The following is a 57671-nucleotide window of genomic DNA, read 5'->3' as shown; positions in this document are numbered from 1 at the left end:
CGATGGGGGTAGCCTGATCCTGAGCGCCGACCGACAGGGGCAAAACGACTTGTTCCTGTATAGCATAAGCCGAGGCTCGTACCAGCAGATAACCAACGACCTGTACGATGACCTGTACCCTCAATTTGTGGGCCGCACGGCGCGGACAGTTGTGTTCAGTTCAAACCGCCAGGCCGACACATTGGGTGTCGATAAAGGATCGTACCGAACCATTCGTGATCAGTTAAGTCTGTTTTCGCACGAAGGCACCGCCCGTGATTTATCGGTGACGCGGCTGACCGACTCGCTTTCTTACGCTACACAGCCTGTTACAGCTGGCGAATCAACCATATACTTCCTGAATAATACAGGTGGTATCTCGAATCTTTACCGGCTTGAAACCGAAACAAAAGCCATTAATCAACTAACGGCTTTCCCGCAAAGTATACGACTCTACGACCTCAATCCAGCTAATGGCGGGTTTGTGTACAGTAGTTTGAAGAACGGAGATGAGTACATCGGGTTCCGTTCATCGCTGAACCTGACCCAGTCGGTACCAGCACCACCTACCCCACGAAGCCGTAGCTTGAAGCGGCCAACCAGCCCGACAACGAGTGCTGGTGTTAATCGAACCGGACAGGCATCGACAGATACTATTGTTCGCTCCGACAGTGCCTCGGTCGATTCTACCGGGAGGGCTGTCGCGCCAGGTTCAAACCCGGCCTCCCGATTAGCTATGGAGCCTGGTGAAGTAGATACGGATAACTACCAGTTTGATCCGGAGGTTGTAAAAGCCGCTGAGTATCGCCAGCGCCGTTCTGCGTCGAATACACCTGCTTTGTCTGCTACACTACCCAGAACCCGTCGCCGTGAGAACATCACCATTCGTGGTCCATTCGACTATAAAGGTATGTTTACAGTGAACGACGCTACGTCGGGCTGGCGCGTAGATCCTATTTCGGCCAAGGGGTTTGGGTATTATCAGGATGTTACGCTAACCGATCTGCTGGAAAATCATACGTTGCGGGCGGGCGGTTTTATCACAACATCACTTCGCAATACGGATTTGTTTGCGGAGTACACGAATCAAACGCATCGTATTGATTACGGTGTTCGTGTGGATCGCCAATCCTTATTCGTGGATGCCTCTGACATTGGGTTATTGCAGAAGTATCGGTATAACCGCTTTGCTCTTTCGGCCTCGTACCCTATCTCGGTCAACAGTCGCTTCACTCTTTCACCTTTCTATGCGCTGACCCGGCTTATCGATCTGGCCTCCTACGGTGAGCCAGACCGGGTGTCTGATTATGCCGGGCTACGGGCCGAGTTTGTGTTTGATAATACCAAAGTTAACGGTATGAACATGACGATGGGCACTAAGATGAAACTCCGTTTTGAAGAGTATTCGGGCCTTCAGGCAGCTGCACAGGGTTTTCGGCGGCTGTCGCTCGACTTACGGCATTACCAGAAAATACACCGTGATCTGGTGCTGGCTACCCGGTTTTCGTTCAGCCAGTCAGGCGGCCGGTCACCTAAGCAAAGTACGCTGGGAGGAATGGAAAACTGGGTAGGGTCGAATCAAAAGGAACGTGTTGCGTCCAATCCGCTCTTGGTACCCAACACGGTGCCAAATGAGGTTCGGACTGATTACCGGGATGTTTTCTTCCTGGATTTTGCAGGGCCGCTGCGTGGATTCCGGCAGGGTAAGCTGACCGGAAACAGTTATATGCTTTTCAATGCTGAACTTCGTCTGCCCTTGATTCGCTACCTGTATCGAGGTAACATTACGTCGAATTTCCTGCGTAATCTTCAACTGGTCGCGTTTACGGATATTGGAACAGCCTGGACGGGTAGTGGACCATTCAGCCAGCAGAACAGTCTTAATACAGAGGTCGTTGGCGGAGGTAACATTCCGTTCCGGGCTACGGTCACCAATTTCAAAAATCCTTTCCTGATTGGCTACGGAGCTGGGGTGCGAACGATGTTGTTTGGTTACTTTGTGAAGTTTGATTACGGCTGGGGAATCGAAGATAAATTTGTGAGTAAGCCAATCGCTTATCTGACATTGGGATACGATTTCTGACATATCAGGTTTGCTCCAGTGATGAAGCCGCTCCCCGGGGAGCGGCTTTTTTTTGTAGCCTACTATTGGGAAAATGCAATGCATAACAACTTAACTGGCTAACCGATGTATTGCTATACGGTTTGTTCAGCGCTAATGGCGTAGTCGAAAAAGAGCTTATTACCTGTGTTACTTATTGAATGTTGCCACTTATTTGATAGATTTTATTACGTTAATTATAAGTGAATCTTTAAGATTAGTAGACTAATAACTAAATGATTTTATATAAAAAGTGTACCCTACTTGGCACACTTTTCGCTAAACCCAAACTACAACAATGTAGGTTACTGTTGCTCAAACTTTGTTGAAGAATTAATTTATGTAACCTCGTTAATATATAAAGCCACTCTGGATAAGTGGCTGTATATCATTATATTATATCTTGTCGAATAGGCTCAAAGGCTATTTAGGTGCCCTTTGGCATAGTTTTAGTTTATTTCTGGGGAGCAAAAGTGCTCCTATATTGTGGTTGGCGGAATCGTTACTAGTTATCGGTTCAGTAGTCTGATTGCTATGATTTACATGGAGCATTTTGCGTTCAAGTGTATCGCTCCAAATCAAGTTGCAGATGAGAGTAACATTTACGCCAAGCATAGAATATCCATATGCCCCGCAAGCCCGTAAGGCAACACCCCATCCCTGCGTAAACGTTGCTACACAACAACGAATCATCCGACTAACCAGTCGGATGATTCGTTGTTTTCTTCACTTTGTACGGAGTACCACGACTGTTCTTACTCCCGGTGCCGTGCCGTATACCAGCCTTATAGCTGCCGCTGACAGAATACTCACCCCGGATATAACAGAGGGGCGACCGACTCAGGTAGAACCTGGCTCTCCGGGTGAGCCTCCCGATTTACCTGACTCCGGCCCGTCCGGTCCATCAATCCGAACTATCCCACCGGTATTCACTCCTTTTCTGCAGCATCCAATGAATGATCAACTTCTACAAATTAAAACCCTCAATTATACTACTGATCATCTCCCGCTGGATGCTGGTGAAGGGTGCATTGTAACTGAGGGAAAGAGCCCCCCCCGGCGTATTTTTCGAAGACGATCAGCCATAAATAACGATGCTTATTCGTTGTTTATGGCATTTGTCTGCCTGGGATTAGTGGCGCTGTTGGGGCTGGTAGGTTCAACAGCGAAGGCTCAGTCACCTCCTGCCATAGCGGTGATTGATCTAAGCGTTCACACTAAAGTCAGTGTACCGAATCCTGCTATCGGTGATATTATAACCTATACCGTCGTTGTGGCTAACGCCCCGAACATGGCTACTGCTACTGGTGTAGTGGTGAAAGATGGGCTCCCTGCTGATGGCGTGGCCTATGTTCCCGGTTCAGCGCTGGTGGTACGGGGTAGTGGTACTTATGTATCTACAACCGGCACCTGGAATGTTGGTCAGATAGCGGCCAATGATTCGAGCGTTATTACGTTCAGAGCCAAAGTGCTTGAACGTGGGGTATGGTTCAACTCAGCAGAAGTTGTATTCGCTAATCTGCCCGACGTCGACTCAAGTCCTAATAACCAGAACCTGGTCGAAGACGATTATGACGTGGTTTGTTTTTCGGTACCGATACTTTGGTATCCGGGTGATGAGTTCACTATATCAATTCCAACAGGGTTTGACAGGACGGAGTGGTACCGTAATGATGTCCTCATTAGCCCCGCCAGTGTCTCTCCTACATTGGCGGCAGTAAATGCTGACTTTTCTCTAACCTTCAAGAGCACGGGTACCTACCGGTTCGTAACCTACCGAAACGGCTGTCCGGCATCGAACTGCTGCAACATAGAGGTAATCCAGGGTCCTTATGGTAGCCTTGGTAATTACGTATTTGTGGATACCAATAAGAACGGTAAGCAGGATGATGGCGCTACCGGTATCGATGGTGTAACGGTTTACCTCTACGATGAAACTGGAACACGACAACTAGGGTCGACTGTCACCGCTGGCGGGGGGCTGTATACGTTTGACCGTCTGACTGACGGCCAATATATAGTTCGGTTTATGAATCCACCGGGCTATCAACTAACGGTTTCCAATGCGTCAGGTGTTACGGATGACCTTGACAGCGATGCCGGGCTAAATGGATTCACGGGCGTCTATACAATTGATACCAGTCAGCCCGGATCGAGTATAGCACGTAATAATCCAACGGTAGATGCCGGCTACTTTCTACAGTCGCCCTGCCCACCCAACTTTAACCTGATAACCTCGAACGACGGTAGCCTGTGTAATGGTGAGTCGCTTCAGTTAACGGCCTCGACGTCTGTGCCTACGGCCAAACTTTACTGGTACCTGACGCCCTACGATGGTGTTGCATTTGATACGCTTGAATCGGGAGAGCCCCTGGTGGTGAGGCCGACAACAACAACGGTCTATTATGTTGAAGCGGTTACGGCCACCGGCTGTCGCAGTATCCGTAAGCCAATTGTAGTAACCGTCACAACCGTTCCGACTCCTATTGCCTTAGGAAACATAAGAAATACATGCCCGACGCAAACAGTCGACCTGACCAGAATTCAGATCGAGAACCAGACGAGTGGTCTGACCTATGAATGGTACACCAGTATCAATCGTTCTGAAGCTACCCGAGTAACTAACCTGACAGCACGGGGAGCTGGCAGGCTATACCTGTTTGCTAAATCGGCAACGGGCTGCTACAGTAATCCGACTGTTCTGACGGTTGAGATTAGCACGTGTAGGTGTCAGAATGAAGCCATTGTGAGTGCAGGGCCGGGTCAGGTTATCTGTGCTGGTGATGTCGTGGCGCTAAGAGCCATACTGGGGGGTTCGGCAACGAGTGTCACCTGGTCGTCTGATGGTACAGGTACATTTTCAAATCCAAATAGCCTGACAGCCAATTATACCCCATCGACGGCTGATATCACGCGTGGCTCTGTGCTTCTCACCGTAACGACAAATGATCCGGGCGGTCCGGACGATGAGTGTGCGGCTGCCAGAAGTTCATTGATCCTCAGGATCAATAGTCGCCCAACTACACCCGTTGGTGTCGCCTGCGACGACACACTGGTATGTCAGGGTAGTAGTACAAAGCTGATCGGTTTTGCGCCGGGCTCTAGAATCAACTGGTACGATCAGAACAATCAGTTAATTGGTACAACATCAAGCGGTGGAAAATTAACGGTGACCCCATCGAGGGCCGGACGGATTGTTTATACCGCTGAGGCTATTAGCCCGGAAAACTGCGTAAGCACCCGCACCTCCCTAACGGTTACCGTGGGGTCTTGCCTGGCTGATCTGGCGGTGGTGAAACAAGTTGTAACAGCAGGACCCTATTCGGTAGGTCAGAAGATTACCTACTCGATCAGGGCAGCGAACAATGGTCCTATCACCGGTACTACTGTCTACGTAAACGATCTGCTGCCATCGACACTGACCTACGTTAGTTCGACACCAGCAGGCGAGTACAACGTTGGAACCGGTATCTGGACAGTTGGTACGCTTACAAAGGACTCGAATCGTAATCTGCTGATCGAAGCCACCATTAACGCAGTTGGCTCAATTAAAAATACGGCTATCGTAGGTGGCTCAAATAATGATCCGCGATACCCGCAGAACGATACCTCTTCGGTAACGATAGAAACGAATCGTTGCATTGGTGTTGCACCATCCATTGCCGCTTCTTCAACTATAATTTGCAAAGATGGATCGACTACGCTGAGCGCAACTGGCTGTGAAGGTGGTGTGGTCAACTGGTCGAATGGACGCACGGGTCTGACTGTTACAGTAAGTCCAACGATAACGACCAGTTACTCGGCAAACTGCGTTCTGAACGGTTGTACGAGCGGTCCATCGAACATAATTGCCGTAACGGTAACGAATGTAGCCATACCCACCATCACCGCTTCGATTACGGGTGACGTGTGTGCGGGTACTTCGGTTACGCTAACGGCGAGTGGTTGTGAAGGAGGAACTGTTCAGTGGTCGGAAGCAGGTAAGACTGGTGCGTCGATCGTTGTTATTCCATATATCAGAACAACGTACACGGCACAGTGTCTGAAGGGTAGCTGCCTGAGCGACCCGGCGACGAGAATAATCGATATAGCTACCAACCTACCAACACCAACGATCACTGCCAGTACTACCGTTGTTTGTCCTGGCGAAACGGTTACGCTGACCGTCAACGGTTGTGTGGGAACACCGGTCTGGAGCAATACAAGTCAGACCACAGCTAGTATAGTTGTTACACCAGCGCTGGGTACGAACACGTACAGCGTCTCCTGTAGAAATGGTACCTGTACCAGCAGGCCATCGGCTGCTTATACCATTACTGTAGTTGCTCCGGTTGTTCCAACGATTGTAGCCAGCGCCGATTCAATTTGCGCGAATGGTGTTCTTTCGCTGACAGCAACGGGCTGCACGGGTACGGTAACCTGGAATGCTACCGACAGAAACGGCGTGAGCCTGACCGGTTCCGTGATCAGCGTATATCCAAGGGCAAACATCAGCTATTACGCGCAGTGTAGAGTCGGGACCTGTATCAGTAATCCATCGATAGCCATACCGATCACTGTAGTAACACCATCGGCTCCGATTATCAGGAGCGATAAATCGTTGATTTGTAGTGGTGAGAAAGTGGTACTGACGGCCGAGGGCTGTCAGGGTATCGTTAAATGGTATGGCCCTGATAACAAGTTCGGGGCTAGTATCGAGGTGATGCCAACGGAAAGCAACGAATACTATGCAACCTGCAAGCAGGCCACCTGCGAAAGTGACGCGTCCAACAGAGTGCGTATCACGGTAAATACCAGTGGCACGGCACCCCGTATCGTGGCTTCAGCTACCGCTACCTGTGAGGGTGGCCTTGTTTCGCTGACGGCAACGGGCTGTACGGCTACCGTACTCTGGTCGGATGGTCAAAGGGGTACTGTAGTCTCCGTTACGCCTACTTCCACCAGCAATGAGTTCTACGCGATCTGCAAGGCCGATGGCCAATGCGGTAGTGGTAGGTCGAACGTTGTTAGAATTAACGTGACACCGGCACCAAGGCCAGTCATCGCTTCCGGCACCAATACGATCTGCCCTGGCGAACGGGTAACGCTAATGGTCAGCAACTGTCAGGGTACGCCCCACTGGAGCACCAGCGAAACCACCCGGGAGATTGTGGTGTCCCCTGCTGTAACAACATCCTATACAGTATACTGCCAGGATGGGGTATGCAGGAGCAATTCATCGACCCAATACACCCTCACAGTAGTGCCGGTACCAATGCCAACCATCGTAGCTTCAGCTACGGCGGTTGAGCCAGGTGGTACGGTAACGCTCACGGCGACGGGTTGTACGGGGGGCGAACTGATCTGGTCGGCAAATGATATCAATGGAAATAATAAAGGCGCTGTACTTGTTGTCCGGCCGGTAGGTACCCAGTCCTATTACGTACAATGTAAGGTCCGTACCTGCCTGAGCGATCCATCGATTACGGTGGTAATAAACGGAGGCAGCTGCCTGGCTAGGGCAGGTACGCTTATCCCGGTTAATCCTGCGGTCTGTGCCGGTCCGGTCATAACAGAAATCGCTGCCCGTCCGGGTGGAGGTCTGCTACAGCCAGCGGGCTATTCGATACTTTACGTGTTGACGAAAGGAACCAGTTTAGTAGTCCAGCAAACGAGTGCTGCACCTTCGTTCACGGTAACGTCAGCGGCTGCCGGCTACACTATTCATACGCTGGTGTATAACGCCAACCCGGCCGACAGGAACTACCTCGATCTGTCGCTGGTGAGACCAGGCATAACAACAGGAGCGGATGTCCTCAAAATCATAGCTGATAAGAGAATCTGTGCTGATCTGGATGCTGTGGGCGCACTGGTAAGGGTTACGCAAATAGATCCGCCCGTGCTGTCAGCTTCGGCTCAGACGGTATGCTCCGGCGCGACGGTGACGCTTGAGGCTAGAGGCTGTGTTGGCGGGACAATACGCTGGTCGGACGGCTCCATAGGTCAGGCGGTTGACAAGACGATTTTCAGCAATACGGTACTAACGGCTACCTGCTCAATCGACGGTTGTATCAGTAAGCCATCGGCCAGCCTGAGGATCGATTTAGGGACGCCGGGTATCCCAACCATTACGAGCAATCGTACGGCAGTTTGTATCAACGAAACGGTGGTCTTAACGGCTACCGGTTGCGAAGGCAGTGCTTACGTCTGGTCTGACGGTAGGACAATTGGTAACACCTTAACCGTGATAGCAACCGCCGACGTCAGCTACCGTGTTAAGTGTAAGGTTGGTAGCTGCGAGGGTGACTGGTCGGCTTCCACAACCATCAGGGTCGGCGCACCTAATGCACCAACGATCTCAGTGGCTGGTTCGGGAACGTCGATCGTTAGCAGTACGACAGTCTGCTTCGGAGCACCCATTACGCTCACGGCTCAGGGTTGCCCGGCTAACAGCTATGTGACGTGGTCCAATGATCTGGTGGGTACATCCATAACCGTATCACTCGCCACTAGCGGAACGTATACGGCCCGTTGCTGTAACTCGACCAACTGCAAGAGCGTTGCCTCGAACCCAATTGCGATAACGGTACTGCCAAAGGTGACCGCGCCACTAGTCGTCGACCGTACCAATACGTGTCCGTCCAGCACGGTTAATCTGGCAACGGGCCTGACTACCACGGCATCGACGCCAGGGGGCGTGTTCGAATATTACACGAGCGCAACCCTAGGCCGTGAATCGAAAGTGGCTAATCCGGCTACTGCTGGTACAGGAATCTATTATGTCGTGGAGAAGACAGTGGCGGGCTGCTACAGTCTACCTGCCCTTATGCATGTCATGATCAGTAACTGTAATGATCCCATTCCCTGCAATCCGGCCAATCCCGTAACGGCCAGTGCCGGTCCGGATGCCGTCATCTGCGCTATAAAGACCTATCAGTTGAGTGGTGTAATTGGAGGAGCTGGTCAGATAGCCCAATGGACCAGTACTGGAAACGGCACGTTCGATAATCCGTTCTCGACAAGGGCGATTTACACCGCAAGCGCAGAAGATATACTGGTAGGCAAAGTAACCCTGACCCTATCGGTGAGTACGAACAATGCCGCCTGTGCTGTCGCTAAAGATGAGATGGTATTGACAATCGAGAGCGTTAAGACGGTTCCAACGATAACCGTTAGCGGAGCCACTAATTTCTGCTATGGCGATTCGGTAACGCTCCGGGCTACTGCGGGCGATGGTTACCTATGGAGCAACAATGCCCGAACGCAGCAGATCGTTGTCAAAACAAGCGGCAGGTATAGTGTACAACTGATCAACGCGAAAGGGTGTAGTTCGGCGAAATCAGCGGATGTGGTTATAACGGTTGCAGAACCAGCGGCAGGTCCCCAGGTTGATAATATCCGTAATATATGCCCATCTAAAGTGGCCAACCTGGCGAGTGCCTTCACCCCTATGTCGGTTACTGCCGTTGGTGTGAGCTTTGAATATCGAATCGGCTCATCGGCTTCTTCACCCCGGGTAATGCGGCCGGATTCTGTTGGATCCGGTACCTACTACATCTTTGCCAGAAGCAGAGAGGGTTGTGTGAGCGCACCCTCGCAGGTGAAGGTGAATATCTTCAATTGCGAAACCGATACGCTGCATACGGATGTACGCATTGTTAAAACAGTTAACAAGGCCAGAGCCAAAACCGGTGAAATCGTTACTTATACCATTAGGGTAAGTAACCTCGGCCCTAACCTGGCAACGAACATCGAAGTTAAGGATGTGCTGCCGAAGGAAGTGGAATTGATTCCATCGGCTTCTGCAAACTACACGGTAACTGGTGGAGTTATCTACAAACATATCCCCAGTCTTGCCGTAAGAGACTCTGTGCTTATTGTTTTCGATGCCCGTGTGATTGGTAAAGGTGAAATTTTCAACTATGCCGATATCACGTATCTCGATCAGCATGACACAGATAAGCCTAACAACTGGGCGTATGCGACAGTAAGCAACACGTCGGCTCATAAGCCGAGCCTTATTGGTCTTGCCAAGGCTGTATTGGGAACGCCTACAGTCATCGATGCATCGAACTTTAAGGTTAGTTACAGCTTTGTTCTGACCAATTTCGGTGACGACACCCTGCGTAAGGTGCAGGTGACAGACGATCTGGCCCGGGTTTTTGCCCCCAACACGGTGGTTAGTGCGGTTGTTAAGCCAGGAGCGGTCGGTTCTACACTGGTTGTCAATCCTGCCTTCAGTGGCACGGGCTCCAATACGGCTCTGTTGGGTCAGGCTAGTTATCTGGCACCCGGTCGTTCGCAGCTCTTCACGCTCGATGTGATGGTGAGACGGGCCGCGGGCAATGCCACGAGTATGTTCCTGAATAGTGCCAGCGTAACGGCTCAGAATAGCCTGACATCGGTCTATGATCAGTCGGTCGACGGTGGTGATCCGGACCCCGATGGCGATGGTAACCCAACGAATAACACCAGTCAGACGAGTTTCACACTTCGTGCAGTTCAGCTGGTAGGCCCGTCGATCGGGGTAGCTCTGGCTGTTATGAAGGTGGACCCACAGGCCGATGGTAGCTTTAACGTTACCTACAGGGCAACGCTTAAAAACCTGGGCGATATGGCACTGTCAGCTATAAGCCTGACCGATAGCCTGATCCGGGCATTCAAGGCACCTGCTTCTTACTCTGTCGTTGGTGTCCCGGTGACTGCGGCAGGCAGTAGTCTGGTCGTCAACCCTAACTTCAATGGTAGCACGCGGCCTGACTTGTTAACCAGTGCCAGTAAACTGGCTGTTGGGGAGCAGCAAACGGTGGATGTAACCGTAAACATAAAGCCAAATGGTACGAACGGACCGTTCTATTCAACGGCAATAGCAACGGCTAATACGGCTAATCCTGGTCAGGTTGTCAGGGACATCTCCAACAACGGACTCGATCCTGCCAAGCAGGGTGCCATGTCGACTGCGGTTCGTTTCGACCTGCCAAAAGGCCTGATCGGAGTTGCCAAATCGGTTGGTACACCTATACTGGTGGAGGCCGGTGTTTATGATATCCCGTACACCATTAAGGTAAGTAACCTGGGTTCGGTAGCGCTTCGTAAAGTTCAGGTAATGGATAACCTATCCGAAACGTTCAGGAACGGCGCGCTGATCGTGAGCAATCGAATTGTCGTAAAATCTGACGCGGGTCTGACCGTAGATTCGCTCTACACCGGTCAGGGGCTCATTACGAAGATGCTCGTCGAATCGCTCAGTAATCTGCCGGTCGGGGCGTTTAGTACTCTCTCGTTTGCTGTTCGGGTAAATGTGAAAAACGCCGATTCGCTGACGTTCTACAACACGGCCAGAGCAATGGCGCAAACAGAAACGGGCGATCTGGTGGAAGATATGTCGACAGCAGGTATCAATGATGACCCAGACAATGACCTTGATCCACGTAATAACAGCATACCAACGCCTATTTCACTGAATAGCCTGTCATCCGAATCCTATGTGGGTGTAGCTATGGCCGTTCAGGACACAATCCGGCAGGCCGATGGCAGCTTCAATGTGACGTACAAAATCGTAGTTAAAAACTATGGACGTGAGGTGTTGAGAAATGTCAGCGTGACTGATTCATTGTCGAAGGTGTTCAACACAACGACCGGAGCAACCTTCACCATCGTAAAGGCACCGGTGATGGTCTCGACGGGCAGCGCGCTAAAACTGAATCCGAACTTCGATGGCGCTGCTGACCCTCGACTTGTGCTGGGTGATAGCCTTAGTACGCTGGCTGCTGGCAAGACAGATTCAATCCTGGTGACGCTGAACATATCGACCGATGGCAGCACCAATACGTTCCTGAACTCGGTAATAGCTACAGCTAAGTCTGGAACCACCACGGTGACCGATATCTCGACAAGCGGGCTGGATCCTGATCTGAATGGCAACAATAACCCAACCGACCTAAATGAGCGTGAAGCAACTCCGCTGAATCTGCCGTCAACAGGTACGACGCTCTTCATTCCGCAGGGCTTCTCGCCAAACGGTGATGGTATCAACGACCTGTTCGTGATCCGGGGTGCTGCTGGTCAGACAATCAGTCTGGAAGTGTACAATCGCTGGGGATATCTAGTCTACAGGAATGATGACTACAGGAACGATTGGGACGGGAAACCAAACACCGGTATCGTCATCAGCGACGGAGCCAACGGCCTTCCCGACGGGACTTACTATTACGTGATTAAGACGGGCGATGGACGCAAGTTTGTACGATACATGACGATTAACCGCTAATACCGATGTCAAATCAGTTTTCAATCAAACGTTGGGCAGTCGCGCTGCTGATCCTTGGGGTCGGCAGCAGCCAACTCCGGGCACAGCAGGACAAGATGTTCTCGCAGTACATGTTTAACATGACGGCTATCAACCCGGCCTATGCGGGCAGCCGCGATGTACTGAGCATGGCGGCCCTTTACCGGAATCAATGGACAGGCGTGCCGGGTGCTCCCCAAACAGCAACCTTCACCATGGACATGCCCCTCAACCGGGAGCGGGTAGGGGTAGGCCTGCAGCTGTATGGAGATAAGTTCGGCGAGATGCAGGAGGCTGGTGCGTTTGTCTCCTATGCATTTCGGATGAAGGTAGGTAACCGATCGACGCTGGCCCTGGGCCTTCAGGGAGGGGCTTCCAGTTTCCGGTGGGACCTGACCCGCGTGCAGACCAGCCCGGACGGAACGGGACAACTTGATCCGGCTTTTGCAACCAATATCAGCAAAGTGCTGCCAAACTTTGGAACCGGTATCTACCTGAGCAATGATAAATCGTACATCGGAGTATCCGTACCCCGGCTTATCAAGAACCGGCTTTCTGAATATGCTTCCGGCGATTACCGCTCGGTACAACGTCGCCATGCCTATGCTACGGCGGGTTTCGTGATCGGTGTGAGTCCGGTTGTTAAACTAAAACCATCGGTATTAGTGAAGTACGCCGAGGGTGCTCCTCTGGGTTTCGATGCAAACGTCAACGTTTGGTTTGCCGACCGCATCGCCATTGGAACATCGATACGCCGAAATCAATTTACGTCGTGGACACCGTACAGTACCGATGCAATCGTAGGGCTCCTGGAAGTACAACTGACCGATCAGTTTCGGTTCGGTTATGCTTATGATCGCACGATGAACAATTTTCAGCGGATCGCTCCAAACTCCCATGAGATCATGCTCCGCTATGAGTTCGGCATTGGCAAGAGTCGTATCCTGACGCCCCGTTATTTTTAATAAGCAACAGAACCAATAATACACACCCGGAAACTGGTTGATGTAAGCTACCAAAAGCTTTATGTCAACCAGTTTCCCTATGTGGTACCTGATACGAACGGGTTCCGGCGCAGTATTTGCTTATCAGTACGGGTGGCCTTGCCCGGAATATGGGTGGCTACAGTACCAGGTTTGCCTATCTACCGTCTTTCAACTTGTCCATCGCATGAAACGTATTGTTTTCCTTTTCGGATTCATCAGTTTGTCGATTAGTGCCGTATGGGCGCAGTCATTGACAAAGCAGGCTGACCATCAGTTCGATCAGTTAGCCTATACGAAAGCGGCCGATCTGTATGAGCAGGTATTGACGAATCCGGTATCGCTCTCCTATCCGGAACGATTGACCATTAAAGCCCGGCTGGGGTATAGCTACCAGCAGGCACGCGATACGAAGAATGCCGAGCGGGTGTACCGTGAACTGTTGGCCGAAAGCGATTCACTGGCCAAATACCCTCGTTATCACTTATATTATGCACAGGCTCTGGCCAGCAACGGGAAATACAAGGAAGCCCAGGTTGCCTATGCCAGGTATGATGAAATGCTATCGGCAGATAACTACAGGACCGTTTCAGCAAAGCTTAGTCAGGATGTGGGTTCGTTGACCCGAACGACTGGTACGTACAGCGTTGAATTCCTGAACATGAACACAGAAAAGCCAGAATTCAGCCCCGTGCTTTACGAGGACGGGCTGGTGTTCGTGACAGAAAACAAAAGGCGAAATTTATTCAAGCGTACTAAAACTGCTTTTCTTGATCTTTATTATTTCCCCAAAGCGAATGCACTGACGGGCGCGACATCAACAACTGGTAAGAGGACCCAACCCAAACCAATTCAGTTGCTGGGGTTCGATGCCTACACGGCCCCAACGGCCAATGATTCGAGGCTGGTTGGTTCATTTGAGGGAGTTCCAGGCAGAGCAGGATATGGTGGTAAGTTTGCTACCGCTACCGCGTTGAAACCATTTAGTCATGCGCTCAATTCAAGGTATCATGAAGGACCGGCCACCTTTTCGGTAGATGGCTCACGCGTGATTTTTACCCGGAACAATTATAACGAAGGGCAATACCGGGAAAGTAAAGACGGCGTCAATAAACTCAAACTTTTTACCGCTACCCGTACGTACGGGTCGTGGAGCAGCGCTACCGAATTGCCGGTCAACAGCGAAGAGTTTTCGACGGGACACCCATGTTTAGCCAAAGGCCGCAGCGGTGAACCTGACCAACTGCTCTATTTCTCATCCGATAGGCCGGGCGGTTTTGGCGGATCTGATATATATGTGTCAAGCTGGAAAAATGGCCAGTGGGATACGCCTGTAAACCTGGGTGAACGCGTCAATTCGAAGGGGAATGAGCTATTCCCCTTTGTCGACGAAAAGGGAAATCTGTACGTAGCCTCAGACGGTCATGGTGGACTGGGCGGGCTGGATTTATTTTATATTCAACTCAATGGTCCCAGCCAGCCAGTTGGCAAGTTGCTCGGTCTGGGTGAACCACTCAATTCGTCCAAAGACGATTTTGGTATAGTAACGGATGGCGAACGCAATAAGGGCTATCTCAGCAGTAACCGGAAAAACGGCGGGGCCGACAATGATGTGTACCGTTTTACCCGCGAGGGCGTATTGCACACCTGTCGGGAGTTGACAATTAGTATAATCGATGCCGCTACGAGGGAGCCGCTGGCCAATACAATACTGCGCCTTGACAACAAGACTGATAACACGGCGGAAGAACTCAGAACCAATAGTGAAGGCTTGGTTCGTATCTGTCTGACAGCGGGTAGTGATAATCGGTTTATCATTAGTCAGGATGGATACCTGACGAACAAAGTTGGCTTTTCAACCAAAAACAAAGAAGATATGCAGCCATCGCGTATCGAAATTTTAATGACAAAACCAGCCGCAGAGGCTGAACACAAGATTGCCACTGCCGGGAGTTATCCCCCACCAGGAGTCACTAATCAGCCAGGCGTTGAAAATACACTTACATCGGGTATGGCCGGTAAACTGGTAGAAGGCGAGGTGCTGACGCAAACCTACCGGAAACCGATTGGGGCAGCCAGGGTTATCATCGTGAACGAGTGCGACGGTACCGTGCAGGAAACTACGACCGATGTCAACGGGCGCTACCACTTTGTTATTCAGCCCAATTGTGACTACCATCTTGAAGCCGTGAAAGAGCACATGGGTACATGGGGTAGCCGCCTAACGAAAGATAGCACGGGGTATACCAACCTGTTGATGTTTAAAGAAGGAGACATTATTACCATCGATAATATTCACTACGATCGTAATCAGTCGGCTATCCGACCCGACGCAGCGGCAGAACTCGATAAGGTGGTTAAGATGATGAATAAATACCCCGCCATGACAATTGAAATACGGGCCCACACCGACAGTCGGTCAACGGCTCCGTATAACCAGAAACTGTCGGGCGACCGAGCCAGGTCGGCGGCTTCTTATCTAAAGTCAAAAGGCATTGTACCGGGCCGGGTAGTAGCCAGAGGGCTTGGAGAAAGCGTGCTCCTGAACAAGTGTGCAGATGGCGTTCCTTGTTCGGAAAGCGACCACCAACGAAACCGCCGGACAGAAATCAAGATTTTGGGGATGGAGTAAGCCTCTTTTCCGAACACTACCTAAGTAAACGATACGTTTTCAGTTTGAAAGACCGACATTTGACGGTTTATCATCAACGCCTATGCCCGCTCTTCTCCAAAATTATCAGGCTCTTCTGGTGGGCCTGCTACTGTCTTTTTTCTCCATTCAGGCCGCTCAGGCGCAGAAAGAAGTACTTTACTCACAGTATCTGGTCAATCCATTGAGCATCAATCCGGCTACGGCGGGTAGCCGGGAGTCGTTTCACCTGACAGCCTCCTTCCGGCGTAAATGGGTAAGCCTGCGCAATGCACCGGTAACGCAGAGCGTTTCGGCCGACGGGGCTATTGCCAACGGGCGGGTTGGGCTGGGTTTTCAGGCACTGAACGACCGGATGGGTTTGTTTGCCGCAACGGGCGTGTATGGCAGCGTAGCTTATCGCTTTAACTTACCCGCCTTGGCAAAACTGTCTATTGGCGTTCAGGGAGGGGTGAGTGTCGTCCCACTCTACGATTTTGCCAGTGCATCGAGCCTGAACCGGGCTATTGCCAGCTTTGGATTGGGCGTATATTACCAGTCAGACCGGCTGTTCGCTGGTATTTCGGCACCCGAAACAACGGGACAAACACTGGATCTGACGGGCCAGTTTGTATATAGGAGCGTTCGGCCGGTGATGGTACAGGTGGGAACAACAGTCGAAGTAAGCGATAACGCCGTGCTGATTCCATCGATACTGATATCAAAGATCGCCAACCGGCCGGTGGGTGTCGATTTAAATGCCCGCGTGTGGTTCAACGAGCAGTTTGGACTGGGTGTCTCCTACCGGCAGAACAGTCCTGGTCTGGTTCAAACGAATTATGTACAGGCACTGGCCGAGTACCAACTGACAAAGGCAATCCGGCTGGGCTACACCTTCAACTCCAAAACACCCGAAAACCCGGCTGCTGGCCTTTACTTTCAGCAGAGCGTACATGAAGTTATGTTCCGGTTCTCGCCCAACATTCTGAAGTTTACTTACTAAGTAGAGTATAGGGTTTATTACTCCTTATGTGTTTAGTCATTTAACGGTTTTCTGGGTAACTTGGTCCCGCAGAAACGTAATCCAACGCCCCATTGAAACCCTACGACGAGATTTCGAAGGACGACATGTTTCGCTATCTGACGGCCGACAGTCGCATGCCTAATCAACAAACTATTCAAAATCTATACATCCCCAGCGACCTTGATCGCGAGTTTCCGCTGGCTCCGCACTTTGTTCAGGCTTTCGGCAGTTATCCCAACTACCTGCATTTTAGTGACGATTTTAAACTATCGGCGCGCGAACTGCTCGATAGCCGTGGTTTTCAGGTGGTCAACCAGTCGACCCGGGTCATGGAAGAGGGATGGCATACGGTTGAGCGCATTTACCAGCATGAAGAGGGCGTTCTACTCAAAGCGGAGTTCGTTGGTGAACGGTTTTTTCGGCTTTACGGCTACTACCGCGATGAGTCATCAGTAAAACAGCTCCTCGACAGTTTACAGGCCCACAAGTATGTTCATGAGGATAATCAGACCCATATTTACCTGATCCAGAGTGGGTTGGGTGGTCTTCATACGGAGCGTGTCGAAATTCTTCCGCCCGATATTAACCTCAGCCTGCATTATAATGAAGACTTTTTGCCCGTTCATGAACGACTGACGGCGTTATTGGCTCAGCCCAAGAGCAAAGGCCTCATTCTGTTGCATGGCGAACCGGGAACCGGTAAGACAACCTATATTAAGTACCTCAGCTCGCTGGTCAAGAAGGATATGCTTATTCTGCCGCCTTACATGACCAACTACCTGACGTCACCCGAAATTATTCCGTTTCTGCTCGATAACAAAGATTCGGTACTCATCATCGAAGACGCCGAACGTATCCTCCAGTCGCGGGATGCCGGGGGTGATACCAACAGCGTTTCAAACATTCTGAACCTGACAGACGGACTCCTTGCCGACTGTATGCACATTCAGGTCATTGCTACCTTCAATGCCAGCAAGCATCTTCTGGATAAAGCACTGCTGCGAAAAGGCCGCCTGATGGTTGATTACGCGTTCGGTAAACTGGCCGCTCCCAAGGCCAATGATCTGCTGATGCACCTCGGCAGAGAACATCGTACGGATGAGCCAATGACCCTTGCCGACATTTTCAATCTGGAAGAACAAACGGTTTCGGGCGAGCGTCATGAAGTGAAGATGGGCTTTTAACCGATGAGGGTATTCGATGTTCCTGCTTCCCCGGCGGGTTTTTCCACTTGTTCAAAGTATACCTACCCTATAATTAATTTAGGCTTGTCATTCGAGTCGACATACCTTACTTTGACTTGCTCAAGCTTCCATACCTCCTTAGCCTGAATTGCCATTCATCTGTGACAAGAAGTAATTCTGTGGGTTTCTAAAACCCGTGTTGTAATTGGATGGGCACGCTCCGGCCGTTTCCAGGCAACTATCTCCGCCAGATAACAGGACTGGATTGCAACCCCGTAGGGCTGTATTGGAAAGGCCTTTGGGCAATGTTGATTCATGTGCTTCCCCCCGTAGGCCCTACTTCCCTCTGTAGTTAGGCTAGCCCATAGTCAAGATAAATTTACCTACGATCAATTGGTTACAATCTGTTGCGTGACTAAAAAGTACAACAACAGTCATAAGGTATAATGGTACACATGGTTAAGCAAGCAGTAGTGAAGTTTGCTTTAAGTTAAATAATTAGATTTATTAGAAACATAGTATTTTTATATTTCCAGTTTGATAAATATGTAAATTGTCGGCTACTGTCTTTAAGCGTCTGTAGCATACATCCTTCAGTAACACAAGTTCGCATATGAAACTTCACGTTTACCGGCCTTTACCTGGTGCTTCATTTTATCATATTATTCTACTTGTCCTGTTTGGATTGTTCTCGAACATAGATTGTTCTGCGCAGGCTGTAGGGGCGCGACGGCTCGTTTCGTTTGGGGCTTCGTCCGGCCTGGCCGACGACACACTTTATCTGGATATTGACCAGGACATAGCCGTTCAGCTGATGCCCTTCGACGAGGTGATGAAAGTGGCTATTTTGCACTCTCCGCTGATCAAATACCAGAATGAAATCACTAATTCGCTGAATTCGGCCTATGCGGTTTCCAAGGTTCAGATTCTTCAGAACATATCTGGTTTTGCCAACTACTCGGGTGGTAATCAAACCCTTTTAGCAACGAGTGCAACAATACCATCGGGCCGGGAATCCATCGGGCAGCTCGCTAATGGCTACCGCGTGGGCGTCGATTTACGCATATCACTCTTTGACCTCTTCGGACGGAAACATCTGGTACGGCAGGCTTATTCGAACTACCAGGCTTCGATTGTTCAGAAAGAAACGATCGAGTTACAGTTGAAGCGCGAGCTAATTACCATTTACCAGGATATGATTACGGCACAGCAGGTTCTGAAACTCCGGTTGATCGATGAACAGGCTTCGCTGGCAGCGTACCGGATTGCTGAAGTAGAACTTCAAAAAGGGCGTATCAGCGCCGATATCCTGGCTAATGCGACTAACCGCTATGTGGAAACCAAGACCACTTCTGAGCAGGTGAAAGGAGATTTTCTCAAGAATGTTCACTACTTCGAAACGATGGTTGGCGTTCCTATCCAACGGTTGAAACGAAATTAATTGAATCGCTATGACACTCGACGCATTTCTACGCCTGCTGAAACAGAATCTGATCTGGTTCATTCTTTTTCCCTGTGTAACAGCAGGAGTGGCTCTGTATATGACCCGGAACGAGCCGAGCGTATATAAGTCAGAGGCTACCTTATACACAGGCCTGGCGTCTGGTTACTCGTTGATGTCTGATCGACAGGGAAACCTTCCCGACCGGTCGTCCAGCGCGTTTGATAACCTGCTGACTACACTGAATTCAAAGGAAACGCTGCTTCAGGTGGGTATAAGCCTGCTGACCGACCACCTGCGTCTACAGCAGCCGGATAGCCTGGTGCTTGGAACAGCGGGTTTTGAACAACTTGAAAAGGAAGTGCCGCTCGATCTCCGGTTGCAGTTGATCGAACATGGCGATGATCCTGTTAGCCTGCGTCGGACACTGGACAGCCTGTCGAAAACACAGAGCGACAACCCCATCAAAAAACTGCTCCTCACGTCGAATACGTATTATTCGATTCAGCGGATCGGGGCCAACCTACAGGCAACCGCCCGGAAGAACACCAACGACGTCCTGCTCATGGAGTACGAATCCGACGATCCGGCGGTGACACAGCAAACGCTCACGTACGCGATCGACATCCTTAACAAGCGGTATTCTTTGTTTAAAACGTCGGAAACGAATTCTGTTGTCGGCTATTACGAAATCAAGCTTAAAAAGGCCAAGGAAGCGCTCGATCGTGCCGAAGGAAACCTCAGAGCTTTCAGTATCCGGAACAAGGTGCTCGATTATGATGAAGAAGCCCGAACCGTAGCCAGTTCGCGGGAAGCGCTGAATGGTGAGTATAACCAGGAACTTGGCCGGCGGAATGCGGCCAAAGCGGCTGTGGATGCGCTCACGCAACGTATGGGGCAGCAAGGTGGGGTACGGGCGGCAAACAACGATATCGGCGAAAAACAGAAACGGTTGACGGATGCCGAAAATAAACTAGCTAATGCCCGGGCTTACGGACAGCCAAAAAATGTGCTTGTCCGGCTACAGGCCACGGTAGCGCAACTGTCCGAGGATCTTAAAGTTAGCGCTCAGAAATACGATGCGGCTACTAACTCCGCCGAATCCGTTCCGCAACAAACCATCAGTACCGATCTGCTGGCTAAAAACCTGGAATACGAAGAGTCATCGGCCCGGCTGAAACTATACCAGAAGCGGATGTCCGATTATCAGGCAAAGACAAATGCGTATGGCCCCCTGGGGTCGCAGTTGCGGCAACTTAACCGGGAGCTGGGCGTGGCCGAGAAAGAATATCTGGCGCTGCTTCAGAGCGTAGATCAATCACGCACCCGTCGTCAGGATGTGGCTGTTGGCGGTACGCTGGAAGTGCTGGACGCTCCTGATTTTCCATTGGTACCCAAGGGTTCCAAACGGACCCAACTGATTATTGTGGCCCTGGGCGTTGGTCTATTTCTGGCGCTGCTGCTGACGGCATTGCGCTTCTGGTTGGATAAAGGTATTCATTCGCCGGAGCAGGGGGAGTCAATGATCGGTATGCCGATTGCGGCCGTATTTCCAACCGTGACGAAACCCGGTGTTTTTTCGAAAGCAACGCTGGGGGCCCAAAGCATGTTCGAGCAACTCGTCAATGCCATCAATATTGAAATTGCGCAGATAACAACCAAAGTGTACCCGCCTGTCATCACTGTGTTCAGCATCAGAAGTAAGCAGGGAAAAAGCTGGGTTGTCGATGGACTGAATAAACTTTACAGTGACGCCAACCTACAGGTAGCCTGCTGCTACCCGCGCCAAACGGGTAAAGAACAGCGCGAGTTAAAGAACGGCGTTACCTATTTTCCGTATACGGTACGGCCCGATTTCATGAACGTGACGAGTGTCGAGTACCTTATCGATGCTGAACAGGGTTTCGAAGCTACCCAGTATGACCGTATCATGCTGGAACTGCCGGCGCTTGTCAACAACCAGATACCAGTCTATCTGCTCAAAAACAGTGCTATGTCGCTGCTGGTCGTATCGGCCAACAGCCCCTGGAGTCGGATCGAAAAGCAGTTGCTCTCTCTGTATGTACGCGTAACGAAGCAGCCCATTTTAACCGTGCTGAACCGGGTCGAAGAAAACTACATCGACATGCCAGGTCGGGCCGATGCCAAACAAGCCTCCAGTAATCCGGATCGGTCGTTTCAAGTTCAGCGTAACGCTCTGTAAATGAGTAAGTAGAATTGAAATAACGTACGTCTATGCTCATTCTCCCTGATGCTGATTCAGAATCGGCAAGTGTTACTCCATGGCTGGTCCATCACCTGGTTGAGCAGGCTGTTCTGACTCACCAGGACCGTACGGCTGTCGTTTTCGGCGACCGGCAGATCACATATCGGGAGTTGGATGAACGCGCCGATGTGCTTTGCCAGACACTGCTCCACTACGCGTCCGATCAGGAGCTGATCGGCCTGAGTGCTACCCGTAGTATCGAGATGGTCATTGGTATGCTGGCTATCCTGAAGGCGGGGAAAGCCTACTTGCCACTCGACCCAACTTACCCCACCCAGCGACTGCAGCAACTGGTGACCGATTCGGGTGTTACAACCTGCCTCACAACGGAAGTCGACCTGCTTACCTTCGAATCGCTGGGTCTGTGGGTAACCCTGTCGGAGAACGGCTATTCGTTTCCATACCAATCCGTCACCCATCAGAGCGAAACGGCCTGTGTGCTCTATACGTCCGGCTCCACCGGCAAGCCTAAAGGGGTCTGCCTGGGCCATAAAGGGCTAACTAACCTGCTACGGTGGCAACTGGCGCATTCAGAAGCGGCCCCCGCTCTGAATACGCTTCAGTTTTGCCATCTGAGCTTCGATGCCTCATTTCAGGAGATCTTTGTTCCCCTGCTGAGTGGAGGAACGCTCTACCTGATCGACGATTCGTACCGGCTGGATGCAGGACGGTTACTGAATTTTATCGATCAAAAGCACATAAGCCGCGTGTTCCTGCCTTATGTCGTCTTACAGTATCTGGCCGAGACAGCCGATAGTGAACAGCAGTATCCCGCCGGGTTGATCGACGTGATAACAGGGGGGGAGCTACTTAAGATCACTCCACAGATCGCCCGTTTTTTCGAGGCTCTGACCAACTGTACGCTCATGAACGTATACGGCCCAACGGAAGCCAGTATCTGGGTTACAGAAAATAAACTGAAAGGGAACGCGTTGAACTGGCCTTCGATACCCACCATTGGCAAACCCATTGCGGATATCGACGTGTTTATGCTGGACGAAAACGGACAGCTCGTGGCCGATGGTCTGGTGGGCGAGCTGTGTATCAGTGGCGTGTGTCTGGCCAGCGGTTACCTGAACCAGCCCGAACTGACAGCAGAAAAGTTTAGCCGGTATGCACACCAGCAACTGGGGCCGGTCGACATGTACCGTACCGGCGATCTGGCCCGCTATCTACCCGATGGATCGATCGAGTTTCAGGGCCGTAAAGACGATCAGGTCAAGATACGGGGTAACCGGGTTGAGTTGGGTGAGATCGAGGTGGCGCTCGCTCAGCAGCCGGGCGTTCAGCAAGCCGTAGTCATTGCCCGCGAGGATGTAGTGGGGTCTAAAACCCTGATCGCTTACGTCATTACTACGCCGGATACGGAGATAAGTACGCTCCGCACCGCTATCGAGCAGTTGCTGCCCGATTTTATGATTCCTGCCCACTTCATCCGGATGGATGAGTTTCCTAAAACCAGCAGCGGTAAAGTGGACCGCAAGGCATTGCCGGCTCCGGAACGCAGGCGACCGGATGCCGCTGTGCCATACCGCAAGCCAAGAACGGCACTGGAAAAAACAATTACGGGTGTATGGGCCAGCCTGTTGCAGCTCGACCGAGTTGGCGTAGACGATAATTTCTTTGAGCTGGGCGGCAATTCATTGCTGGCTCAGAAAACGGTGGCTGCTCTGAAACAGCACCACTATACCTTACCTATTACCCGACTCTATCAGCACCCAACGGCGGCTGGTATCGCCCGGTACATGGAGCCGCAGGGGGCTGCTCCGTCGACCCGTTCGTCAGCCGGCCCGAACCGGGTCGAGGCTGCTGGTGCCGATGTGGCGGTTATTGGTATGGCAGGCCGCTTTCCGGGTGCCAATACCATCGATGAGCTTTGGGATGTGTTGAAGGCAGGTAAAGAAACAACCCGCTTTTTTGCCACCCATGAACTGGACACCAGCATTCCCGACCGGGTTAAAAACGACCCGCTGTATGTGGCTGCCAGGGGGGTTATCGATCATGCCGATCAGTTCGACGCTCTCTTCTTCGGCATAACGCCCAAACTGGCCGAACTGATGGACCCTCAACAACGGGTCTTTCTGGAAATTGCCTGGGAAGCGCTGGAACAAACGGGCTACCTGCCTCAGCATTACAGCGGGCGTGTGGGCGTTTTTGCCGGTTGTGGCAATAATACCTATTACCTGAACAACGTGCTGGGCAATCAGCATCTGGTCGATCAGGTCGGTGAATTTCAGGTGATGACCGTCAACGAAAAAGACTACATCGCATCCCGAACAGCCTACCAGCTTAACCTCAAAGGGCCTGCGGTCAGCGTTTATTCGGCCTGTTCTACATCCCTGCTGGCTATTACTCAGGCCGTTCAGAGCATCCGCAGTGGTCAGTGTGAGGTAGCGCTGGCGGGTGGAGCCTCTATTACCGTGCCGGTCAACAGCGGCCACCTGTATCAGGAAGGGGCCATGCTCAGTAAAGACGGTCACTGCCGGTCGTTCGATGCCGATGCACAGGGAACCGTTTTCAGTGATGGAGCCGGGGTGGTACTGCTTAAAAATGCCGAGGCTGCCCGGCGCGACGGCGACACGGTGTATGCTGTCATCAAAGGCATTGGCGTTAATAACGATGGGGGAGGCAAAGGAAGTTTCACCGCCCCCAACGCCGACGGACAGGCGGGAGCGATCAGCATGGCTATTGCCGATGCGGGCGTCGACCCGGCCACGATCACGTATGTGGAAGCCCACGGGACGGCTACACCCGTTGGCGATCCCATCGAAGTAGATGGACTCATCAGCGCATTTGGCGAGCAGACGGAGCGGCAGTTCTGTGCGCTGGGCTCTGTTAAGAGCAACATGGGCCACCTGACGCAGGCAGCAGGCGTAGTTGGCTTTATCAAAACCACATTGGCGCTGCATCACCGGCAAATTCCGCCGTCGCTGGGTTTCAACACGCCCAACCCGGCTATCGATTTTGCCAACAGCCCGTTTTTTGTCAATACAACACTCATCGACTGGGCATCGAAACCAGAAAGTCTACGCCGGGCGGGCGTCAGTTCGTTCGGCGTGGGCGGGACAAACGTTCACGTCGTTCTGGAAGAGTGCCGTGCTGATCAGCTTAAGCCGGACAGTGCCTCTGTGGACAGGGCGGCATTGCAGCCACGACCTGTACAGTTACTGACCTGGTCGGCGAAAACGGCAAAGAGCCGGGATGCTTACGGCAGTCAGCTGGCCGATGTCCTGACGCAACCCCGCGACCTGAACCTGGCCGATGTTGCCTTTACGCTCCAGACGACGCGCGTCGATTTCAGCCATCGGCGCTTTGCCGTTGCCGCTACAGCCACCGAACTGGTAGAACAGCTGCGGCTGACAACGGCCGTGCCAGCCAGCCGATCGCTACCCGATGAGGTGGTATTTATGTTTCCGGGGCAGGGGGCGCAGTACCTCAATATGGGCCGCACGTTCTACGAAAACGAAGCCGTTTTCCGTCAGGCTGTCGACGACTGTTCCGAGCAGTTACTCCCGCACCTGAATGTCGATATCCGGCAGGTCATATACCCCGAAACGGCCACATCTGAAGCGGAGCAGTGGCTCAGAAACACACGATATACGCAGCCAGCCCTGTTCGTGACCAGCTATGCCATGGCCCGGTTGTGGATGAGCTGGGGTATTGAACCGACAATCTTTTGCGGGCATAGCATTGGCGAGTTTGTAGCGGCTCACCTGGCGGGGGTGTTCAGCCTGAGCGATGCGCTGGCCCTGATTGCCGCCCGCGGTCGTATGGTAAGTGAACAGGCTCGCGGTAGTATGCTGTCGGTACGGATGGATGTCGGCGTCATAGAAACGATGCTGCCGCCAACGCTATCTGTGGCGGCCATCAACAGTTATAGCCTGTGTGTGGTGGCTGGCCCCGATGAACACATTGCCGATTTCGTCCGGTTGCTGGATGAGCAGGAGATACCCAATCGGCTGCTTCTTACCAGTCATGCCTTCCACTCGGCCATGATGGACCCCATCGTTGGTCTCTTTGAGACGCTCGTAGCCGGGGTGACGCTGAACCGCCCCCAAAAACCGATCGTGTCGACCGTAACAGGCGCTTACCTGACCGATGCGCAGGCGACTGATCCCCACTACTGGGCCAAACACCTGCGGTCGACGGTGCGCTTTGCCGACGCGCTCAATACCCTCTTTGAACTGGAAAATCCGCTGCTGCTCGACGTTGGCCCCGGCGGTGTTACGGCTACGCTCGCCCGTCAGCAGGCCAGTGGCCGTCCCCTGACCATTCTGGCCAGTCTGGTAAAACATGAGGGTCAGTCGGCTGATTATACGGCACTAATGAAAACGGCGGGTCAGCTCTGGATGGCCGGTCTGGCACCTGACTGGAACGCCTTTTACGCAGGCCAGAACCGCAGCATTGTCTCTTTACCTTCCTATGCCTTTGACCGTAAGCGGTGTTGGGTCGATCCCGTTCACCCTGTAGCCCCGGTTTATTCTGATCCTCAAACTTTAATGGCGGCTCCGTTGCCAGTACCTACGATTATTGAAACCCAATCCACACCGGTTCCTATGAGAAACGATCTACTCGTCGATAAAATCAAGGATATACTGGAAGATGCATCCGGTATCGAAATGGATGGCGTAACGCCAGACATGAGTTTTCTGGAAATTGGCCTCGATTCGCTGCTGTTAACCCAGGTGGCCCTCACCGTCAAGCGTGAGTTTGGATTGCCGATTACGTTTCGCCAGCTGACCGGTGACTTCGCTACACCCGGTCAGCTGGCCGTGTACCTGGATCAGCATTTGCCCGCCGATGTGTATCAGCCGGTTGCCGTTCCGGCACCAGTAGCTACACCTGCTCCGGCTGTTCATACACCTGTTGCGCCGACGCCGGTTGTTGCATCGACCCCGGCTCCACAGATGATGGCTTCTCCTGATGGTGATTCCGCATTGGGTCTGATTGCTCAGCAGCTACAGTTGCTGGGTCGGCAGCTGGCTATTTTACAGGGCGTTGCCCCCGCTGCCCCGTCCCCGGTAGCTCCGGCTGCCATACCGCAGCCAGTAGCGGCTAAACCAGCGGCTGCGCCCGCCCCGAAAGCAGCTCCCGCGTTATCGGTCCGGCCCGACCTGAGTCCTGAAGAAGAGGCTGAACTTAAAAAGCCGTTTGGTGCCACTGCCCGAATTGACCGGCAGGCCATGGGACTGAGCGCTGAACAACACGATTTTCTGAAGCAGCTTACGCAGGCCTACAACCAAAAAACAAAGGGCAGCAAGACCTACGCCCAGGAAAATAGACCCCACATGGCCGATCCGCGTGTGGTGTCGGGCTTCCGGCCACTTACCAAAGAAATTGTGTATCCCCTGGTTATGAACCGCTCCAAAGGAAGTCGGTTATGGGATATCGACGGGAACGAATACATCGATGTCCTGAACGGGTTTGGCTCCAACATGTTTGGCTACCAGCCCGACCTGATCAAACAGGCGCTGCACGAACAGGTCGAGAATGGATTTGAAGTTGGCCCGCAACATGAACTGGCGGGTGAGGTGAGCCGTCTGGTTTGTGAGCTGACGGGTGCCGATCGGTCGGCCCTGTGCAGTACCGGTTCTGAAGCGGTGCTGGGCGCTATGCGGGTAGCCCGGACGGTGACGGGCCGGTCGCTGATCGTGGCGTTCTCCGGTTCGTACCACGGCATTGTGGATGAGGTCCTTATCCGGGGTACAAAAAAACTGAAGTCGTACCCGGCCGCACCGGGTATCATGCCGGAGTCGGTGCAGAACATGCTGATTCTGGACTACGGTACCGACGAAAGCCTGAAGATTATTCGGGAGCGGGCAAACGAACTGGCAGCCGTGCTGGTGGAGCCGGTGCAAAGCCGCCGGCCTGAGTTTGTGCCCATTGAGTTTCTACGCGAGGTACGGGCTATTACGGCCGCTTCGGGTACGGCATTGATTTTCGATGAGATCATCACGGGTTTCCGGATGCACCCCGGCGGCACACAGGCGCTGTTTGGTATTAAGGCCGACCTGGCCTCGTACGGCAAAGTGGTGGGTGCTGGTTTACCGATCGGTGTCATTGCCGGTAAGCGTGAATTCATGGACGCGCTCGATGGGGGTTTCTGGCAATACGGCGATGACTCCGTGCCGGAGGTAGGCGTAACGTACTTCGCCGGTACGTTCGTCCGACATCCGCTGGCACTGGCCGCAGCCCGGGCCTCACTGCAATACATGAAAGACACCGGACCGGGTCTTCAGCAGGGATTGACAACGCGAACCAACCGGCTTGCCGACGCGATGAACGCCGTTATCGATCGCCGGAACTTACCCTTTCATGTTGTCCACTACGGCTCGCTCTGGAAGATAAAGTTCAACCAGGACGTGCCTTACAATGAGCTTCTGTTCACCCTGATGCGCGAGAAAGGCATTCATATCTGGGATGGGTTCCCGTGTTTCATGACCGAAGCCCATACCGATGTGGACATGGACCGGGTCGTTGCTGTATTTACCGATAGTATCGACGCCTTGATCGATGCCGGATTTTATGCTGGAAGTAAGCCGGAAACCCCAAAGAAACCGGTAGCAGACATGATCGTCTCCGAAAACAGACCCCCTGTTGCTGGTGCCCGTCTGGGACGGGATTTGGATGGGAATGCGGCCTGGTTTATGCCCAATCCCGATCAGCCCGGTAAGTATCTACAGGTCGAATTAAATTGAACTCGGATGGTTGATACTACGACCCATATGAACTTTGTGGCGGTTGACTTCGATCCGTTTGCCGGTCCTGCTATTTTGCGCCTGGCAACGGCAACCGAGCCGCAACTGGAAATTTTAACGGCTTGCCTGCTCGGTGGTGACGACGCCAGCCGTGCCTACAACGAATCCATATCCCTGCGGTTTACCGGAGCGCTGAATAAACCGGCGCTGCAACAGGCATGGCGCGCTTTAGTGGACCGGCACGAAATGCTTCGGTCGGCTTTCAGCACCGACGGCTCGCAGGTGATCATTTTTCGCGATGGCCCTGCCGAGATGAACTGGCTCGACTGCTCCGACAAAACCGAGGTCGAGCAAGCCACGATCGTTGCCGATCATACGAAGCAGGATGCGCTGCACCTGTTCGATCTGCAAACAGGTCCGCTGGTCAGGATTGGATTGATCAAACTGGCTGAACAAACCCATCATCTCACCATCACCGCGCACCATATCGTTTGCGACGGCTGGTCGCTGGGTATTCTGATGCAGGATTTAAGTGCGCTTTATTCGGCCTATGCCCAGCACCTGACTCCCTCCCTGCCCGAGGCACCCTTGTTTAGTCAGCACGCAGCCGACCAGCAGACGTTTGCCACGAGTGAGACCTATCGGGAAATTGAGCGTTACTGGATCGATCAGTACCGGCAAAACGTACCGGTCCTGAACTTGCCGACCGATTTTCCCCGGCCTGCGCTGCGTACGTACAAAAGCAATCGGCGGGATTACCCGCTGGACGAAGCGCTGGTGCTGGCGGTAAAAGCAATGGGTGTTAAAGCGGGTTGCAGTTTTGTGACTACACTGCTGGCTTCATTTGAGGTGTTGCTGCATCGCTTGACCGGTCAGGAAGATATTGTGCTGGGTTTGCCGGCGGCCGGGCAGTCGGCTACCGGGAACTACCGTCTGGTTGGGCACTGTGTCAACCTGCTGCCTCTGCGTAGTTTCCCCAAACGCACCCTTCGCTTCATCGATTTTCTGAAGCAGCGTAAAGAGGCCGTGCTGGATGCGTTCGAGTATCAGCAGCTCACCTTTGGCAGTCTGCTCAAAAAAATAAAGGTAGCCCGGGACCCGTCACGGGTGGCGCTGGTACCGGTGATCTTCAACGTAGACATGGGGCTGGTCGACGATGTCAATTTTTACGGCCTCGACTACACGTTCATCAGCAACCCACGGCAGTATGAATCGGTCGACCTGTTCCTGAATGCCGGGGGCTCCGAGAAAGCCCTGATGCTGGAATGGTCGTATAACACCCAGTTGTTCAGCGAAACGACCATCGACCGGATGATGGCTGAGTTCGAAGGGCTGCTCAGGGCGGTTGTGGCTGACCCCACCATCCAGCTCGATCAGATTCCGCTGACTCCTGAGCCGGAAAAAGAAACGGTCATCGCCGAATGGAATAAAACCCAGGCCGAGTATCCCCGGCACACACCCCTGCATCAGTTACTCACGCAGACGGCGGCTGAATATCCGCAAAAAACGGCGCTGATCGTCAATCAGGACCGAATGAGTTTCAAAACGCTGGACGAAACATCCAGTCAGGTGGCCCACTGCCTGCAACGCAGTGGTGTCCAGGTGGGTGATATGGTGGGCGTGATGCTGGATCGATCCACCGACCTGCTCGTTACCCTCCTGGCTGTCCTGAAAGCGGGTGCGGCTTATGTGCCGATCGACCCGGATTATCCTCACGACCGGATCGCTTACATGCTGACCAACTCGGCAGCCCGGTTAGTGATCACGTCGAAGAAATACGCCGGCCGACTGGCACACAGCGCCCCTGAATGGCTGATTGAGCAGACACTGACCGAATTGGAACTGTATCCGGCCACGCCACCCGCCACGACCGTAACGGGCCAGGATCTGGCTTATATCCTGTATACGTCCGGCTCAACGGGTCAGCCCAAGGGCGTGATGATCGAACACCACAGTCTTGTCAATCTGCTCTACAGCATGATCGACTGGCCGGGTATCGATCATAGCGATGTGCTGCTGGGGGTTACGACTGTTTCGTTCGACATTGCCGGGCTGGAGCTTTTCCTGCCCCTGTTAACGGGGGCAACGCTGGTACTGGCCGATGCTGCCATGGCCAGAGATGGTCGGGCGTTGTTGCAGCGCCTGTCGGACCGGACTGTTGCCGAGGAGTCGATAACCATTATCCAGGCTACCCCCGCTACCTACAAGATGCTGCTGGCGGCAGACTGGCAGACGCGTTTGCCGCTCAGGATTTTATGTTGTGGCGAACCCATGTCGAACGAGCTGGCCCGGCAACTTATTCCCCGCTGTGCTACGCTCTGGAACATGTATGGCCCCACTGAAACAACGATCTATTCGACGGGTACGCAAATCACAGACGGTGATAAACTCATTACCATTGGCCGGCCGATCAATAACACGCAGGTGTACATCGTCGATGAACAGCTCAATCCGGTGCGGAAAGGGGCGGTTGGAGAGATCTATATTGCCGGTGATGGCGTAGCCCGAGGGTACAAAAATCAACAGGAGTTAACGGCGGAGCGGTTTGTTCCCAATCCGTTCGACACCGGAAACGGGTTGATGTACCGGACCGGTGACCTTGGCCAGTTTACCGAAACGGGCGAGATCCATTGCCTGGGCCGGATCGATCAGCAGGTGAAAATCAGGGGGTACCGCATTGAACTGGGCGAAATCGAAAATACCCTCAGCCAACTCAGCGATATCAACGAAGCGGTGGTAGTGGCGCGCGAAGACCGGCCCGGCGATCAGCGTCTGGTCGCTTATATCGTTGTCGATGCCGACCGTCTGCCGGCCTATGCACCGGAATCGACCGGCCAGCCCGGCGCTGCCTATGCCGTATCGCCGGAACAGGCCCGAATCTGGAAAAAGCAGGCTGGTACGTCGTTACCCGACTATATGGTGCCTGCTGAGTTTCTGTTATTGTCGCAGTTGCCCCTCACCCCTAATGGCAAAATCGACCGGAAAGCGCTGCCAAAGCCGGTGCAGGCAACCCCGGCCGACCCGGCTCAACTGCTCCGACCAGAGACGAAGGAAGAAGAATTGCTGCTGTCGATCTGGAGAGATATACTGGGTCGGGAATCGATTAGCGTGCTCGACGATTTTTTTGAACTCGGCGGACACTCCCTGATCGCCGTTCGGGTAATGACCCGGCTCGAAAAAGCAACCGGTCGGCGGTTGCCGCTGTCGACGCTGTTCGAGTATCCGACTATACGGAAACTGGCTTCCTTACTCCAGGATGATAAACCGGCAACTGTCTTCAAATCACTGGTTCCAATCAGGCCACAGGGTAGAAAAGTGCCCATTTACATTATTCACGGTATTGGGCTAAACCTACTGAATTTCAAGAGCCTGGTCGATAATATGGATATCGAACAGCCTATTTATGGCTTGCAGGCGCGTGGTCTCGATGGTGTTGAAGAGCCATTGGATAGCATAGAAGCCATTGCGGGCTGTTACATTGACGAGGTACTGATCCAGAATCCGGCTGGTCCGTATGCTATTGCCGGTTACTCGTTCGGTGGCTATGTGGCGCTGGAAATGGCGCGGCAGCTCAAAAAGATGGGTAAAGACGTGAAGATGCTGGCCATGTTCGATACCAATGCCGAAGAATCGATGACCCATTATTCGGTCATTAAAAAACTTGGCATAAAGGCATCGCGTCAGTTGCCCAAGTTTATGTGGATAATGCGGTCATTTGCCAAAGAGCCAAGCGCTACCGTCCGTTACCAGCGGTCTTACGTAAAATGGAAGTTGGGTAGCCTTCGGAGCCGGGTAGCTGGCGTGCCCGAACCCAAGACCGAAGCGGGCCCCGACCATATGGATCGCATTATTGAAAAGCACGAAATTGCTTACAATAACTACCGGCTGAAACCATACGATGGGACCATCGATTTGTTCAAGGCCGAAGTCCGGCGCTACTTCGTGGATGATCCAAACTACCTGGGCTGGAAAAAATATGCCCGAAAAGGCGTTCGGGTACATGATGTTCCCGGCGATCATAAACAAATGATGCTTCCGCCAAACGACCGTCATTTTGCCCGGGCTCTCCAGGCGGCATTAGACACAAACGTGGGCCTGTAGGTTCTTCCATTCCACTGCCAGTAACCCGATAGTGCTGCCCGACATGGCAAATTTAGGTGCTTGCGTTAACCCGTATGTTATCGGGGACGGTACTCGTATGCGTAACTGATCGGTTGTTTTCTGTTACCAAATGAGCAGTTCGCTTGCGCAAAAACTAAAAATTATGTAACAGTTGGCTGGTTGCGAATGAGCCTTTCAAACGTCAAAAGGATACAAGTATATAGGATATAAATAGAGTAATCCGACTTACACCCATAGTGCATGAATCAGGTAGTCGTAAACGTAGTCAAGGCTCGTCTCAGGAGGCAATTGGTAGGGTGGGGGAGGTGGATGGGATTCGAGGTGCTCGGTAAAGAAGAGTCCATCGATTTCCTGTCTCCCTATCGCATAGCTGCCACCCCCGGCGACCAGGCCGTCCTGCCTGATGTGAACGACTTTATTGACGCCGATAAACTCGTTTTCGGCCGTACAACGGCTATGCCTGAGCCGGGTTACGTCTGGCAGTACCAATCCAACGCCCGCAAAGCAACGTTACTACGCTGTGGGGCTTTATTCAGTGAAAGCAAAGTGCTGTGTCTGGACTGGCGGGGAAACCAACGGTTACTGAGCGATTTCGTTACGCTACAGCCGCGTGCTATCCGGGACGTCGATACCGTCATTGCTCCCTGGAGTCATTACCTGGACGGTGTGCGGTTTGGCGGATACTATGACTACCTGGTGCTGGTTGCCGGGAAGCTGTGCCGCATTAAAGAAGCGTTGCCTGCCGATGTTTTCAATCAGGCGGTGGTAGCATACCCCTTATTCAATACAGCATATGAACAGGAACTGCTGGCACTGATAGGATTTAGCGGGGGGCAGATTTTCGACAGTCGATCGACCGATCTGCGATTTACTACGTGCATCCTGGGAAATAGCGGGCATTGGTTTTATCCAAATATGGAAGACCTGATGGCCCTGAAAAGACAGATCGAGCTTCAATTAGAGACAGATGCATATCAATCGAACCGGATCTATATCAGCCGGTCGGGCCGTCGTCGTATTGTAAACGAAGACGCATTGATTGCCATGCTGAAAAAATACGACATCCAGATCATCGAGGATCGGCCACGAACGGTTGCCGAGCAGGTAGCAATCTACCGGAATGCATCGTTCATAATCGGTCCCCATGGCGGATCGTTTACCAACATACTCTGGTGTCGGCCTGGAACCCACCTGGTTGAACTGTTCTCATCCAATTACGTCCCTGATTTTTTCCTGTACATGGCCCGGCAACTGGACCTGCGTTATTCAGCGCACTATTTCGGGCCTGAAAGTGAAAACCGGTTCAGTCAGCTGGAAGAAGATATTCTGGTATCCGTTCCGGATCTGGAACGCCGGTTAGAACAATTTTTTTCGGAAAAAAGCACGGCCTGACGCGGGCCCGTATGGCACCGGCGCAGGGGCCTTGCCTCTGTTGGCAGGCCACTTATAACAAAGCCTGGCGGTAGGCTTTAATTTCGGCAAACGAGAGTTTATAAGCCAGCGTCAACGCAACGTAGGTAGCTCCCCCAACCAGTACTTCGGCAATGGTATTGGCCAGCCCTTCATAGCCTACCAGCGTTTTATACAACGCCACCGCACCGACCATAATGACGCAAAACACCAGCGGTTTGGCCATGTTGTTCAGAAAGACACCCATGAAGTCGCCGATCAGGTAGTGAACGATGACGAAATTGATCACCAGGTTAAGAAACGTAGCCAGGAGAAAGGCGGTTGCAATCCCGGTCACCTGATAATAAGTACCCAGGAAATAGACGAGCGGCAACTTCACGATGAGCGTACCGAGGTTCAGGTAGAAGAGCAGATTTGGTTTGCCCTTGGTGAAGGCCAGCGTGAACAGCGGGTGACTCAGGCAGGTAAACGCGCCGACAAACACGAAGATTTTAATCAGGCCGATCGTCTGTTCCCAGCCGGGGCCGTAGAACAACGGGACAACACTATCGGCTGTGATGTACAAGCCAGCCAGAAGTGGCAGGTTACAATAGCTGATAAAGTCCAGAATTTTCAGGTAAGACTGTTTCAGGTTCTCATGGTTGTCTTTCATTTTGGCCAGTATAGGGTAGGCTACCTGCAAAATGATAGGATTTAGTTTACCAATCGGGAAGATAGCCAGCTGGACCGCTATCGTGTAGTAGCCCAGCATTTTCACGCCCAGCATCCCGCCAATAAAGATCGTGTCGGCGTTCGACTGAACGAAGCCCAGCAGCCCATCGCCCAGGTTGAAGATCCCGAATCGAAGGTGCTCTTTTATATCGCGCAGGCTGAAAAACCAGGTTGGTATAAAGAATTTCACGCCGAACAGGACCTGCAATACGGTTTTCACGGTTTGCATGACCAGCGAACCGATGATCAGCGAAAGTTCCTCAAGGCCGCTGTAGGCCAGTGTAATCGTAACACTCGACCCAATAACCGTACCGGCAATGTCGATGATAGCAACCGAGCGGAAGCGTAGTTCTTTTTCGAGCAGGAACAGGTAAAGCTGACCGAAATAAACGATCAGGAAGTAGTAGGACGCCAGCTTGACAACCCGTTCCAGCTTAGGCTCACTGTAAAAGGTAATGATATACGGAGCGCTGAGGTAGATGATGACAAAAATAACAATGCCAACGATCAGGTTCAGGAAGTAAAGCGTCGACAATACCCGCCGATCACTTTCCTGTTTGTAAATGATGGAATTGGAAAAGCCTAGGTTGGCGAAGATCTGGAAAAAGGCAATGATCAGATTGCTGATACTAACAATACCAAAGTCGGCGGGGCTCAACAGACGAGCCAGTATAGCTACCTGAACGAACTGAAACAGAGTTGAAATGACGGTAGCGATGGTGATCCACTTCCCCCCGTTCATTGCCTTTGACGCGTTACTCATGCAAATAGAGTTGTCATACTCGCTGGATATGTCATTTTGATGAAAAAAGCATCGGCTACAATTGCCCCATTGAGTTGAAAATGATTAACGTAATCCAATCAGGTTTACATTTTATTGAACCTTAAGGATCTTTCGTACTACTCGTGATTGACCTTGCCGTACTTCCAATAGGTACATTCCATAGGGCAAGTTACTTAAATCGATCCGTTCCCGAAATGTCTGGTCTGTTTTCGTAAAGGTAAACTGTCGCTGATGTCGACCTGCTCCTGAATCGTAGACGGCCACCGATACGGGATCGGTAACGCTGTTTTCGAGAGACAGAGTCAAAAAGTCGTATGTCGGGGTTGGGTACACCTGCAGCGAGCCGAGCTGGCCGTCCAACTCGTTTCCCGTTGCGCTGCTGCCCTTTTTCGAGAGCAGGACAAACACGGGTGTTTCGCTCACGTTCACCGTGATAGTACCCGTCGTGCTGACCTGCGTTTTTTGATTCATCGTTTCCCGGCCGATAGCGGGCGTACAGATCAGGACCGTATCGCCTTTGGGTATGGCCAGATTATAGGTAGCGGTCCGTCCTTTTTCGTCGGGTACTACCAGTACATAAGCCGATTGTCCGTTCAGGTCATAGCGGTCTACGATAGGGTCCTGGTTGAGGGTCTCCCGGAATCGATAATCGCCGATGAGCTGGCTGGCCTGATGGAGGTAGTCGGCCGCGGGCTTGCGCGTTTTGTCGCCATTGATCAGCCCCATCGAGTAAAACTGAGTCGGGATAAGGGGGTTGTCGTCATAAAGCTGGTAGAAGAACAAGCGGTCGATGCCTACGCGAGTGTACAGAAGGGCTGTCCGCAGAATCCAGTCGGCCTGGGTCTCCAGCACACTTTTAGACCCGATGGCAATAGCTTTGAGCGGACTACCCGGATGCACGTCATAACCGGCCTCGGTAATCCAGACGGGCATATCGTTGGCGTACTGATGCGCCAGCGTTACAAAAGCGGCTGCCTGCTCGCCTACACCCGATATTTCCGGCGCTGCTCCCCGCGTTGAGCCGCCACCCTGCGAGTTCTTGGAGTCGTTGGCATAGAGGTGCTGATTGATAATGTCCCAGCAGAGGTTGACCCGGCCGTTGGGCAGGTAGCCACGAAACTCGCGGCACCAGTCGATCATGGCCCGTACATAGTCGGTGGAGGAGGCCGCCAGCCCGCCAATCACAACAGTCACCAACGGGTCGGCATTTTTGACGCCTACGCCTGCCCCGAGGGTATTTTTATGTCCATCGTAAAACGCCGACAGGTTCGCTGCATACTCGCGGCCCGACTGGTAGGCGTTGCGGCCTTTCCAGGTCTTGTCCCGCTCGTTCTCACATTCGATGTAGCGGATCAGGCCCATGCCGATCTTGGCAACGTTGGTGCCCGCCCAGCTTTTTATGGCGCTGACCTTAACAAGGCCGGGGTCCACGTTTTTGTTGCGGCCGTAGCGGGCCATGTACTGAAAGCCCACCCGGGCCTGTTCGATATAGGACCTGGGTGCCAGCAGATCCCGCCCGTACGGAGCCGGAATGTTTTCGTGATCGCGTCCGCCAACGGGGTAAGTTTCCTGCATCCAGGTAGGAATCGTTTTGAGGCAGGCCAGCACTTCGATCCCTTCTTTCTGGCAGCGCTCATAAATGAGATCGTAATTCCAGCTGCCGCTATAGGTTGGATTGAAGGTGTACTCACCCGGTATGGACTCCAGCTTTTCCCAGTCCATATAATGCCGTATGGCCGAAAACACTTTCACCGCAGGCATGCGTGTTTCTTCAATCTGCCAGGGCGCGCTGGACTCTTCAAAATTCCACTCGAAGGCATTGACGCCTACCGACTGCTTAAAGGGGGTAAAGCGCGGTGGGGCCGCTGTAGGGACAGTTCCTGCCTGATAGGTGCCGTACAGTTCCATTTCGGATGGGTAAGACCCCGACGTGTTCAGTACCAGGTATCGGGCGTTTGAAATGGGCGTTTTAAGGCCAAATTCTGCCGGGTTAGCCGGGTCGGGACCTACCCATTCCTGATACTTATCGCCCAGAAAGCGGGCAATGGGAATGCGCTGCCAGGTATCGGTAATGATGGAGAGCGTCAGCGGTGCATCGGTATTGGAGCCTTCGGCATCGTAAAATTTTATCTGCTCGATCCGCATCGTTTCGCCGGGCAGCAGTGGGTAATACGCGTCGTAGCTGGGCAACATTTTGTTGTAACCCGTATTGACGGGTACATTCGTTATGCCGTCGAACAGCCCATCGAGTCCATCACTGACGTTATTGACCTGATACCAGCGCCTGGCGTCGATCGGTATTTTACCACTGGCGGTCGGTGCGCCCTGAACGAACCGTAGCGCGGGGGGAGTCGCAGAGGTACAGGTCTTTGTTGCGCCAAAGAGTAACAGGGCGAAGCAGGTTGCTGTAAGTGTAAGCAGGTTTTTTTTCATGAATGGTTGATGACGGATGTGTGGTTTCATCCCGGTTGCTTCCACTATAATGCGTTGTCAGCGTAGCAAAAGAACACGTCCGGTCTTGACGTATTTGCGGGCTATATTCGTGGCGTCGGTTAGTTGGTAGTTGATCACCCAGGTATAGTCTCCCGTGGGGCAGGGCGTACCACTATGGGTTCCATCCCAGGGTTGGTTCAGCGCATCGCTGGTAAAAACGGGACTACCCCAGCGATTGAAGATGGTGATCGAGTAGGCAGTGGCTTCGCGCAGGATAACTGCCAGCTGATCGTTCAGGCCGTCGTTGTTGGGCGAGAAGGCACCCGGTACGTACATGGGTGCCGGTGAGCAGGCACCACACTGTTTCAGCCGGATGTCATCCAGCGCCATATCATTGCCGCAGCCTTCGGTGCTTTGTAGGTTAATGAGCTTTACAACAATAGCTTCTGTCGTTTCGGGTGCCGTAAACAGGGTAGCATACCGCTTCCAGTCGGGGGTTACGGCTTGCGGAATAGGGCTGATGCTGATCGACTGGAGCACCTGCCCGTTTGCCGTTTCAACGCTAATGGCCAGTTCGGGCAGGAGGGGGGCGGAGCAGATACGGGGTTCCAGCAGGTTTATTGCCCAGACCGATAGCTCGTATGTGGTGCCGCTGCACAAACTGATCGGCGGGAGTGTATACAGCTCCACCGGTCTGTTAGACCCGTTGACAATCATCATGTTGCCCCGCGCGTCGTTAGGTGTATGGTCTTCGGGTATGTCGTGCCACAGCGTTAGAAAGCAGTTACCATCAACCGCATCGGCGATGGTGTATGAGCCATCGAGCGGACAGGCTTCTGCCGAATAGGGGTAGTTGGTCCGCCCGGCCAGCGACACACCCGCACCGACCCGTCCAAACGACTGGCTGAAGGCAGGCTCACGGGCAAAGTCGAGACAAACCTGGGCGTATGCAGGTTGACTATATCCAAAAACAAACCCGATCAGGCCAACGAAGACGGCCCGCACCAGTGTGGCAGGCAGTCCCGGTAAATTGAATCGGTTATGTGTCGAAACTATCATAGTACCAGAAAGGTCTGGACGGGTGGCGTTCAGGCCGCCATACAGATATAATTGATTGTAGTTGAGTCGGTCAGGTTATCGATTAGCGGAGTAAGCTGATCGTTGACCAGAATATAGACAACGTAGCCCAGCGAGGTAAGGAGGGCCAGCGAGCGGGCGCGGTTTTGATCTTCCCATAGCTCGATGCAGATCACGGGTTTGTGCTGCCGGATGAGTTCTATGCCCCCCTGTAAAATATAATACTCGTAGTTTTCGACGTCTATTTTTATGCCTCCTACCCGCTTACCATTGTTGTGGATCTCGCTGAGATCGTCGAGTCGTTTTACGGGTACAGTAAACTGGTACCCTGCTTCCTGACTGGTGTCATCGGTAACATGGCTTAACCCCTGCATGGGAACCCCGTTATGGAAGGGCATCACCATGGTAAGTACGCCCGATTCCTGCCCCAGGGCATAAGGCAGGGCGGTCGTGTTGGTCAGGTTCCTGGACGCCATCATTCGGGTAAGCACACTGTAGTTGATAGGGATCGGTTCGAAAGCAATGACCGAACAGCCCTGCTTTTTGGACAGGTGGTAGGTAACAAAACCTAAATTGGCACCGATGTCCAGAATCAAACTATCGTTTGGAATAAGATCGAGAAATGTGAACATGATTTTCTCGTTCGAATCCCGATGGAGTGTATGAATTTTGTAGATTGAGAAGCAGTATAGATACGTTTTCAAGCCAAACGTAGTTTGCAGCAGTCTTTTAGTCAGTTGCTTGATGTTCATCTGGGCTAGGAGATAGAGGAAGGGTCGCTCCCCGAAGGGCTGGGTAAAAGGGTAAGACCTGGGGAGCAGGCAGTCAGGTAAACGTTTACAAGCCTGCTTTTAAACAGGGTCTTGTTAACTGGTTGTTTTACCTATAGGCTAACTATCAATTAAGACGATAAACTGCCTTTCCGTCACCCTATTATCGATGGAATTAGTCAATTACAACTCAATGATATGGACTTGCAGGCTGTATCGGGCGTAACCGCCGGAGCGTATAAAACAGAGTTATGGACACGACAACGGTTACCTGTACGGCCTTACCAGCGGTTACATGGCAGATCTGGTCAGGGAATGACACATCCCTGAACCACAACATACCTGTCTTTCGGATTGCCGTTTCAGAAGCGGCCGGGTGGTTAGCGCATCTGGACCTGGTTCTGTCGCCCTACGAGCGGGCGCGGGCCGACCGATACCGCCGGGCCGACGACCAGATTCGGTTTCGCTGTACGCGGGGGTTGCTGCGGCTGCTCCTGGGACAATTTGTGCGCCAGCCCCCTGATGAGCTTCAGTTTGTGCAGGGCATTACTAAAAAGCCGGCGTTAGTCAACCCGAAGGGCTATCAGTTCAACGTATCCCACTCCGGTGACTGGCTGTTGATTGCCATTGGGCGAATCGACGTTGGCGTTGATCTGGAATGGATAAGTCCTGAATTTCCGTTTCAGGATGTGAGCCAGATCAGTTTCAGCTCCCGCGAACAGCAGTATATTGAGTCTTGTTCCAATCCACGTCTGGGCTTTTATCAACTCTGGACCCGGAAAGAAGCGCTGGTGAAAGCAACGGGCAAAGGTATGGACGACGCCTTCGACCAGATTCCTTCCCTGCCGGGTACCCATAGGACTGAGGCTATGTTGATTGGTGGGATGGGGCACTGGGAGGTGACTGGTTTTGCCGTTGCCGATGGGTATCCTGCGGCCATCGCCTATCATGATCCCGGGCCTTCCTTGCTGGTTCCCGTGTTTTATACCCTTGATTCGGGCCGTCTCATTGGTGGTGATTAAGTACATTGCGTCCTTATTGGTCAACTTAGCCGATGGCCCTTGTTTAGCGGGTCGCCTGGCTGGTATTCTTTATCTTCAGCATCGGAATAACAAGCTCGTTCATGCAACGATTGGTACTCAAATTTCTCTACGTCGTAGCTGCTCTGAAGTACCCGGCCATTCGGCGCGACCTACGCTATTTTGTCCGCGATAATTACTTCTGCCGACTCAACCAGCTGCGATTTGCTGGTCGTGATTATGTGTCCAGGTCGCCCTACAAAGTCATCGATTACCAGGGCGAGTTCGACCAGGAGTTACGGTATGTACTTCCATTTGCCTACTGGCACCACCTGAATGGGACCCTTCGGCAAACGATCTCCTGTAGCAACACAAAGCCCTTCTATTTTTTCAGCGAAAACCACCTCGAACGATACGACAAGCGGATTTGGGAGGCCGGATACGATTATTACGAGGTGCCGAACATGACCCATAGCCCCACCTTCGACTTCACGAAATGGGCCCGCGTGCCGCTCAGGGATCAGTATAAAAACGACGTGTTCGCGTTCGATAAACCCCTGCTGGTGATTGCCAACAAGTACAATATCGAGTGGGATAAGCCGCCGGTCAATTTTCTGGATATACCCGCGCTGGACCGGATCGTAACGATGTTCAAGGCAACGCACCAGATCGTTTATAACCGGCCGCTGGCTACCCAGATTGTGGGCGACAACAGCGAGACAATGGACCTGAAGGAACACCAATGGCTTCGGGAGCATCATCCGGAAGTAGTTCAGATGAATGATCTGTATGAGCAGCACCGGGATAACGTGCAGAGTTTCAATCACCTTCAACTGATGGTCTATGCCAACTGCAACCGGTTTATCTCCATGCACGGTGGTACGGCCGCTCTGGCCAGTTATTTTGGTGGCATCAACCTGATTCTGTCGCATCCGGGGGGTGGACTGGAACACCACTTCAACGAATACGCCACGATCTTTCCGGCGCTGTCGGGGGCTACCATCCTTCATGCCAGAAACAGAGACGAGGTATTTCAGCACCTGAAAACCTTCTGACAGGCCAGCCGATGCGCCCCGAAATTTACCTTCACCCCCAATGTGACGTTGTATGATCATTGCCAGAATAACGAGTGGGCTGGGCAATCAGCTGTTTCAGTACGCGCTGGGACGCAGCCTGGCCCAGCGTACGAACACGCCCCTGTACTTCGATCTGAGTTACTACAAGCAACTTTACGCAACCGATACGCCGAGGTCATTCAAACTGGATCGGTTTGCTATCGACTATAAGGTGCTCAACACGTCGCCTTATCTTTATGTATCGAAAGCGACCAGACTGCTACCCAACCGGACCCTGAAGCCGCTGGTGAACTGGGTAAAAGAAAAGCACTTCCATGTCGATCCAACCGTGCTGGATACTACCGACCGGTTTGTGACGCTGGATGGATTCTGGCAGTCGGAGGGCTACTTCGCTGCCCACGAGACGATAATCCGTCGTGAACTGACCTTTCAGCGGCAGCCGGGTCCTGCGTTTGCCGCGTACCGGCAGGCAATCGAAGCCGCAGTGCAACCCATATCGGTACACATACGGCGGGGTGACTACGTGAGTCATCCTGAGTTCAGCCAGTCGTTTGGCTTCGTTGGATTAACGTACTACCAGGCGGCTATTGCTCGCTTAACGGCTCAGTTTCCGGCGGCTACCCTCTTTTTGTTCAGCGACGATCCGGCTTGGGTAGCGGAGTCGCTGGCCCCGAGCCAGCCCCACGTTTTCGTGCGAAATACCGGTCCTGATGCCGATCTCGATGATTTGCAGCTGATGAGCCTGTGCAGCCACCATATCATTGCCAACAGTTCCTTCAGCTGGTGGGGAGCCTGGCTCAACGGGGATAAAAACAAGGTCGTTATAACCCCGGCGCGGTGGTTCAAAAACAAGCCCGACTGGGATACGAAGGATCTGGTGCCCTCATCCTGGGTTCGCCTGTAAACAGGTGCCCGGTAGCGCTGTCAGGCTAGTTCCATATGCCGGATCACGGCTTCGAACTCTTCCGCGCGCCGTTCCCAGGAGTTGGACTTTGCCATAGTTACCCGTTCCTCAATACGGGCAGGATTGGTGTCGCCCAGCGCGTTACGCAGTGCCTGCGCAAACTGATCGGGGGTACTGGCCAGCTGGATAACCCCATCGAAATCGCCCAGCAGGGAGAAAGGGGTTGAAACAACTGGCAACCCTGCCGCCAGGTATTCGTTGATCTTCAACGGGTAGATGGTATAGGTATGTGGGTTGCAGACGAACGGGATCATAGCCGCATTCATCCGGGCCAGCAGCGCAGGGAGTTCGGCTGGCTGATGGGGTGGAATGAACGCTACATTGGGATACACCGACAGGCGCTGGGTCAGTTTAGGTTCGTGAACCTCACCCACGAACTGAAACTGAACATCGGGCATCGTTCGTATGCAATGTTCAACGATGTCGATGTTGATGCGGTCGTCGGCGGTGCCGAGGTACCCAACAACGGGGGCAGCCGCTGGTTCGGTATCGATCAACTGGCGACTTTGGTTGAACAGATCAAAATTGACCCCATTCTTAACACAGTAAGCGTTGGGTTGCAGCACCGACTTGGCCTGACACAGCGTCTCCGACGTTGTCACAACGGCATCGACTCGCTCAAGGTAAAGGGGTTCGTACCGTGTTCCATGCCGATTCATCCAGGGCGAAAGGGTAATTTCGTCGAAGCAGTAATAGATGGTGGCGCACTCATTGAGTTGGTTGAGCATCGGCAACCCGATAACGGGATTCATCCCATTGACAACCAGTGGCTGTTTCAAGTCCAGCTGGCGCATTACCCGCCGGATTCCTTTCAGCAGCCGATTCACGTTCCATTGCAGCAGCCGGTCATGCAGTTTGGCCGGCAAAAAATTGACCGGCAACATCATGGGCGGTACCCATACATACACCTCGCTGCCATTTTCGAACGTCTTCTTCGTGAGCGCGCCGACCCGGTGCAACAGGGTGCCAACGGGAACCACCCGTCTGCCGGTCACACTCATCATCCAGTCTTTCAGGGTATACTGGTAGTCGATATACAGAACCCGATGCCGGACAGACAATTCCGTCATCAACTGAACAATGGCTTTCTGGAAATCGCCTTCCCAGGGTGTTTGACCAACGCAGATTATACTATCAAAATTCTTCATGCAAGTACCCAATGGTGGTGCGCCGGGCCGTTGACAGCAAGCGGCCTTCGCTTAATTCTTCGATGTTTTAGTGTCGTGTGCGGGGTGTTCCGAGAGGTATGAGAACATACTTTTCACCTCGCCCGTAATGCGTTTCCGCAAAGCTTGTCCGGCCGTACCGTCCCTGAGCAGGCTCCGTGGGGCGGTCCAGACGCGCGCCGATCGTGCTGTCATCGTTCGGACTTTGCCGTATTTCATCATATCGAAACACAGGCGGCCATCGTCACCCCAGGTATTGTGCATGATGTACCCCGCAGCCATACCGGCTTCTTTTACGTAGCCCATACTAATACCGTATGCGTTGAGGTAGGGCCGTTTAAAATGGCGTACTACGGCAATCGCATCTTTCAGGGTCTCATGAATAAATAAGTGCCAGCGTGGAATAGTTGGCGTCGAAATAAAGGAATAGCGTCCGTATACGCATACCACCCCCGGCTGCTGGAGTGTAGCGAGCATTTTATTCAGCCAGTTTGTCGGGTACAGGCAATCGGCGTCGGCGAGCAGGATATACGTACCACGCGCCTGCTCCTGCCCAAGTTGGCGGGCTGGTCCGCAGCCCTGGATGGGTTGATACAGGCAGTTGATATGAAGCTTGTCCATTGTCACCTGCGTGCGGTCCTGCGAGTTGTTGTTGATCGCAATAATTTCGAAAGGCACCTCTGTTTCAAGGGCCGACAGGGTGCTGATGCAGCGAAGGATATTGATCTCTTCGTTGTAGGCAGCTACCAGAATCGACACCAGCGGGTTGGCACTGCGTTTCTGATCGAGTCGGGCGTTGATCTCGTCGAACACGGACTGAGGCACCTCTTCAACAGTACCGAATGAATAGGCATACGGCTCGATCCATTCAGGGTTTGAGAACAGATTCATGGTGGGATAGATAGCTAAGGGTTGGGTCAGTTGGCGGGGTACCACTCGCCGTAGTATCCCAACGCTCACAGGTCGTAAACAGAATGCAGGTGATGTAGAGCAGGGTACTGGTTGGAAACTGACTCAGTGTCGGGTTGGAGTAGCACATGAGCGCAATGCCAATAAACTCGGCCAGAAAGGTAATCATCGTTAGGCTAAGCCAGGGGTCTTTTATTTGCCAGACTTTATACACACCGTACCCAATAATAACGGCCAGCATAAGCAGATAAAGGGTTAGACCCACAATGCCGGTTTCGATCCATAGTTCGACATACCAGCTATCGGGCGGAATCTGCGCTGCGAAGTGGTCGGGTGAGAACCGTGCGCCGGTATCGGCCGACGTGCCGATTCCGGCACCGAAAGGAAGATTTTTGAGGTAGCCCCGCAGCTTTTGCTGGTTTTCGAGCCGAAGCAGGAACGAAGCATCTTCGGTTGGGTGGAGGGCCGTGCGTATGCGGTAAATCTGATAGACCGAGTCGCCCAGGTGGGTGAATAGCAGAATGGCGAGCAGAGGAGCTGCTACAGCGGCTCCCCACAGAATACGCTTTACATCCCGGGTCAGCACCAGGTAGGCTGGATAACCCGCCAGAAGAACAAAAAGGGCGCTCCGGGTGCCTGAGACCGCATATCCCCAGAAAAACACCAGCGCCAGCGCCAGGAAACCAAGCCGGACAACCAGTTTTTTGCTTTCCAAAAGACGAATCAGGCAAACCAGCGTTACGCCAGCCATCTCGGCCCCAAACTGCGACGCATCGGAGTAAAAAGAGAAGCTCCGCAGTTGACCCCACAATATGTGTGTCTTGGCGTTCCCCTCTTCATACAGCCAGCGAAGTTCGGCCTCCGCCAGGCCAATATATTGTTGCTTGAAAGCCCACAGTGCCGCTAAAAACGACCAGCCCAGCCAGAGTTTGATGAGCAGCCGGATATCGGATCTGGTAATAGGCGTTACCAGAACGATAATGGCCACGTAGAACCAGTTCAGTGAAAACGAGCGGGCGTGGTAAAACCAGGCAGGTCTGTAGGGAGCCTCCGGGTTGAAATACTCCAGAATCGTATAAAACAACCAGCCGGTAAGGAGGTAAAAAACCGGATGGCGAAGCCGTTTCCAGTTCATCTGTTTGCCGTTGAGCATGACGCTCAGCAACGTCAGCACCAGCACCCCATCGATTGATAATCCCAGCGGAGCGTCGCTCTGCACAAACCGGGTGAAGCCAAGGACGAAGCTCAGGTTGATATACACCAGCAGGCCTATCTTGGGCTCAAGCAGAATACTTACAATCAGTATCACTGCTACGGGGATGGCTATGATCAGAAGGCCACCCATAACGCCCCAGGTGCCCATGAGCCAGCCAGCTGCCAGAGCGACCAGTAATCCCAGCCCACCGTATAGCCAGCGGTTATCGCGTGGTGGATGGGTCACGAAAATCGTTCGGTCAAGCATGGTCGTCAGGGAGCGGATTATCTTTTTGTAAAAGCTGGGTCAGGCATTGATCAGGCAGCCCGTTTTGACTTCTCCCACATGCCGGAAACGTTGCCGTGGCAGAATCGGGCGAAGCCCAGCAAAACACACCAGTTCATGAACACGAAGTAGAAGGGTACAAAGGTAAGTTTCCAGCGGGTTTGCCGGTTTTCCAATGTGTATCCAATATAAGCCGTTAGGTAAAAAATAAATTGTAATAAGAGCATTAAAGGCCAAAAATTAGAATCTGAAGAAGATTTCCCCGTCATATAGGGCTCAGTTAGTAACATGATATTCAACGCTATAAGAACCGGTAAGCAAAACGGAGTAACGGCCCACCGCAGCACCCGGTGAGACACGTACTGAAAGGTAAGCCAGCCGTATTTGAATACGTTGAGCAGGTGGCTCAGCCGTTGTATCGCCTGAAAACCGCCCGTGGCAATGCGAACTTTACGCTTCATCTCTTCCCCCATCGAATGCGACGGTCGTTCAAGGGCGTAAGCATCCGGAGCATACTCGACCCGGTAGCCGCGTCCGGCAATGCGAAGCGAAATCATGAAGTCATCGAGAAGGGTATCCGGCTCCACGGGTTCGTAGAGGGAGGTGCGTATGGCAAACAATTCGCCGGCTGCCCCCACGATGGTGTGGAGCTTGGCATCGAGTCTTTTCAGAAACGACTCATACCGCCAGTAAAGTCCTTCACCGCTGCCTGCTGCCGCTTCGCTACCATGAACACGGATACGCTTTTCGCCCGTTACGGCTCCCACGCTGGCTACCTCGAAGCGCTCTACCAGCCGGCTAACCGCTTCGCGGTTGAGCTGGGTATTGGCGTCGGTGAAGATCGTGATGGGTGTGGCTACCTGACGCATGGCCTGATTCATGGCCGCTACCTTGCCTAGTCGCTGTGAGCCACTAATCAGACTCAGGTTAGGCATGCTGCGCATCATCTTCGTCAGGTATTCTTCCGACCCATCATCCGACCCTTCGGCCACGAACAGCAGGTGTAAATGGTCTAATGGATAATCCTGATCGATGCAGTTCTGGAGTTTACCCGGCAGGTAGGCCAATTCGTTGTAAGCCGGTACGATCAATGTTACATGAGGTAACTTGTCGACGGTATCTGTTATCGCTTTTTTTCTGTGGGACCGGAACCATACCAATACCCACGCTACCACCCCGTATCCTACATACGTGTAGAAAACAAGGAAGGCCAGCAGGAAAAACAGAATACGAACAAACAGGTAAAAAGCGGTCATTGAACTAGGTTGCTAAACAGGCGATGTACTGGGCGAAGTAAAGTTCCAGAGAACGCCCCTGGCAAAAGCGCTGGCATGCTGAAACTGACCGGTAGCCATGTAGCCGAACAGATGTTTGGGCAGTACACAGCCTCCAAAAAAGAGGTAGAAAACAGTGAGCTGAACCGACGAACAGTGCCGTCGCATGAACAGAATACGGTTTCTGGTGAGATAATAGGTCTTCAATGGATTATGCTGGCCAACGGAAACAGACTCTTTGTGCAGAATAGAAGCCGATGACTGGTAATAGATGAGAAAACCGGCATCCTTGATCCGTTGTGACCAGTCGAGTTCTTCGTAGTATAAAAAGAACCGATCGGCAAACCGGCCTACCGTTTCGACTACGGCCCGGCTTACCAGCATGGCGCAACCGTGCGCAAAATTGGTAAAGCCCGGTCGGTCATACAGCTGGCCATCTGGCTGGTTCAGCCCAATGGGGGTAGCTGTTCCCGTATACATATTCATTGGGTTATAGCCTGCATACTGAACAACGTTTGGCAAATCGAAGTACCGGATCTTGGGACAAACGACACCCACCCGATCGTTGGCATCAAACGGGAGCAGCAGCTCGTCGAGGAGCGTCGGAGTCAGTTCTGTATCATTGTTGACGATAAAAAAATAGTCCCCCCGTGCCTGGTCGATGCCTACATTATTGCCGCCGGTAAAGCCCAGATTACGTTCGGTCCGGACAATGCGAAGGTGAGCATACTGGCGCTGGTCAAGTACGGTATCGAGGGCGGGGACCGATGCGTTGTCGACCACAATCACCTCATAATTGGCATACTGCAACCCCCGGCACGAATCCAGGAACTGACGCGTCGTTTCGGCCTGGTTGTAGTTGATCGTTATAATCGACACCAGCGGACAGGCACGGGTGGAGCCATCAGCCGCTAGACGTTCTCCTTTTGCCATAAGCTGAAAAACGTTTTCCAGATGATGTACATATCCGTTTTAAACGAAAACGTGCTGGCATACTCGATATCGAGCAAAATCCGCTCCCGGTCCGACATCACTCCCTGCCCTTTGGCGCGTTTTTTGGTTTGCCAGATGCCCGTTAGGCCAGCCGGGCCAGCAAATCGCCGGGCTGATTCGTCGGTAGTCAACTTCTCGGCTTCGTATAAGGGTAGCGGCCTGTTGCCCACCAGCGACATATCGCCCGTAAGTACGTTCACCAACTGCGGCAATTCATCGATGCTGCTATTGCGCAGAAACGTGCCCAGTCGGGTAATACGTGGATCGTTGCGGAACTTCATGAACTTGGCCAACTCCTCATTTTCCTGTAGGTACAATTTCTCGCATATAGACTGGTTTTGGTCAAAAAGAGGTTGCTGGCATGAAACGCCCTGCTGCCGGCAAGCACTACACATATATTCGCTTCGGCTGTTTTCTGAATCGAACGAGTCGTTTGAATCAGCCTTGTTCGCATAAATGTTGTGTAGCGATAGTTTACTGATCAGCTGGTCGGCCTTAACCTTCATCGTTCGAAACTTATACATATTGAATATGTAAAAGTTGGCACCGGCCCGTTTCGATTTATACAGAACCGGGCCTTTTGAATCCAGCACGATCAATAAGGCCACCACCATTAAAAGCGGTGACAGTATGACCAGCAGGGTTAGAGAAACGCTGATGTCTATGAACCGTTTCCACCAGGGTAACCTGAACCGATGCATAGCCGGTACCTGATCTGCCTCCTGAACGGTCGAGACAGCCGCACTCAACTGAAGGTAATACGCTATCTTCGACTCAAGGCTGTAGTCACTCTCGTCGGTTATCAGCAAGTCAGTGGCTTTTGCCAGCGACGTGGTTTCTACCGATTGTATGGCTGACAAGCCACAGCAAATCAGTACCGGAACCGTTCGATGAGGTAGCATTTTTCCCGCCATCAGCATCAATCGTTGTCCATTTTTCTGATTGGCAATAATCAGGTCCGGTTTATACCCACCAGCGAGCCATTTTTCTGCTTCGTCGGCGCTACTGAGCCGAGTCACAGAACAGAGGGTGTATGCTACAGCTAAAATCCGATTAATTAGATGTTCATCTTCTTCGACTAGTAGCAAAGACTGTAACCGTTCTCTATGTTCAGAGTCTGGATTGATGAACCTTATTTTATCTTCTTTTGATACTTTAGCACGCATTCTGGTAATCAATTAGGTAAGTAGTTTTACATAATTACAAATAAAAGCCTTACTAATTGACATTAGATAAGATTTACATTCGTTGTAAGACAGTATAGCGTTTCAGGATCATAGATAGGATACGTGATTTTGGTTGCCAGAGTGGTTTACTTTCCAATTGTGGTCGTGCCGGAACAAAGGCATGCTGCGTTTCTTCAACCGGCGAGGGAGCCCGCCGTAGCAATGCGGTTAGTTTGGCTTTTACTTCGAGCGGATTAAATGGTTTGGCGATGTAACTGTCTACCCCCTGTTCGAGACAATTGATTCGGGTATCGCTGTCTGACGCATTCGACAGTACCACGATGGGTATGTGTTTCAACAGTCGGCTTGTTCGGATAAACCTGGTCAGCTCAAGGCCACTAAGCTGGGGGAGCTGTAGTTCGGTGAGCACACAATCAAATCGATTGCCCTGCATTAATAAACGGACTGCTTCCTGACCCGTGTTTGCCACGGTAACGTTGAAACTTGCTTTGAGCGATTGGACAAGAATCCCGGATACATAGGGGTTCCCGTCAACCAGCAGCAAGCTGTGTTTAGTAGTCATGGTGAAATCTTTAAGAATTAAAAAGATGGGTTAGATCTAGTTTTTAGACTATACAAGCCAGTTTCGGTTACCCATATTTTTTTAGAAATGAGGTTCATACGGCGTCTGCCAAGGGGTTTGCCCCCCAAAAAGTCCTAAAAGGACACCCGTGATGAAGTCATTTTTACTAAAAATTAGTCTACTTTTTGTGGCTATTTTTATGTGTATCCGGGTGCCTGCTCTTTTGTATGTTCCTGATTAATATACTAGTTCTACCACATAATATATCTTTGATAAAGAGCGAGATAGGTGACACTTAGCTCGTTAAAAAAAAATGTTGACACAATCCTTTTCGTCTATTTATTAATGAAGAATTAATCTGTTTGCAGATAGTTTAAGTATGCTTATATGTTGATTAATCTTAATCAAAACAAGGGCAACAGTCAGCAGGAGACGCCAAATGCAGATCAGTGTAAACCAAAAAAGCCCCGACATAACTGCCAGGGCTTCATGATGTATAGTCATTCAGGCAATGCGCCTGTCTGTTCGTTTATCCAACGCTTCCTTCCAGACTGATTGCCAGTAATTTCTGGGCTTCCACCGCAAATTCCATGGGCAGTTGGTTCAGTACTTCTTTAGCGTAGCCATTAATGATCAGCGCTACAGCCTGTTCTGTTGGAATACCCCGTTGGTTACAGTAGAACAACTGATCTTCACCAATTTTGGAGGTAGTGGCTTCGTGTTCAACGGTAGCCGTGGCGTTATCTACTTCCAGATAAGGGAAGGTATGAGCACCACATTTGTCGCCGAGCAATAAGGAATCGCACTGGGAGTAGTTTCTGGCATTTTCAGCGCGCTTCAATACTTTTACGAGGCCCCGATACGAGTTCTGGCTCTTTCCGGCTGATATACCTTTCGATACGATCCGGCTTTTCGTGTTTTTGCCAATGTGGACCATTTTGGTACCCGTATCGGCCTGTTGCATGTTGTTGGTCACCGCCACCGAATAAAACTCACCGATGGAATTATCACCTTTAAGAATTACAGAAGGGTATTTCCAGGTAATAGCGGAACCTGTTTCAACCTGCGTCCAGGATATTTTCGAATTGGCACCGTCACAGATACCGCGTTTCGTAACAAAGTTGTAGATACCCCCCTTGCCATCTTTATCGCCGGGATACCAGTTCTGTACCGTCGAATATTTGATTTCGGCATTGGCCATAGCAACCAGTTCCACGCAGGCCGCATGAAGCTGGTTCTCGTCACGCATGGGTGCTGTACAGCCTTCCAGGTAGCTAACATACGAACCTTCGTCCGCTACGATCAATGTCCGTTCGAATTGTCCGGTACCAGCCGCATTGATGCGGAAGTACGTGGATAGTTCCATAGGACACCGAACACCCTTTGGAATGTAACAGAACGAACCGTCGGTAAATACAGCTGCATTGAGGGCTGCAAAATAATTGTCTTTGGCCGGAATAACGGAGCCGAGGTACTTACGCACCAGCTCAGGGTGTTCATGAACAGCCTCCGACATAGAACAGAAGATGATTCCCCGTTCGGCCAGATCCTTCTTGAACGTGGTCGCTACCGATACCGAGTCCATAACGGCGTCGACAGCTACACGCGGACGGTCGCCGGGTTGCGGTTCTTCAACGACCCCCAATAACCGTTTCTGTTCATTGAGGGATATACCCAGCCGCTGAAACGTGTCGAGCAACTCAGGATCGATCTCGTCGAGCGAACCTACCGTTTTCTTCTGTTTAGGCGCCGAGTAGTAGATGATCGATTGATAATCTATTTTGGGATACTTGACATTGGGCCAGTGTGGTTCGGTCATTCCCTGCCACATTCGGAACGCCTTCAGCCGATCTTCGAGCAACCAGTCAGGTTCATTCTTTTTGGCGGAAATAAACCGAATCGTGTCTTCATCGAGACCCATAGGAGCCTCGTCGGCTTCAATGATCGTCTCAAATCCGTACTTATACTCTGAATTGGTGATACTTTCTAAAATTGCCTCGTCCTTGGTCATGGTCGGTTGGGCGCGTGGTTAATGAGCACCGTCGCAGTATAATTTTAACAATCGGCCGGATGGGTACGTTCCGGGTAGCTAGGACAAATATCGGAAACTTTCCGTTATGTAAGCCAACCGCTAACCGGGCAAACCCGCCAAATGGAGCAATTAGACGGCTAACCGTTCTACTGCTAATGAGCATAGAAAGCTGTTGAGGACAGTCTTCCCTTACCGTCTGCTTCGGCCTGATGACTCCAGCCCACGCAGGGCCAGATAAAAGGCAATGATATACACAAGCTGTGAACCTGCCGTTGCCCAGTCTTCTTTAAGGGTTGTCCCAAATAGTAATGCTCCAACCGTTAGCCCGCCTATGAAGTACCCCCACTTGCCCAGCGAACCACCCAGCAGAATAAGAACGCCACTGGCCAGCTCAACAAGAGGCAGACCGTACAGGAACGCCCGCGTCACTACATCGGGAAGGACAGTATCCGCGAAGCCAGCGGCCATTTTATCAACGAATGCACTTAATTTGGGTAACCGCACCAGACCATGCATAAGCATGTTGATACCTAACCCAATACGCATAACAAGCTGGGCCAGCTGATTAGCGGTAATGGAAGACATCATAAAGGGATGTTTAGTCATAATCAACAGCTACATCGCCGTTCTCGACATCTTCCTCCATCAGCCTATCATCGTTGATGCCGTTACTTTCCGTATCCGATTCATCGACTTCTTCTTTTTCCGGTTCAGGTCCCTGATTGGTGACCGGATTCATATAATCGAGTTGCGAAATACCATCGTTCGCTTCTTCGCCTTGAACCAGCTTTGTCAATACGCCCTGGTTTTCGTCTTCGGCGGGGTTATAGTCTGTGTTGTTGCCGCTATTCATGCGTTGTTGGGTAAGGTGTTGTTGGTTCATCTTCTTCGGCTTCGGCTTTGTGGCTGTCGCTATCTTCGTCATCAGCGGCAGACCCGCCGTCGATGGGTGTATCCTGGTTGCTGAAAATAGCCGGATCCATTCGTCCCATACGGGAACCGATCACATCCGCGTTGTCGATGGGCAGTTCATCGTCAACCGGGTTGGTTTGCGTTTGTTGCGTTGTCATAAGCGTTGTGAATCAGTTATAGTCTACTAACCGGTAGAACCCGTAAAGGTTAAACTTATGGAGGAAGTCCAACCGGTTGCTATATCTTATGAGAGCCCTGCTTTTTATTCTGAGTTTCTATCCATTATGGGTAACCTGTGCGCAAACAACCCGCGAACCGCTGTTTACGTCGTTCGATGGTACCCGAATTCACTACGACGTGCTGGGCGAAGGTAAGCCGGTCGTGCTGCTCCACGGATTTATCACCAATGGGGAAAGTTGGAAGCGGGCACCCGTTCGGCAGGCGCTGGCCGACGCGGGTTTCAAAGTCGTAACGCTCGATTTGCGGGGCAATGGCCGTTCCGACAAGCCCCATAACGCCGAAGCCTATAGCGATAACGCTGAACTAAAGGACGTCATGGCGCTCATGAACCACCTTGGCCTGACAACATACGACGTAGTGGGGTACTCGCGCGGGGCCATACTAACGGCAAAATTGATGACGATGGATAAGCAGGTACACCGGGCGGTGATGGGCGGCATGAGTGCCGATTTCACAGATCCTAACTGGTTCCGGCGCAAAAACTTCCACGAAGCCCTGACCAAACCGGGCAGCCATCCTGAGTTGCAGGCCGCCGTCGATAACGCCAAAAAAAGTGGAGCCGACACCGTGGCGCTGGCCCGTATGCAGGAATTTCAGCCAACCACCAGCCGCGCCGAACTGGGTAAGATCCGGATACCTCTGCTGGTCGTTAACGGCGACAAGGACCTCGACAATGGCGATCCTAAAGAACTGGCCGATGCCGTGCCCGGTGCTCGCCTGGTCCTGGTGCCCGGAACACATGGCGGGGCCATGGCTACCCCTGAGTTTGCCAAAGCCGTTGTCGATTTCCTGAAGAAGTGATGATAGCAAACCCTTAACAACTGGGTAACAGTGCGCCTGTCAAAGCCGATTACCTTTGTGAAAAAAGCTGTTTATATGCGTTTCCTGTTTGCTCCCCTGATCCTGCTTCTCGTGCCCGCGCTTGTTCTGGCGCAGTCACCTAAAAAGTCCACAGCTGCTCGTACGGGCGTAGCCGTGGGGCAACGGCTAACCTTACCGAACGGATGGAGCCTGACGCCCCTGGGCCAGTCGGTACCGCTGGGCGATCTGCCACTCAACATGGCGGTATCCGCCAATGGTAAACGGCTGGCCGTGACGAACAACGGTCAAAGCACGCAAACGATCCAGCTGATTGATATAACCGCGGCTGCCGGTGCCAAATCAGCGGCTCAGGCCGGAGCCGCGTTACTGAGCGAAACAGTTATTGCCAAATCGTGGGTGGGGCTGCGTTTCACACCCGATGGGAAACGGTTGCTGGCATCCGGCGGGAACGATAACCAGGTTATAATCTATGACGTATCGGGCGACAAACTGCAAAAGACGGATTCGGTCGTGCTGGGAAAGCCCTGGCCAAACCGCCTGTCGGTAGCGGGGGTCGAAACCGACAAGGCTGGCGCTACACTCTACGCCGTTACTAAGGACGACAGCTCCCTGTATGTGTGCGATCTGGCAACAAAGCAGGTTAAGAACCGCATAAAACTGCCTGCCGAAGCCTACACCTGCCTTCGTTCGCCGGTTTCGGATGAGTTGTTCATCTCGATCTGGGGTGGCGAGAAGATTGTCATTTACGACCCTAGACAGCAAAAAATAACGGGCGAAATCCAGACTGGTAGCCACCCCAACGACATGGCGTTTACCCGGAATGGTACCGTACTGTTTGTGGCCAACGCCAACGATAACTCCGTGTCGGTGATTGACGTGAAAACCCGCCGGGTAGTCGAAACGCTCAACACGGCGCTGTTCCCCGACGCGCTGGCGGGCAGTACGCCCAATGGTCTTGCGCTAACTCCCGATGGAAAAACGCTGCTCGTAGCCAACGCCGACAACAACTGCCTGGCCGTTTTTGACGTAGAAAAAACGGGAAAAAGCCGCTCCCTGGGTTTCATTCCCACGGGCTGGTATCCAACCTCGGTGAAGGTGGTAGGTAAAACCGTGCTGGTAGCAAACGGAAAAGGATTTGCCTCCCGGGCGAATCCGAACGGGCCTAATCCATTCAAGCGTCGGGAGTCCAATACCGAATACATTGCCGGTTTGTTCAAGGGAGCGTTGTCCGTGTTTTCGCTGCCGAAGCCAGCCGATATTACGGCGTTGTCGAAGCTGGTGTACCAGAACACGCCCTATACCAAGGAGAAAGAAAAAATTGCCATAGGGCAGGCGGGCGCATCACCCATCCCAACCAAAGTAGGGGAGAAGTCGGCCGCTATCAAGTACGTATTTTATATCATCAAAGAAAATCGCACCTACGACCAGGTGTTTGGCGATATGCCCGGTGGCAACGGCGATACGTCGCTGTGTCTGTTTCCCGAAAAAGTTACCCCCAACCAGCACGCACTGGCCCGTGAGTTTGTGCTGCTCGACAATTTTTATGTCGACGCCGAAGTAAGCGCTGACGGTCACAACTGGAGTACGGCTGCCTACGCTACAGATTTTGTCGAGAAAACCTGGCCCACGAGTTACGGCGGCCGGGGCGGCACCTACGATTACGAAGGCAGTCGGCCGGTGGCGTACCCCAAAAAAGGATTCATCTGGGACTACTGCCAGCGGGCAGGCCTGCGCTACCGCAGCTACGGCGAGTTCGAAGCCTATTCCAAACGGAAAGGGTCGGCACTCGACGGTCGGTTTGCGTCAAATTACCCCGATTACGATCTGAAGGTCAAAGATATTGACCGGGTGGAGATCTGGAAGAAAGACATCGACTCGCTTATCGCGCTGAACGCCGTACCGCATTTCAGCAGCATCCGGCTGGGTAACAACCATACCAGTGGCGCGCGCATTGGGGCACCTACGCCCACGGCACACGTAGCCGATAACGATCTGGCCGTTGGCCGGTTTGTCGAGTACCTGTCGAAAAGCCCGATCTGGAAAGAGTCGGCCGTGTTCGTCCTGGAAGACGACGCCCAGAACGGAGCCGACCATGTCGATGCGCACCGTTCGCCCGCGCTCGTGATCAGTCCCTACACGAAGCGGAACCACGCGGAGCATACGATGTACTCGACATCGGGTATGCTCCGGACGATGGAGTTGATACTGGGACTGCCGCCCATGAGCCAGTACGACGCGGCTGCCACGCCCATGTTCGCCTGTTTCACCAACACGCCCACACTGACGCCGTATACGCACATCCCGGCCAACATTGACCTCGACGCGAAGAACACGGCCATGACCGAGCCCGCCCGCCAGTCGGAAAAGATCGACCTGCGTTACGCCGACAAGATCGACGACCGGCTGTTCAACGAAATCATCTGGAAGGCCATCAAAGGAGAACATTCCGTCATGCCTGCGCCCAGGCGGGGTGCCTTTCTTGTCGTTACCGCCGATGATGACGATGATGATGAATAACAGACTTAATAGCGGTCGGCGGGTACAGAACCGGCAATGACGCCATCGTTGATGAGTTGATTCACGATTTGCCGGGGCGGTATTTCAGCACTGCCATTGGTTTCGATGATTGCCTTCCAGAAAGGCTTACCGGTGGCTATACTGCTCATTTCGGCGTATACCTCGTTAAAGGTCGCAATGCTCTTGCCGCCACCGCTGGTGTAGTTCCGGCTAAATCCCAGGGTTAGTATCACCTCGCTTTTACAGCTTTCCTGCTGCCGCTGAATCAGTTCGTCCGGGGTTTCGAAAGCAATTGGGCTATCGGCCACCGAGCAGACCTGGTAGCTGGTTGGGAATGCCGTCTGGAACTTAGCCAGGTAGCCGGGACGCTGCATGGGTAGTCTGGAGACAATCAGGATCCGCTGGAAATCCGGTTTGGCATCTGGCTTTACATTGGACTGGATCGTGACGGCTACGCAACCCGTTAGCAGGCTTGCACTCATCAGAAAAAGATAACGTAACGCATGCATGGTAAGGGTAGGTTTAGGGCTAGTGCTCTTCCAAATTAATAGTTGAAGTAAAATAGAGTAGCTTTGTAGTATGGGCCAAATCGCTACTCCATTCGTCTTGTCAGAAGCCGATCAGACAACACTTGATCAA

Annotated in this window: 32 protein-coding genes and 1 pseudogene (1 of these 33 running past the window's edge); 17 read left to right on the top strand and 16 right to left on the bottom strand. The window is 52.4% G+C overall.

Translation table 11 applies throughout. From position 1 onward, the window contains the following. The 12 genes and pseudogenes from FH603_RS01500 to FH603_RS01450 all read left to right on the top strand — a co-directional run. Window positions 1-2062, top strand: the 3' portion of a protein-coding gene (locus tag FH603_RS01500; protein ID WP_186735355.1) for a hypothetical protein. It extends 1220 nt beyond the left edge of the window; 2062 of the gene's 3282 nt are visible here — the last part of the coding sequence; the start codon falls outside the window, past its left edge; its stop codon occupies window positions 2060-2062. Between the two features lie 607 nt (window positions 2063-2669). After that, window positions 2670-5693 (top strand): annotated as a pseudogene (locus FH603_RS29185) (SdrD B-like domain-containing protein); the annotation flags it as partial. Window positions 5694-7169: 1476 nt separating this feature from the next. After that, window positions 7170-12329 carry a T9SS type B sorting domain-containing protein gene (locus FH603_RS29180; protein ID WP_425326518.1) on the top strand — a complete coding sequence of 1720 codons (5160 nt, stop codon included), beginning with the start codon at window positions 7170-7172 and terminating at the stop codon, window positions 12327-12329. Between the two features lie 5 nt (window positions 12330-12334). Beyond that, entirely contained in the window at window positions 12335-13312 is a 978-nt protein-coding gene (locus FH603_RS01490) for a PorP/SprF family type IX secretion system membrane protein (RefSeq protein ID WP_186735345.1), read from the top strand. Window positions 13313-13517: 205 nt separating this feature from the next. After that, complete coding sequence (locus tag FH603_RS01485) at window positions 13518-15962, top strand: OmpA family protein (protein ID WP_186735343.1); 2445 nt, start codon at window positions 13518-13520, stop codon at window positions 15960-15962. Window positions 15963-16044: 82 nt separating this feature from the next. Further along, window positions 16045-16962 carry a PorP/SprF family type IX secretion system membrane protein gene (locus FH603_RS01480; protein ID WP_186735341.1) on the top strand — a complete coding sequence of 306 codons (918 nt, stop codon included), beginning with the start codon at window positions 16045-16047 and terminating at the stop codon, window positions 16960-16962. Between the two features lie 125 nt (window positions 16963-17087). Further along, complete coding sequence (locus FH603_RS01475) at window positions 17088-18167, top strand: AAA family ATPase (protein WP_394366388.1); 1080 nt, start codon at window positions 17088-17090, stop codon at window positions 18165-18167. 613 nt (window positions 18168-18780) lie between these two features. Then, complete coding sequence (locus FH603_RS01470) at window positions 18781-19608, top strand: TolC family protein (RefSeq protein WP_186735337.1); 828 nt, start codon at window positions 18781-18783, stop codon at window positions 19606-19608. 10 nt (window positions 19609-19618) lie between these two features. Next, complete coding sequence (locus tag FH603_RS01465) at window positions 19619-21811, top strand: GumC family protein (RefSeq protein ID WP_186735335.1); 2193 nt, start codon at window positions 19619-19621, stop codon at window positions 21809-21811. 32 nt (window positions 21812-21843) lie between these two features. Continuing rightward, on the top strand, window positions 21844-28572 hold the full coding sequence (locus FH603_RS01460) for a polyketide synthase (protein WP_186735333.1): 6729 nt from the start codon (window positions 21844-21846) through the stop codon (window positions 28570-28572). Window positions 28573-28578: 6 nt separating this feature from the next. Then, window positions 28579-32673, top strand: a complete 4095-nt coding sequence (locus tag FH603_RS01455; protein WP_186735331.1) for a non-ribosomal peptide synthetase — start codon at window positions 28579-28581, stop codon at window positions 32671-32673. A 261-nt stretch (window positions 32674-32934) separates the two neighbouring features. Beyond that, the gene (locus FH603_RS01450; protein WP_186735329.1) at window positions 32935-34086 is read left to right on the top strand and encodes a glycosyltransferase family 61 protein; all 1152 of its coding nucleotides are present in this window, start codon (window positions 32935-32937) and stop codon (window positions 34084-34086) included. Between the two features lie 52 nt (window positions 34087-34138). Here the strand turns inward: FH603_RS01450 and FH603_RS01445 are convergent, their stop codons facing one another. The 4 genes from FH603_RS01445 to FH603_RS01430 form a co-directional block, all read right to left on the bottom strand. Further along, a complete protein-coding gene (locus FH603_RS01445; protein ID WP_186735327.1) occupies window positions 34139-35578 on the bottom strand; it encodes an MOP flippase family protein in 1440 nt (479 codons plus the stop codon). Window positions 35579-35689: 111 nt separating this feature from the next. Then, window positions 35690-38032: a T9SS type A sorting domain-containing protein gene (locus FH603_RS01440; RefSeq protein WP_186735325.1), complete on the bottom strand. Its 2343-nt coding sequence runs from the start codon at window positions 38030-38032 to the stop codon at window positions 35690-35692. A 57-nt stretch (window positions 38033-38089) separates the two neighbouring features. Further along, entirely contained in the window at window positions 38090-39091 is a 1002-nt protein-coding gene (locus FH603_RS01435) for a T9SS type B sorting domain-containing protein (RefSeq protein ID WP_186735318.1), read from the bottom strand. Between the two features lie 29 nt (window positions 39092-39120). Beyond that, window positions 39121-39861 (bottom strand): FkbM family methyltransferase, encoded by a 741-nt coding sequence (locus tag FH603_RS01430; RefSeq protein WP_186735316.1) that lies wholly within the window; start codon window positions 39859-39861, stop codon window positions 39121-39123. Between the two features lie 269 nt (window positions 39862-40130). Here FH603_RS01430 and FH603_RS01425 point away from each other — a divergent pair, with 269 nt between their 5' ends. The 3 genes from FH603_RS01425 (at window position 40131) to FH603_RS01415 (ending at window position 42878) form a co-directional block, all read left to right on the top strand. After that, window positions 40131-40901 carry a 4'-phosphopantetheinyl transferase family protein gene (locus FH603_RS01425; protein WP_186735314.1) on the top strand — a complete coding sequence of 257 codons (771 nt, stop codon included), beginning with the start codon at window positions 40131-40133 and terminating at the stop codon, window positions 40899-40901. A gap of 101 nt (window positions 40902-41002) precedes the next feature. Then, window positions 41003-41953, top strand: coding sequence for a hypothetical protein (locus FH603_RS01420; protein ID WP_186735312.1), 951 nt, complete (start codon window positions 41003-41005; stop codon window positions 41951-41953). Window positions 41954-42005: 52 nt separating this feature from the next. Beyond that, window positions 42006-42878, top strand: coding sequence for an alpha-1,2-fucosyltransferase (locus tag FH603_RS01415; protein WP_186735310.1), 873 nt, complete (start codon window positions 42006-42008; stop codon window positions 42876-42878). A 20-nt stretch (window positions 42879-42898) separates the two neighbouring features. Here FH603_RS01415 and FH603_RS01410 read toward each other — a convergent pair whose 3' ends face one another. The 11 genes from FH603_RS01410 to FH603_RS01360 form a co-directional block, all read right to left on the bottom strand. Continuing rightward, entirely contained in the window at window positions 42899-44086 is a 1188-nt protein-coding gene (locus FH603_RS01410) for a glycosyltransferase (RefSeq protein ID WP_186735308.1), read from the bottom strand. Between the two features lie 51 nt (window positions 44087-44137). Beyond that, window positions 44138-44995 carry a glycosyltransferase family 2 protein gene (locus FH603_RS01405; RefSeq protein ID WP_186735306.1) on the bottom strand — a complete coding sequence of 286 codons (858 nt, stop codon included), beginning with the start codon at window positions 44993-44995 and terminating at the stop codon, window positions 44138-44140. Then, window positions 44973-46475 (bottom strand): O-antigen ligase family protein, encoded by a 1503-nt coding sequence (locus tag FH603_RS01400; RefSeq protein WP_186735304.1) that lies wholly within the window; start codon window positions 46473-46475, stop codon window positions 44973-44975. The genes FH603_RS01405 and FH603_RS01400 overlap by 23 nt, the downstream gene beginning before the upstream one ends. 50 nt (window positions 46476-46525) lie before the next feature. After that, window positions 46526-47749: a glycosyltransferase family 2 protein gene (locus FH603_RS01395; RefSeq protein WP_186735302.1), complete on the bottom strand. Its 1224-nt coding sequence runs from the start codon at window positions 47747-47749 to the stop codon at window positions 46526-46528. 12 nt (window positions 47750-47761) lie between these two features. Then, window positions 47762-48700, bottom strand: a complete 939-nt coding sequence (locus FH603_RS01390; protein ID WP_186735300.1) for a glycosyltransferase family 2 protein — start codon at window positions 48698-48700, stop codon at window positions 47762-47764. Further along, the gene (locus FH603_RS28505; RefSeq protein ID WP_342355206.1) at window positions 48679-49779 is read right to left on the bottom strand and encodes a sugar transferase; all 1101 of its coding nucleotides are present in this window, start codon (window positions 49777-49779) and stop codon (window positions 48679-48681) included. The genes FH603_RS01390 and FH603_RS28505 overlap by 22 nt, the downstream gene beginning before the upstream one ends. Window positions 49780-49999: 220 nt before the next feature. Beyond that, a complete protein-coding gene (locus tag FH603_RS01380) occupies window positions 50000-50509 on the bottom strand; it encodes a response regulator transcription factor (RefSeq protein ID WP_186735296.1) in 510 nt (169 codons plus the stop codon). Window positions 50510-51038: 529 nt separating this feature from the next. Then, complete coding sequence (gene sufB / locus FH603_RS01375; protein ID WP_186735294.1) at window positions 51039-52520, bottom strand: Fe-S cluster assembly protein SufB; 1482 nt, start codon at window positions 52518-52520, stop codon at window positions 51039-51041. 210 nt (window positions 52521-52730) lie between these two features. Continuing rightward, window positions 52731-53129, bottom strand: a complete 399-nt coding sequence (locus FH603_RS01370; protein ID WP_342355205.1) for a DoxX family protein — start codon at window positions 53127-53129, stop codon at window positions 52731-52733. A gap of 10 nt (window positions 53130-53139) precedes the next feature. Beyond that, on the bottom strand, window positions 53140-53424 hold the full coding sequence (locus FH603_RS01365) for a hypothetical protein (RefSeq protein WP_235985456.1): 285 nt from the start codon (window positions 53422-53424) through the stop codon (window positions 53140-53142). Beyond that, complete coding sequence (locus FH603_RS01360; protein WP_186735292.1) at window positions 53387-53611, bottom strand: hypothetical protein; 225 nt, start codon at window positions 53609-53611, stop codon at window positions 53387-53389. The genes FH603_RS01365 and FH603_RS01360 overlap by 38 nt, the downstream gene beginning before the upstream one ends. 88 nt (window positions 53612-53699) lie before the next feature. On the opposite strand from FH603_RS01360, the gene FH603_RS01355 reads away from it, so the two are divergent. Both FH603_RS01355 and FH603_RS01350 read left to right on the top strand, forming a co-directional pair. Continuing rightward, complete coding sequence (locus FH603_RS01355; RefSeq protein WP_186735290.1) at window positions 53700-54494, top strand: alpha/beta fold hydrolase; 795 nt, start codon at window positions 53700-53702, stop codon at window positions 54492-54494. A gap of 57 nt (window positions 54495-54551) precedes the next feature. Beyond that, the gene (locus FH603_RS01350) at window positions 54552-57032 is read left to right on the top strand and encodes a beta-propeller fold lactonase family protein (RefSeq protein WP_317171273.1); all 2481 of its coding nucleotides are present in this window, start codon (window positions 54552-54554) and stop codon (window positions 57030-57032) included. A 5-nt stretch (window positions 57033-57037) separates the two neighbouring features. Here the strand turns inward: FH603_RS01350 and FH603_RS01345 are convergent, their stop codons facing one another. Then, complete coding sequence (locus FH603_RS01345) at window positions 57038-57541, bottom strand: hypothetical protein (protein WP_186735288.1); 504 nt, start codon at window positions 57539-57541, stop codon at window positions 57038-57040. Window positions 57542-57671: the final 130 nt, after the last annotated feature.

The organism is Spirosoma utsteinense, assembly GCF_014282275.1.
Lineage (GTDB): Bacteria > Bacteroidota > Bacteroidia > Cytophagales > Spirosomataceae > Spirosoma > Spirosoma utsteinense.
The sequence above is the reverse complement of the archived record's forward strand: the minus strand, read 5'-3'. Positions and strand labels throughout refer to the sequence as shown.

What these genes read in the sequence shown, in the direction of transcription:
- FH603_RS01420 (WP_186735312.1), top strand. Translation starts at nt 41,003, where the DNA reads ATGCAACGATTGGTACTCAAATTTCTCTACGTCGTAGCTGCTCTGAAG.
- FH603_RS01365 (WP_235985456.1), bottom strand. Translation starts at nt 53,424, where the DNA reads ATGAACCAACAACACCTTACCCAACAACGCATGAATAGCGGCAACAAC.
- FH603_RS01450 (WP_186735329.1), top strand. Translation starts at nt 32,935, where the DNA reads ATGAATCAGGTAGTCGTAAACGTAGTCAAGGCTCGTCTCAGGAGGCAA.
- FH603_RS01360 (WP_186735292.1), bottom strand. Translation starts at nt 53,611, where the DNA reads ATGACAACGCAACAAACGCAAACCAACCCGGTTGACGATGAACTGCCC.
- FH603_RS01355 (WP_186735290.1), top strand. Translation starts at nt 53,700, where the DNA reads ATGAGAGCCCTGCTTTTTATTCTGAGTTTCTATCCATTATGGGTAACC.
- FH603_RS01445 (WP_186735327.1), bottom strand. Translation starts at nt 35,578, where the DNA reads ATGAGTAACGCGTCAAAGGCAATGAACGGGGGGAAGTGGATCACCATC.
- FH603_RS01440 (WP_186735325.1), bottom strand. Translation starts at nt 38,032, where the DNA reads ATGAAAAAAAACCTGCTTACACTTACAGCAACCTGCTTCGCCCTGTTA.
- FH603_RS01380 (WP_186735296.1), bottom strand. Translation starts at nt 50,509, where the DNA reads ATGACTACTAAACACAGCTTGCTGCTGGTTGACGGGAACCCCTATGTA.
- FH603_RS01430 (WP_186735316.1), bottom strand. Translation starts at nt 39,861, where the DNA reads ATGAACATCAAGCAACTGACTAAAAGACTGCTGCAAACTACGTTTGGC.
- FH603_RS01400 (WP_186735304.1), bottom strand. Translation starts at nt 46,475, where the DNA reads ATGCTTGACCGAACGATTTTCGTGACCCATCCACCACGCGATAACCGC.
- FH603_RS01455 (WP_186735331.1), top strand. Translation starts at nt 28,579, where the DNA reads ATGGTTGATACTACGACCCATATGAACTTTGTGGCGGTTGACTTCGAT.
- FH603_RS01370 (WP_342355205.1), bottom strand. Translation starts at nt 53,129, where the DNA reads ATGATGTCTTCCATTACCGCTAATCAGCTGGCCCAGCTTGTTATGCGT.
- FH603_RS29180 (WP_425326518.1), top strand. Translation starts at nt 7,170, where the DNA reads ATGGTCAGCAACTGTCAGGGTACGCCCCACTGGAGCACCAGCGAAACC.
- FH603_RS01410 (WP_186735308.1), bottom strand. Translation starts at nt 44,086, where the DNA reads ATGAAGAATTTTGATAGTATAATCTGCGTTGGTCAAACACCCTGGGAA.
- sufB (WP_186735294.1), bottom strand. Translation starts at nt 52,520, where the DNA reads ATGACCAAGGACGAGGCAATTTTAGAAAGTATCACCAATTCAGAGTAT.
- FH603_RS01460 (WP_186735333.1), top strand. Translation starts at nt 21,844, where the DNA reads ATGCTCATTCTCCCTGATGCTGATTCAGAATCGGCAAGTGTTACTCCA.
- FH603_RS01395 (WP_186735302.1), bottom strand. Translation starts at nt 47,749, where the DNA reads ATGACCGCTTTTTACCTGTTTGTTCGTATTCTGTTTTTCCTGCTGGCC.
- FH603_RS01475 (WP_394366388.1), top strand. Translation starts at nt 17,088, where the DNA reads ATGTTTCGCTATCTGACGGCCGACAGTCGCATGCCTAATCAACAAACT.
- FH603_RS01390 (WP_186735300.1), bottom strand. Translation starts at nt 48,700, where the DNA reads ATGGCAAAAGGAGAACGTCTAGCGGCTGATGGCTCCACCCGTGCCTGT.
- FH603_RS01435 (WP_186735318.1), bottom strand. Translation starts at nt 39,091, where the DNA reads ATGATAGTTTCGACACATAACCGATTCAATTTACCGGGACTGCCTGCC.
- FH603_RS01485 (WP_186735343.1), top strand. Translation starts at nt 13,518, where the DNA reads ATGAAACGTATTGTTTTCCTTTTCGGATTCATCAGTTTGTCGATTAGT.
- FH603_RS01490 (WP_186735345.1), top strand. Translation starts at nt 12,335, where the DNA reads ATGTCAAATCAGTTTTCAATCAAACGTTGGGCAGTCGCGCTGCTGATC.
- FH603_RS01405 (WP_186735306.1), bottom strand. Translation starts at nt 44,995, where the DNA reads ATGAATCTGTTCTCAAACCCTGAATGGATCGAGCCGTATGCCTATTCA.
- FH603_RS01470 (WP_186735337.1), top strand. Translation starts at nt 18,781, where the DNA reads ATGAAACTTCACGTTTACCGGCCTTTACCTGGTGCTTCATTTTATCAT.
- FH603_RS01415 (WP_186735310.1), top strand. Translation starts at nt 42,006, where the DNA reads ATGATCATTGCCAGAATAACGAGTGGGCTGGGCAATCAGCTGTTTCAG.
- FH603_RS01425 (WP_186735314.1), top strand. Translation starts at nt 40,131, where the DNA reads ATGGACACGACAACGGTTACCTGTACGGCCTTACCAGCGGTTACATGG.
- FH603_RS01465 (WP_186735335.1), top strand. Translation starts at nt 19,619, where the DNA reads ATGACACTCGACGCATTTCTACGCCTGCTGAAACAGAATCTGATCTGG.
- FH603_RS01480 (WP_186735341.1), top strand. Translation starts at nt 16,045, where the DNA reads ATGCCCGCTCTTCTCCAAAATTATCAGGCTCTTCTGGTGGGCCTGCTA.
- FH603_RS01345 (WP_186735288.1), bottom strand. Translation starts at nt 57,541, where the DNA reads ATGCATGCGTTACGTTATCTTTTTCTGATGAGTGCAAGCCTGCTAACG.